The sequence below is a fragment of the Bowmanella yangjiangensis genome (genome assembly GCF_017255015.1).
GTDB lineage: Bacteria > Pseudomonadota > Gammaproteobacteria > Enterobacterales > Alteromonadaceae > Bowmanella > Bowmanella yangjiangensis.
In genome coordinates, this window is sequence record NZ_JAFKCS010000028.1 from 1 (window position 1) to 41,913 (window position 41,913).

40 protein-coding genes and 3 tRNA genes are annotated in these 41,913 nt (G+C 48.9%); 15 read left to right on the forward strand and 28 right to left on the reverse strand.

Annotated elements, in window-relative coordinates:
* The 3 genes from J0A65_RS19315 to rluD form a co-directional block, all read right to left on the reverse strand.
* Nucleotides 1-904, reverse strand: a 904-nt coding sequence (locus J0A65_RS19315; protein ID WP_206595980.1) for a Clp protease N-terminal domain-containing protein, incomplete at its 3' end; no start/stop codon positions are given.
* Nucleotides 905-997: 93 nt separating this feature from the next.
* The gene (gene pgeF / locus J0A65_RS19320; protein WP_206595981.1) at nt 998-1,711 is read right to left on the reverse strand and encodes a peptidoglycan editing factor PgeF; all 714 of its coding nucleotides are present in this window, start codon (nt 1,709-1,711) and stop codon (nt 998-1,000) included.
* Nucleotides 1,712-2,686, reverse strand: a complete 975-nt coding sequence (gene rluD / locus J0A65_RS19325; protein WP_206595982.1) for a 23S rRNA pseudouridine(1911/1915/1917) synthase RluD — start codon at nt 2,684-2,686, stop codon at nt 1,712-1,714.
* A gap of 224 nt (nt 2,687-2,910) precedes the next feature.
* Here rluD and J0A65_RS19330 point away from each other — a divergent pair, with 224 nt between their 5' ends.
* Nucleotides 2,911-3,678, forward strand: a complete 768-nt coding sequence (locus J0A65_RS19330; protein WP_206595983.1) for an outer membrane protein assembly factor BamD — start codon at nt 2,911-2,913, stop codon at nt 3,676-3,678.
* A 24-nt stretch (nt 3,679-3,702) separates the two neighbouring features.
* Here the strand turns inward: J0A65_RS19330 and J0A65_RS19335 are convergent, their stop codons facing one another.
* The 3 genes from J0A65_RS19335 to J0A65_RS19345 form a co-directional block, all read right to left on the reverse strand.
* Nucleotides 3,703-4,365, reverse strand: a complete 663-nt coding sequence (locus tag J0A65_RS19335; RefSeq protein WP_206595984.1) for a ChrR family anti-sigma-E factor — start codon at nt 4,363-4,365, stop codon at nt 3,703-3,705.
* Complete coding sequence (locus J0A65_RS19340) at nt 4,355-4,957, reverse strand: sigma-70 family RNA polymerase sigma factor (protein ID WP_206595985.1); 603 nt, start codon at nt 4,955-4,957, stop codon at nt 4,355-4,357. Before J0A65_RS19340 ends, J0A65_RS19335 begins: the two co-directional genes overlap by 11 nt.
* 68 nt (nt 4,958-5,025) lie before the next feature.
* Entirely contained in the window at nt 5,026-5,613 is a 588-nt protein-coding gene (locus J0A65_RS19345; RefSeq protein WP_232850054.1) for an LON peptidase substrate-binding domain-containing protein, read from the reverse strand.
* A 130-nt stretch (nt 5,614-5,743) separates the two neighbouring features.
* Between J0A65_RS19345 and J0A65_RS19350 the strand changes: the two genes are divergently transcribed.
* From J0A65_RS19350 to J0A65_RS19385, 8 genes are read left to right on the forward strand one after another with little or no spacing between them, the layout of a single operon-like run.
* Nucleotides 5,744-6,169 carry a nuclear transport factor 2 family protein gene (locus J0A65_RS19350; protein WP_206595986.1) on the forward strand — a complete coding sequence of 142 codons (426 nt, stop codon included), beginning with the start codon at nt 5,744-5,746 and terminating at the stop codon, nt 6,167-6,169.
* Nucleotides 6,166-6,882 carry an SDR family NAD(P)-dependent oxidoreductase gene (locus J0A65_RS19355; protein ID WP_206595987.1) on the forward strand — a complete coding sequence of 239 codons (717 nt, stop codon included), beginning with the start codon at nt 6,166-6,168 and terminating at the stop codon, nt 6,880-6,882. Before J0A65_RS19350 ends, J0A65_RS19355 begins: the two co-directional genes overlap by 4 nt.
* A complete protein-coding gene (locus J0A65_RS19360; protein WP_206595988.1) occupies nt 6,879-8,141 on the forward strand; it encodes an NAD(P)/FAD-dependent oxidoreductase in 1,263 nt (420 codons plus the stop codon). Before J0A65_RS19355 ends, J0A65_RS19360 begins: the two co-directional genes overlap by 4 nt.
* On the forward strand, nt 8,138-8,860 hold the full coding sequence (locus tag J0A65_RS19365) for a DUF1365 domain-containing protein (RefSeq protein WP_206595990.1): 723 nt from the start codon (nt 8,138-8,140) through the stop codon (nt 8,858-8,860). The genes J0A65_RS19360 and J0A65_RS19365 overlap by 4 nt, the downstream gene beginning before the upstream one ends.
* Nucleotides 8,860-10,116 (forward strand): SAM-dependent methyltransferase, encoded by a 1,257-nt coding sequence (locus J0A65_RS19370; RefSeq protein WP_206595991.1) that lies wholly within the window; start codon nt 8,860-8,862, stop codon nt 10,114-10,116. Before J0A65_RS19365 ends, J0A65_RS19370 begins: the two co-directional genes overlap by 1 nt.
* On the forward strand, nt 10,097-10,630 hold the full coding sequence (locus tag J0A65_RS19375) for a DUF2878 domain-containing protein (protein ID WP_206595992.1): 534 nt from the start codon (nt 10,097-10,099) through the stop codon (nt 10,628-10,630). Before J0A65_RS19370 ends, J0A65_RS19375 begins: the two co-directional genes overlap by 20 nt.
* Entirely contained in the window at nt 10,617-11,120 is a 504-nt protein-coding gene (locus J0A65_RS19380; protein ID WP_206595993.1) for a chalcone isomerase family protein, read from the forward strand. Before J0A65_RS19375 ends, J0A65_RS19380 begins: the two co-directional genes overlap by 14 nt.
* Complete coding sequence (locus J0A65_RS19385) at nt 11,117-11,659, forward strand: DUF3833 domain-containing protein (protein ID WP_206595994.1); 543 nt, start codon at nt 11,117-11,119, stop codon at nt 11,657-11,659. Before J0A65_RS19380 ends, J0A65_RS19385 begins: the two co-directional genes overlap by 4 nt.
* Nucleotides 11,660-12,038: 379 nt before the next feature.
* Here the strand turns inward: J0A65_RS19385 and glnB are convergent, their stop codons facing one another.
* Nucleotides 12,039-12,377 (reverse strand): nitrogen regulatory protein P-II, encoded by a 339-nt coding sequence (glnB, locus tag J0A65_RS19390; RefSeq protein ID WP_102798264.1) that lies wholly within the window; start codon nt 12,375-12,377, stop codon nt 12,039-12,041.
* Nucleotides 12,378-12,391: 14 nt separating this feature from the next.
* The gene (nadE, locus tag J0A65_RS19395; RefSeq protein WP_206596014.1) at nt 12,392-13,228 is read right to left on the reverse strand and encodes an ammonia-dependent NAD(+) synthetase; all 837 of its coding nucleotides are present in this window, start codon (nt 13,226-13,228) and stop codon (nt 12,392-12,394) included.
* A gap of 186 nt (nt 13,229-13,414) precedes the next feature.
* Between nadE and J0A65_RS19400 the strand changes: the two genes are divergently transcribed.
* Nucleotides 13,415-13,987, forward strand: coding sequence for a GspH/FimT family pseudopilin (locus tag J0A65_RS19400; RefSeq protein ID WP_206596015.1), 573 nt, complete (start codon nt 13,415-13,417; stop codon nt 13,985-13,987).
* Between the two features lie 236 nt (nt 13,988-14,223).
* Here J0A65_RS19400 and J0A65_RS19405 read toward each other — a convergent pair whose 3' ends face one another.
* The 11 genes from J0A65_RS19405 to murJ form a co-directional block, all read right to left on the reverse strand.
* A complete protein-coding gene (locus J0A65_RS19405; RefSeq protein ID WP_206595995.1) occupies nt 14,224-14,688 on the reverse strand; it encodes a type IV pilin protein in 465 nt (154 codons plus the stop codon).
* Complete coding sequence (locus J0A65_RS19410) at nt 14,675-18,745, reverse strand: PilC/PilY family type IV pilus protein (RefSeq protein ID WP_206595996.1); 4,071 nt, start codon at nt 18,743-18,745, stop codon at nt 14,675-14,677. Before J0A65_RS19410 ends, J0A65_RS19405 begins: the two co-directional genes overlap by 14 nt.
* A gap of 14 nt (nt 18,746-18,759) precedes the next feature.
* Nucleotides 18,760-19,323, reverse strand: coding sequence for a PilX N-terminal domain-containing pilus assembly protein (locus J0A65_RS19415; protein WP_206595997.1), 564 nt, complete (start codon nt 19,321-19,323; stop codon nt 18,760-18,762).
* Complete coding sequence (locus tag J0A65_RS19420) at nt 19,320-20,174, reverse strand: PilW family protein (protein ID WP_206595998.1); 855 nt, start codon at nt 20,172-20,174, stop codon at nt 19,320-19,322. The genes J0A65_RS19415 and J0A65_RS19420 overlap by 4 nt, the downstream gene beginning before the upstream one ends.
* Nucleotides 20,171-20,815, reverse strand: a complete 645-nt coding sequence (gene pilV, locus J0A65_RS19425; RefSeq protein ID WP_332874363.1) for a type IV pilus modification protein PilV — start codon at nt 20,813-20,815, stop codon at nt 20,171-20,173. The genes J0A65_RS19420 and pilV overlap by 4 nt, the downstream gene beginning before the upstream one ends.
* A 288-nt stretch (nt 20,816-21,103) precedes the next feature.
* A complete protein-coding gene (ispH, locus tag J0A65_RS19430; protein WP_206595999.1) occupies nt 21,104-22,048 on the reverse strand; it encodes a 4-hydroxy-3-methylbut-2-enyl diphosphate reductase in 945 nt (314 codons plus the stop codon).
* A 55-nt stretch (nt 22,049-22,103) separates the two neighbouring features.
* Nucleotides 22,104-22,553 (reverse strand): FKBP-type peptidyl-prolyl cis-trans isomerase, encoded by a 450-nt coding sequence (gene fkpB, locus J0A65_RS19435; protein WP_206596000.1) that lies wholly within the window; start codon nt 22,551-22,553, stop codon nt 22,104-22,106.
* Nucleotides 22,546-23,043, reverse strand: a complete 498-nt coding sequence (lspA, locus tag J0A65_RS19440; protein WP_206596001.1) for a signal peptidase II — start codon at nt 23,041-23,043, stop codon at nt 22,546-22,548. The genes fkpB and lspA overlap by 8 nt, the downstream gene beginning before the upstream one ends.
* Complete coding sequence (gene ileS, locus J0A65_RS19445) at nt 23,036-25,864, reverse strand: isoleucine--tRNA ligase (RefSeq protein WP_206596002.1); 2,829 nt, start codon at nt 25,862-25,864, stop codon at nt 23,036-23,038. The genes lspA and ileS overlap by 8 nt, the downstream gene beginning before the upstream one ends.
* Nucleotides 25,865-25,935: 71 nt before the next feature.
* Nucleotides 25,936-26,859: a bifunctional riboflavin kinase/FAD synthetase gene (gene ribF, locus J0A65_RS19450; RefSeq protein WP_206596003.1), complete on the reverse strand. Its 924-nt coding sequence runs from the start codon at nt 26,857-26,859 to the stop codon at nt 25,936-25,938.
* Between the two features lie 92 nt (nt 26,860-26,951).
* Nucleotides 26,952-28,514, reverse strand: a complete 1,563-nt coding sequence (gene murJ, locus J0A65_RS19455) for a murein biosynthesis integral membrane protein MurJ (RefSeq protein ID WP_206596004.1) — start codon at nt 28,512-28,514, stop codon at nt 26,952-26,954.
* A gap of 187 nt (nt 28,515-28,701) precedes the next feature.
* Here murJ and rpsT point away from each other — a divergent pair, with 187 nt between their 5' ends.
* The 4 genes from rpsT to olsF all read left to right on the forward strand — a co-directional run bounded on the left by rpsT (nt 28,702) and on the right by olsF (nt 32,210).
* On the forward strand, nt 28,702-28,965 hold the full coding sequence (gene rpsT / locus J0A65_RS19460; protein WP_188688529.1) for a 30S ribosomal protein S20: 264 nt from the start codon (nt 28,702-28,704) through the stop codon (nt 28,963-28,965).
* Nucleotides 28,966-29,166: 201 nt separating this feature from the next.
* On the forward strand, nt 29,167-29,475 hold the full coding sequence (locus tag J0A65_RS19465; protein WP_206596005.1) for a hypothetical protein: 309 nt from the start codon (nt 29,167-29,169) through the stop codon (nt 29,473-29,475).
* Nucleotides 29,476-29,587: 112 nt separating this feature from the next.
* The gene (locus J0A65_RS19470; protein WP_206596006.1) at nt 29,588-30,382 is read left to right on the forward strand and encodes a UDP-2,3-diacylglucosamine diphosphatase; all 795 of its coding nucleotides are present in this window, start codon (nt 29,588-29,590) and stop codon (nt 30,380-30,382) included.
* A gap of 106 nt (nt 30,383-30,488) precedes the next feature.
* Nucleotides 30,489-32,210, forward strand: coding sequence for a bifunctional ornithine lipid synthase OlsF (gene olsF / locus J0A65_RS19475; protein WP_206596007.1), 1,722 nt, complete (start codon nt 30,489-30,491; stop codon nt 32,208-32,210).
* Nucleotides 32,211-32,253: 43 nt separating this feature from the next.
* On the opposite strand, the gene dapE is transcribed toward olsF, so the two are convergent.
* Nucleotides 32,254-33,423 carry a succinyl-diaminopimelate desuccinylase gene (gene dapE, locus J0A65_RS19480; protein WP_206596008.1) on the reverse strand — a complete coding sequence of 390 codons (1,170 nt, stop codon included), beginning with the start codon at nt 33,421-33,423 and terminating at the stop codon, nt 32,254-32,256.
* 164 nt (nt 33,424-33,587) lie between these two features.
* Between dapE and J0A65_RS19485 the strand changes: the two genes are divergently transcribed.
* Nucleotides 33,588-33,761 (forward strand): hypothetical protein, encoded by a 174-nt coding sequence (locus J0A65_RS19485; protein WP_206596009.1) that lies wholly within the window; start codon nt 33,588-33,590, stop codon nt 33,759-33,761.
* Nucleotides 33,762-33,878: 117 nt separating this feature from the next.
* Here the strand turns inward: J0A65_RS19485 and J0A65_RS19490 are convergent, their stop codons facing one another.
* The 8 genes from J0A65_RS19490 to alaS all read right to left on the reverse strand — a co-directional run.
* Nucleotides 33,879-35,009 (reverse strand): sodium ion-translocating decarboxylase subunit beta, encoded by a 1,131-nt coding sequence (locus tag J0A65_RS19490; RefSeq protein ID WP_206596010.1) that lies wholly within the window; start codon nt 35,007-35,009, stop codon nt 33,879-33,881.
* Between the two features lie 5 nt (nt 35,010-35,014).
* Nucleotides 35,015-36,796, reverse strand: a complete 1,782-nt coding sequence (gene oadA, locus J0A65_RS19495) for a sodium-extruding oxaloacetate decarboxylase subunit alpha (RefSeq protein ID WP_206596011.1) — start codon at nt 36,794-36,796, stop codon at nt 35,015-35,017.
* A gap of 12 nt (nt 36,797-36,808) precedes the next feature.
* Nucleotides 36,809-37,126: an OadG family protein gene (locus J0A65_RS19500; protein WP_232850056.1), complete on the reverse strand. Its 318-nt coding sequence runs from the start codon at nt 37,124-37,126 to the stop codon at nt 36,809-36,811.
* Between the two features lie 664 nt (nt 37,127-37,790).
* Nucleotides 37,791-37,867 (reverse strand) — tRNA-Arg (locus J0A65_RS19505).
* Between the two features lie 954 nt (nt 37,868-38,821).
* Nucleotides 38,822-38,898: transfer RNA gene (locus J0A65_RS19510), tRNA-Arg, on the reverse strand.
* 36 nt (nt 38,899-38,934) lie between these two features.
* Nucleotides 38,935-39,024 (reverse strand) — tRNA-Ser (locus tag J0A65_RS19515).
* Nucleotides 39,025-39,236: 212 nt separating this feature from the next.
* Nucleotides 39,237-39,443, reverse strand: a complete 207-nt coding sequence (gene csrA / locus J0A65_RS19520) for a carbon storage regulator CsrA (RefSeq protein WP_188688561.1) — start codon at nt 39,441-39,443, stop codon at nt 39,237-39,239.
* 149 nt (nt 39,444-39,592) lie between these two features.
* On the reverse strand, nt 39,593-41,913 hold a 2,321-nt coding region (gene alaS / locus J0A65_RS19525; RefSeq protein ID WP_206596012.1), incomplete at its 5' end, for an alanine--tRNA ligase.

Sequence of the window (41,913 nt, forward strand, 5' to 3'; positions counted from 1 at the left end):
CTGGCTTAAGCATGTTACCAGCATCCATGGCACCTTCACCTTTACCGGCCCCGACCATGGTATGCAGCTCATCAATAAACAGGATGACCCGGCCTTCTTCTTTGGCCAGTTCATTGAGTACGGCTTTCAAGCGCTCTTCGAACTCACCACGGTATTTAGCACCGGCAACCAGCGCCCCCATATCCAGCGATAAAACCCGCTTATTTTTCAGTCCTTCGGGGACTTCGCCGTTAACAATACGTTGTGCCAGTCCTTCCACTATGGCGGTTTTACCTACCCCAGGCTCACCAATCAACACCGGATTATTTTTGGTCCGGCGCTGCAACACTTGAATAGTGCGGCGAATTTCCTCATCACGACCAATAACAGGATCCAGCTTGCCCTGCTCGGCTCGCTCAGTAAGGTCAGTGGTAAACTTTTCCAAAGCTTGGCGTACGTCCTCGGCATTAGGATCCGTCACCTTCTGGCCGCCTCGCAGCTTCTCAATCGCCTGCTCGATCTTTTGCTCTGTCAGGCCCAAGTGGCGCAGGGTTTCTCCCAGTTTTCCTTTGTCCTGCAAGGCAGCCAGTACAAAGATCTCGGATGTGATGTAATCGTCTTTTCGCTTCTGCGCAATTTTGTCGCATAAATTAAGTAGAACAGCGGAGTCTTTGCCAAGTTGCACGTCGCCACCCACGCCTTGCACTTGCGGCAGGCGCTCAATGATTTCAGATAAGGCAGAACGCAGCGCATTGTTGTTAACGCCGATTTGCTCCATTAACGGACGCACGGAACCGCCCTCCTGATTCAGTAATGCCATCATCAGGTGAGCAGGTTCAATGTATTGATGATCACGGCCCAGTGCCAATGACTGGGCATCAGAAATGGCAAGTTGAAACTTGCTGGTCATTTTATCTAAACGCATGAAATACCCTTCAATTCAGAACCAAGTTGTTCTAGTTATGGGTATCTTTTGCGCAGGATTCAAGGGTGAAGCGAGGGGCTAGGTTGCGCTGGATCAATGATCCTCTAACCAAATAAGGCTGGCCATGCGCCCAGTCTGACCATCACGACGATAGGAAAAAAATTGCTCTGATTGCTGGTAAGTACAGTACTCACCGCCAAAAATCGATATCACGCCTACTCTGGTTAATCTCGCTCTGGCCAGTTGATAGAGATCGGCCAGGAATTTACCTGTGTTGGAGATTGGCCTGAAAGCTTTAATATCTTGTGCAAATGCAGCACAGACCTCTTCACCAACTTCGAAAGCCGACGCCCCAATAGCCGGCCCAAGCCAGACTAAATAATCGTCGGGATTTCCGGGTAATGCCGCCAGGGTATTTTCCAGCACACCGCCCGCCAGTCCCCGCCAACCTGCATGCGCCGCGCCAACCGCCAGTCCCTGTCGATGACAAAACAGCACTGGCAGGCAATCTGCCGTCATCACGGCACAGGTAACCCCGGAATCCAAGGCAATAGACGCATCTGCCGACACATCTTGCTCACTGTAAGCACGCAAGCTATGTACGCGATTACCGTGCACCTGATTAAGCCAGATGATCTGCTCGTTATGGGGTAGTTGGCGGCGATTGGCTAAAACGTCAGCGTCCCTGTCGCCAACATGCAGGCCGAGATTCAAACTGTCGAATGGCGCGCTGCTGATGCCCCCCTGGCGGGTAGTGGATAAAGCCTGAACCCGCTTGTGTGCAGGCCAATCCGGAAGAATAAACACTTAATCCCAGCCTTGGTCGTGAGCTTTGGTATCCGCGCGTAACGTGGTCAGCAAATCAACCATATCTTGCGGCAGCGGCGCCTGCCAGCTTAACCACTCGCCAGTGATAGGGTGAGCCAGCTCAAGCTGTGCGGCATGCAGTGCCTGGCGTTTGAAATCCCGCAACATATCGCGCAACTCTTCACTGGCAGACTTAGGTGGACGTGGACGACCACCGTATAGTGGATCACCAACAATAGGATGATGCAAGTGCGCCATATGCACTCGAATCTGGTGAGTACGACCAGTCTCCAGCTTCAAACGCAAGTGGGTGTGAGCACGAAACTTCTGGATAACCCGGTAATGAGTAACCGCAGGCTTGCCCCCCATCCGAACTGCCATGCTGGTGCGCTTGGTTTCATGGCGGGCGATAGGCTCATCAACCGTACCGCCAGCCACCATAGTGCCGTTGACTACCGCTTCATACTCGCGACTGATTTCACGTGCCTGTAGCTGTTCTACCAAGTTGGTCTGGGCCGGGATAGTTTTCGCGACCACCATTAAGCCAGTGGTATCTTTATCCAGACGATGCACAATACCGGCTCTTGGCACGGCACCTATGTTGGGCACATGATTGAGCAGTGCATTGAGCAAAGTGCCGCTACTGTTGCCTGCGCCAGGGTGCACCACCAGATCTGCCGGTTTATTCAAAACAAGAATGTGCTCGTCTTCGTATTGAATATCCAGCGCCATGGCCTGTGCTTTGTGCTGTTGCTGGACTTCTATGGAGGTCTGAATCAGAACCAGTTCTCCCCCCATCAATTTTTCTCTGGGCTTGTCCCACACTTGTTGGTTAATCTGCACATGCCCGGCGAGAATCCAATCTTTAATACGTGAACGCGAATAATCACTGAACAATTCAGCTAAAGCCTGATCTAAGCGTTTACCAAGTAACGACTCTGGAACTTCAGCGTGTAACTCTAATCTTTCTTGCATCATCAGCTTCGACGGGCAGTTGATTCACTACAAGACAGCCGTCTTCTGTCTTGTGGAACAATGGCTTACATGAAGCCAGTTGGAATTCGACCGGCAATATCATGTGCATAGGCCAACACAGTCGGGTAGAATGCGTCGATATGTTGGGCACTTTTTTTGAAACAGGGTGTCTATTCTAGCGGAATTTTGCACCCGGCAGAATCGCGTAAACGATAATGAGCGTTATGAATACGAGAGTTTTTTCAAAAAGTATATTGATCAGCGCCGCTTTAGTGCTGTCTGCTTGCTCCAGTTCTCCAGAAGAGGAAGACCTGGCGTTAGTCAATCAAGGTCCACAGGCTTTATATGACAAAGCCAAAGAGAGTCTGTCTAACGGCAACTTTAATGGCGCTGCCACAACCTTAAGTGCGTTGGACTCCAGATATCCTTTCGGTCCATTATCTCATCAGGTTCAATTGGATCTGATTTATGCCTACTACAAGACCAGTAATACAGATCAGGCCTTGGCCACTATAGACCGCTTTTTGCGCTTGAACCCCAACCATTCCGATGTTGACTATGTGCAGTATATGCGCGGACTTGTCAATATGGATGCCGATACAAACCTGTTCCAGGATATGATGGGCATCGATCGCTCCGATCGCGATCCCAGCATGGCCCGCGAAGCTTTTAACGATTTCCGCCAACTTCTGGAAAAATATCCAGACAGCAAATATGCCGCTGATTCGCAAAAGCGCATGATGTTTATTAAAGACCGTCTGGCTAAATACGAGTTGGCTATTGCCCGTTACTATATGAAACGACAAGCTTATGTAGCAGCAGCAAACCGCGGCCAGTATGTGCTGGAGTACTTCCCTGACTCCCCTCACCTGCAGGAAGCGTTAGAATTAATGGTAGAGTGTTACGAACAGTTGAATCTGCCGGAGTTAAAGGAAAACACCCTTAAAACCCTGAAACTCAACTTCCCCGATAGCAACTACGCTGATTCTTGAAAAAACGCGCCGATGGCGCGTTTTTTATTTAAAGAACAAATGACTGAATGGATTAAGCAAGCGCGCCAACCCGGAAGTAAAATGAAGCGGCTTATCCAACACGCTGAAAACCAAGCAGCCCTCCTCCGCCTCAGTTTTGGGAGTATGCGTATGGTGGCTGTCACAGCGAATAAAATCACCGGTGTCGTAATGCCCCACCCCATCTGAAAACTCACCATCCAGTACCAAAGTCAACTCGCTTCCTCTGTGCGTATGTTCTGGTACTGTGCCGCCTTTCTCCATATAGATAAAATCGGCCCGACCATCAATTCCAAGATCCACCCTTGCCTGCCACAATTTACCCACCATATGTGACCAGCCGCTGATCTTACCAGCGTAGCGTTGAAGACTTCTTGGCAGCGCAAACTGCCGGCCATCCAACTCCAAATACTGCGTCTCAGCAGGCAATGCAACGGCTACCGGGCTGGCCAGGATTTCGGTCAGCATATTTTGCATTTGCATATCCGGCAGTGCGCTCTGTTCATTGAGTAACTGCTCAGTCAGAGCAGCCTCCAACCCGGCAACCCGCTTTTGACATGCAGCACACATGTCAACGTGTGCCGAAATAATCAGGCTCTGTGCAGGTGCAATAAGCCCTTGAGCAAACAACACCAGTTGCTGGTCTGTGGGGTGTAGCTTAATCTTCATCTGACAACATCTCTTTAAGCCGTTGTAATGCCAACCGTGTGCGGGATTTCACTGTGCCCAGCGGAATCCCCAATGCCTCTGCCACTTCCTGTTGTGATTTACCCTGGATATAGATAGCCTCAATAACCTGCTTTTGTTTATCCGGCAAGGCTTCAAATAGTTGCCCCACTTGCTCCAGCGTTACCTGATGGTCTAACTCTGGCTGTGCAGCATCTGCGGTTTGTTCACACAACACCGGCCACAAATCGTCGGCGCAAATGTCTTCCTTGCGGTGTTGCTGTTTACGAAGCATATCGAAGCGAATGTTTCGCGCAATGGTAAAAATCCACGTGGATGGCGCGCCTTTTTCGGTATCAAACAAATGCGCTTTCTGCCAAACATTGGTCAGGGTTTCCTGAACAAGCTCCATGGCCAGTGCATCATTACCCATTTGTTTTAACGCATAAGAGCGCAATCGAGGCGCAAAATGATGAAACAGCTTGGAGAACGACGCCTGACAGCGCCGAGAGGCAACACGCTGCAGGCAACGAACCATTTCATTGGATATGTCAACTTGGGGCTGTTGATTGTTCAACTCAATTCCGACCAGCATGACTCTACCAGCAACCTTGTAATTTACTTTTCAATTAAATTACTTCTACGTTGCTGCCAGAAAAAAGATCAATGCAATAATTCTGTCAGAAATATCAGCACATTGCGGCAATCTTTTGCAGATAAAAGTGATTGTTTGACAGACGCCTCAACAGGAAGCAGCTCCAGCCATCGGAAAATAACCCACTGAGCATCATGAAATGCTGGTGTGGGATATAGTTCCTGTAAGTCGCTAAAGCGTTCAAACACATCCTGCAGTTTGCTTGTCACCAACTGTAATGCCTGCGGTTCCAGGCTTGCCGTCCAATCCCACGCCTCCTGACGGCAGTAGCTGGCAACTCTCAGCTCATCAGACTCGGTTTCAATATGTTCTATATGCAAGCCCGCCTGACCTTCTACCACAATACCTAATAACCCATCCTGCAAGGCACTAAAGTCGACAATCTTGGCGAGGGTACAGAGAGGAAAAATATGCTGGTTAGTATTTTTGTCCCCTTTAGGATCTAGCATGCAAATTGCGAAATCACGTTGACCCGCGCAAGCTTCCTTTACCATACGCACATAACGGGGTTCAAAGATCCGCAACGACAAACGCCCTCCGGGCAATAAGTGTGCAGACAACGGAAACAGAGCCACAGGCTTTTGTACACCGGCCAAGAGAATCTCCACTTAGCTGTTAACTTTGCAGTTTTATACGTAACCTCTTCATATAAAGATCTATCAGCCGATGCTTTTGATCTTTTTAATTATTTACCCGTACTAATTGCAAAACCTAGTGGTGAGCTTGATGACGCCGTTACAACAAAAACTGCTGGAATTATATCTATCACTCAGCAATGAATCGTTAGTTTCGCTGGCTGAGATCTATAGCGAGCACATTGAGTTTGTCGACCCTGTGGGTTCGCATCAAGGCATAACGCAGCTGAAAAGCTATTTCGCTCATTTGCTTAGCAACTGTATAACCTGCCGGTTTGATATTCACAGCCAGGATCAGAGCGAGCAAAAGCTGTTTATTCGCTGGACCATGCATTATGCCCATCCCATGCTCAGTAGTGGAAAGTTGTTAAGTTTGGATGGAATAAGTGAGCTGCACATTGAAGATGGACTCGTCAGCTTCCAGCGTGACTATTATGACCTGGGAGCCATGATGTATGAGCATGTGCCTCTGCTGGGCAGAGCGATACGCAGGCTGAAACAAAGGCTTAGCTCATGACTAAGATTTTAATTACCGGTGCCAGTTCCGGGATTGGTCAAGCCTTGGCGTTGAAATGTGCGCAAGCAGGGTGGCATGTCATTGCCTGCGGTCGGGATGCCAGTAAGCTGGCAGAACTCGATAAAATCGCGCTCATTTCCATCCTGGCTTTCGATGTCACAAACCCCCAAGAGTGCCAACAGGCTCTGGCACAGATCAAGCCAGATATTGTGGTGCTAAACGCCGGTACGTGCGAATACGTGGATATCGACGACTGGGATCCAGAACTGTTCCGACGGGTTTTCGACGCTAACTTTTTTGGCGTGGTCAATTGTCTCTCAGCCCTGCTCCCCAATCTTAGCCAAGGCTCAACCCTGGCGATTGTAGATAGCCTAGCGCGATTATTACCCTTTACCCGCAGCCAGGCCTATGGTGCAAGTAAAGCGGCAGTGCACTATCTGACCAAAAGCTTACAAACAGACCTAAACTCTCGTGGTGTTCAGGTAAAAAGTATCTCACCCGGCTTTGTCAAAACGCCCCTGACCGACAAAAATGATTTCAGCATGCCTGATTGTATTAGTGCTGAGCAGGCGGCGGAGCACATATTCGAGGGACTCAGGTCGTCCCGGACCAGCATTTATTTTCCCTGGCGTTTTGCATTTATTATCCGGCTGCTGTCCTGTTTACCAGATGGCGCACAGCAATGGTTATGTCAAAGGATGAAAAATCAATGAAGCAACGTATCGCTGTAATAGGCAGTGGCATTTCAGGCTTGGTCTGCGCACATTTGCTGCATCAGGAACACGATTTATGGCTTTACGAAGCAAATGACTATATAGGCGGCCACACCCATACAGTGGATGTCAGTGTCGACGGTGAAAAACAGGCGGTTGATACTGGCTTCATTGTCTTTAATGACTGGACGTATCCAAACTTTATTCGCCTGCTCGACAAATTAAAGGTGGCAAAGCAGCCCACCGAGATGAGTTTCAGTGTACAGAACCGAGCCCAAAACCTTGAGTACAATGGGCATGGTTTAAACAGCTTATTTGCACAACGACGTAACTTATTGCGCCCCAGCTTCTACAAGATGCTCGGGGACATCATTCATTTTAATAAAGCGTGTAAACAGCTACACAGCCAGAATACCGTGCCAGATACGACCCTAGGCGAATTCATCCGCGCACAGGGATTAGGTGAAAACTTTGCGCAGAATTACATTCTCCCCATGTGCGCGGCTATCTGGTCTGCGAGCCTGGAAGACGTAAAAGCCTTTCCCTTACGTTTTTTCCTGCAGTTTTTTAATAACCATGGGCTTTTGAATATTGTGAACCGTCCGCAGTGGTATACCTTGATTGGTGGGTCAAGGAGCTACATTGGCCCCATTACCAGCGGATATCGAGAGCGCATTTTGCTAAGTAGCCCAGTTCAACAGGTTATCAGACAGCCGGACGGCTACCTTATTCAGGCATTAGGGCAGCCCGAGCGCACTGTCGATCAAGTCATTTTTGCCTGTCACAGTGACCAGGCTCTGGCCATGCTGGCAGACGCAACACCAAATCAACAGGAAATACTTAGTGCGATTCGCTACGCACCAAATGATGTAGTGCTACATCTGGATACTGAGCTATTACCCAAGCGAAAAGCGGCCTGGGCAAGTTGGAATTACCGAATCAAAGGGACAGAAGGCGAAGCGCAGCGTCCGGCCTCCGTCACTTACAACATGAATATACTGCAGCGCATGCAAAGCCAACATACATATTGTGTGACCCTGAACAATAGTGCGGATATTCAGTCAGCGAAGATACTGCAACGTTTTAACTACAGTCATCCCCAGTTCAATCATACCAGCCACAAAGCCCAGCAGCGCCGTCAGGAGATTTGCGGACAACAGGGAATACATTTTTGTGGAGCATACTGGTACAACGGTTTTCATGAAGATGGTGTGCGAAGCGCTCTGGATGTGTGTGGACGATTTGGGGTAGGCCTATGAGCCACAGACTGTATACGGGTTTGGTATGGCACAAACGCCATCGTCCCGTTGCACACCAATTCAGTTATGGGCTAAAACTGTTCTGGCTGGATCTACAGAAGCTTGAGCAACTGGAGGGTTATTGGGGGATTTCCAGCAAGCGCTGGTCTGTACTTCGCTTTAAACGGCAAGATTATCTCACCCAACCTCATCGTTGTTTAGCAGAGGTCGCCAAGCAGAAAATGTCCGAACTCGCCGGTAACAGTCTGAATGGCGACGTATATCTACTTGCTCCACTTCGCTGGTTTGGCTTCTATTTCAGTCCGGTTAATTTCTACTATCTGCGTCAAGCAGACGGCAAGTTCAGTCATGTTTTGGCCGAAGTAAGCAACACGCCCTGGAATGAACGGCATTGCTATCTTGTTGACCTCCAACATCAGCAGGAGACTGAAAAAGCCTTTCATGTTTCCCCATTTAATCCCATCGCTATGCGCTATCAATGGCAGTTCAATCAGCCCTCTGATGTCGTCAGGGTCAAAATTGGTTGTGCCACCACCCAGACGGATTTCGAAGCCGGCATTCAAATGCGCGAGAAAAAAATGAACCGACGTGCACTTTTGAACGTAATGCTTAGCACTATGACTTTTAAAACCCTGGTCGCGATATACTGGCAAGCCATCAAAATTTTCCTAAAGGGCAATCCGGTATACGACCATACATCCAGTCACAAGGAGTCTTGATGCAAGCGGGCGAACAACTTATCAATCAAACCGTACAACCGAATTGGCTGACCAAAGTGGCCCGTTCCACTGTATTGAAACTACTGGGACACCTAGCACATGGCGGGTTGGTCATAAAGGAAGAAGGGCGACTGGTCGAGCGATTTGGTGATGGCGCCCATCCACTTCAGGCTGAAATCAATGTTCTCAGTCCGGTGTTCTACACCAGAGTCCTCACAGGGGGTTCTGTGGCGGCCGGGGAAACTTACACAGACGGCATATGGCAAAGCCCAGACCTCACTGTGGTTGTCAGGCTATTTGCAGCCAATATGATGCTACTGGATAAAATCGAACGCAGGATGAGTTGGCTGCGGTTACCAACCGACTGGTTGCACAAATTAGCCACTGCCAACTCGGTTTCCCGCTCCAAAGTGAATATTGCCGCCCACTATGATCTAGGTAATAACCTGTACCGGCATTTTCTGGATCACAGCATGATGTACTCTGCTGCCATATATCCAACCGCCCAGAGCACACTGGCCGAAGCACAGCAGCACAAATTACAAACCATCTGCGAGAAGCTGAATCTCAAGGCTGATGATCATTTACTGGAAATTGGTACAGGTTGGGGGGGACTGGCAATTTTTGCGGCTAAACACTTTGGCTGCAAAGTCACCACTACCACCATTTCTGAAGAACAATACAGCTACACAGCTGCACTTATTAAGCAGCAAGGCTTATCCGACAAAATCACCTTGCTTAAGCAGGACTATCGCAAGCTTAGTGGCAAATTCGACAAGCTGGTATCGATTGAAATGGTTGAAGCAGTAGGTAAAGCTTATCTGACAACCTTTTTTCGCCAGTGCAGCAAGCTGTTGAAAGCCGACGGATTGATGCTACTGCAATCCATTACGATCAGCGAAGCCAGGCTTGCCAGTTACGCAAAAGGCCAGGACTTTATTCAGCGCTATATTTTTCCCGGCGGCTTTCTCCCTTCAGTATCGTTACTCTCGGACGAGATCCGACAGGCAACGGATATGGAAATTAGAGATTGTCAGGACATCGGCCTGCATTACGCAAAAACGCTGCAACATTGGCACCAAGCTCTGCACCAAAACCGGCAGTTGCTAGCCACTTATGGCTATGATGAGCGCTTTATTCGGCTTTGGTCTTTTTACTTCTGTTACTGTGAAGGCGGCTTTTTGCAACGCAGTATCAGTACTGTGCAATTGTTGCTCAGCAAGCCGGAGCATTTGGATGAGATATCGCGCCGCTAATTCCACCAGGCAGACACTGCAGAACCTGCTGTGGTTTCAGGTGTGTTGGTTTACTGCCGTGCTGGGTCAGAACGATTGGGTGTGGTTACTCATGTTGTTGCTAATCGCACACCTGCTGAGCCAGTCACCCAAAATGGGGGACTGGCCTGTGCTGATTAGTTGTGCCGCCATCGGCATATCAACCGACATACTGCTGACGAAACTGGCCTTCTTTGAGTTTTCGCCTTCTCCAGTTCTAGCCATTCCTGTTTGGCTGATGGGGTTATGGCTCGCCTTTGCCGGTACCTTGAGCTATGGATTACGTTGGCTGCAACCTCACACCTTTCTAGCCTCCATGCTCGGTGCGGTATTTGGCCCTCTGAGTTACTACGCTGGTATGCAACTAGGTGCGGTGCAATTTGAACACCGCTTGTTCTTTACCATGCTTGTGTTAGCCCTGGTCTGGGCACTGCTGATGCCACTGTTCTGCTATATAGCATCACACTTTCAGGAGGTAAAAGATGAGACCAATTAAACTATTGGTAGTGCTCTGGCTCACCAGTTTCTCTTTGTTAGCAAGCCCTGTCAGTGAGCTTCAACTAATTGGACAGGCGAAGCTCAAAGTTTGGTTTTGGGATGTCTACGAGTCCGCATTGTATAGCCAAAATGGTGTTTATCAGGCCGGTGATTACCCGCAGGCACTAAGCATTACCTATCTTCGGGATATCAAATCCGCTGACTTAATCAACGCAACCCGAGAGCAGTGGCAACGTCAGGGACTTTGGTCAGAGCAAGCGCAGGATTGGTTAGACCAGCTCACCGCAATATGGCCTGACATTCGTCGTGGTGACACTCTGGTTCTGAAAGTATCACAAGAGGGGGTCAGCCATTTTTACTTTAACAACGCCGCCATCGGTCAGATAGAGCCTCCCGCCTTCGCTAACGCCTTTCTCGCGATTTGGTTATCCAATGATACCGAATATCCGGAGCTGCGAGCACAACTGACAGGAGAGAATACACCATGAAACACACCTTTGTGCTGATGCTTAGCCTAACCTTAATGTCCTGTACTTCATCACTTAAGGACCACAGCATTAGCTCTCCTCCTTTTGATTTGCAGACCTACTTTGACGGAAAAATCACGGCCAGAGGCATTGTTCAGGACTATAGCAACAAACTCACCAGACAGTTTTGTGTGGATATAGATGCCAGTTGGCAAGAAAATCAAGGAAGGCTGCACGAGACATTTTACTTCTCAGATGGTGAAACTCAGGTAAGAGTGTGGCAGCTACAAATACACCCTGATGGTCAGGTAACAGGTACTGCTGATGATGTTGTAGGCCTCGCTTCTGGAAGCGCAACAGGCAACGCCTTTAATTGGCAATATGTACTCACAGTTCCCATTGACGACACAAGTTATGATTTCTTTATCGATGACTGGATGTATCAGCTTGACGATCATCACCTTATGAATCGCTCATACATGAAAAAGTTTGGCGTCACTCTTGCTGAGATAACGTTGTTCTTTAGCAAGGCACCTGTAAATGTCCCTTGCGAGCCCTAGTATGGCGCATCTTAATAAGCCAAGCATTGTCTGTTCCTTTCAACTACAACCCAGCGTCGCTCGATCCGCCTATCTCTAGCTAGGTCATTGCCCGGTATCTTGCTGAATAACTTCAGGAAACTTTCCTTTAGCAAATTGATACAAGGCCGCTTGGCTGTTAATGTCTGCATCGCCAACCGCGGCGTTATGGAAGGTGATGCACATTGCCATACATGACAAGGTCGCATAGTCTCAGACGTTATTCGCATTGCATAAGGAAGTAAGCATGACAGCGCGAAAAGGGTTATCCCTGGTATATCTATGAGTACGATATCACCGGCATCCACTTTCGTTAAAAAAAGGGCTGGTATCAGCCCTTTTTTTTCGAAACACAGGAAAGCTAGACCGCGTCTTCGTTTTCTTCTCCGGTTCGAATACGAATCACCCGCTCGACATCATAAACAAATATTTTACCGTCGCCGATCTTGCCGGTTTGCGCTGTCTGCATTATTGCTTCAATCGCCCGTTCTGCTTGTTCATCCGGCAATACCAGGTCAATTTTTATCTTAGGTAAAAAATCAACCTGATATTCAGCGCCTCGATAAAGTTCGGTATGACCTTTCTGACGACCGAAACCTTTTACTTCAGTAACCGTCATGCCCGTCACTCCCACTTCAGCCAGCGCCTCCCTTACATCATCCATTTTGAAGGGTTTGATTATCGCTTCAATTTTCTTCATCAGCAGTCACCTGTTCAATCAGCATCGTAAATTGTTGGAATGGGGCGGCGTTTATGTTGCGTGCGCTGGTAAATGTACACTAACTTTTCAGAAACACTCGCCGGGACAGCCCGCCCTTCTAAAAAGTCATCAATCTGATCATAAGTGAGCCCCAGCGCAGCTTCATCGGCCTTTTGTGGACTCAGACTTTCCAAATCGGCGGTCGGTGCTTTATCAATCACCTTACTTGGTGCGCCCAGCGTTCTGGCAACCAAACGCACCTGGCGTTTGTTAAGTCCAAACAAAGGAGCCAAATCGCAAGCTCCGTCGCCCCATTTGGTGTAAAAACCGGTAATATTCTCCGCCGAGTGATCAGTGCCTAAGACCAGCGCATCCATCATGCCAGCAATCTCATACTGCACCACCATACGCACTCTGGCTTTGACATTACCTCGAACAAAATCCTGCTTCCCTAAATCGGCTGGCAACAAACCCTGGGCCGCCAGGGCGACTGAGGTTTCTTGATGGACGGCATCTGCTCCTGGTTGCACATTTACCGTCAGGGATACACTGGGCTTAATGAACTCAATACTATCCTGAGCATCTACCTCATCAGCCTGAGTGGCATAGGGTAAACGCACCGCAACAAAGCGATAGTGCTCATGATGTTCGTCATTTAATTCATCTACCGCAATTTGCGCTAAACGGCCTAACGTACAAGAGTCTATGCCGCCACTGATACCCAGTACTAAGGTATCCAAGCCAGATTGACGAAGATGGGATTTAATGAAGTTTACCCTGCGTGTGATTTCAAACGCGGGATCAATTTCGGGTAACACCCGCATTTCCGCTAATATCGACTTTACGTCCATTAACCTGCTCATTTGGTTTTTCCGCTATCATAAGAAAAAAACATACAACTTGCTCGTGTTTATACGGCCAACTGTTAGTCTGCTAGCCAAACCAACCGAATTGATAAATAACTAACACATAGCCTGCATACCCAAAACTGCATGGAAATCGTTATGCTAGATAAATACAGCTTCCGAGTTAGCGCAATGAAAAGGCAAAACAAGCTCCACTCTTTATATTCTCAGCAAGGACTAACCTTGCTCGAACTTATGATTACCTTGTCTATCGTTGGTATTCTTCTGACGCTGGTTGCGCCGAACGTTAGAGACATACTTATCCGCAACAATGTTACCTCTCAGGTAAATGAAATCAGCGGCATTGTTCAATTTGCTCGCAGTAATGCTATCGATGAGCAAAATACCGCCATCATCTGTCCCACTCCGGATTTTTCCAACTGCAGTACCAATTGGGACCAAGCTAAAATGGTATTCAATGATCTGGATGGCAATGGTAATCGCAGCGAAGACGAAGAGTTGCTTGCCGCAACAAGTCTTCCGCCCAAGAGTATGACCGTAACAGGGCCTGGGATCACGGTACGTTTTAATGGCAATGGCACTGTATCTACCCCAGCAACCATTAAAATCTGTCATCAGGATGGTGAAGCTAAATTTGCCAGGGCACTATTTATCAGCTTGCAGGGCCGCGTGAGGTTGAGCGAGGATACGGACAATAATGGTATTCATGAAGATAGTGCGGGCAATTCACTGAGCTGTATCTAAAGGGAGGGGGTGATGTTGCTTATCTACAACGCTGCCTAAGAGTATATCTGCATCAGAGTCTAGGGTTTGTTCGGATGACAATCACAAAAATTACCGGAACATTCAAACATACTATCCTTTAAGCACCCACTTGCCTTGATTAGCTTCGGAATGACATTTCATCAGACACTAGAAAGGCGCATAAAGCGCCATTCTAGTGTCTACAACCTTTTACGACTTCCGTCGTCGAATTAGCCTCAGCAACGCCAGCAATATTCACTTGCCGAAATACTACCGCCATTGTCTTTATCCCATGCCTTTCGGCCATCGCTGTAATAAAACAGTGCACCATCACCAGCCTGGTTTGTTCCGGATACGGGCGTTGCCTTTAAAACAAAGTTACTACCACTGGCATTTACCACATCGATGGTTAACGAATATCTCTTGTTTGTCACAGGTTCCGACGAGGGGGAGTGAGCATGAAAAATGGCGGGGCTACCGGTATCAGCTCCACCGGTCGCCGCACCTTTATACGAAAAGTTTGCCGCACGGTGACGTTCCATGGCACCGGCCAGTGCCATCAAATCCGCCTGTGCAGCACTTCGGTAACTACTAATGGTGTAATTGATGTATGAAGGGTACGCCACCGCCGCGATGATGCCGACAATAGCGACCACGATCATCAGCTCAACCAGGGTGTATCCCTTATTATTCTCTTTCATGTTCCGTTTTCCAATATCCACGTTGTACGCGTTCGAAGCGGCCATATATGTTCTCTGCCAAACATTCGAATGCCGAGCCACAAGGTTGGTTTTCATCAATAACCGCTGATGTACACTCAGTGCCCAGACACACCACAGGTTTAACAATATCCTCTATCAAGATCTTAGTATCTGGTGCAATACCCGTTTGTTTCAAATCGGCATGGCGGTCAACATGCTCTTTGTCACCATTATTATTAAAGTCTTTCACCGCATTACCATTGATCAACTCAACCAGGTAAGCGCGACTATTTCCCGTCGGTGGAGCACATACACTCTGGCTGATTGAAGCAGGTAAGTAAGTCGTAAAGAACAACTTGTAATTCAAAATTAGAGGCGATGCCAAAACTTTTTCGCCACCCGAGCCGAGGCGAATAAACCACCCTTGTTTTTCTGCAAAAGCCGCCGCCTCCAACTCTCGTTGAGCGGTGTTGGACGATGTAAGCAAGTGATCCGTTGCATCATACAAATCCGCCGTCGTAATTGGCGTCGCAGGTAGTCCGTAGTTCCCCTCAATGTCCAGGGTAAATACACCTTTGTCTTTGATCATATACATATTGTCCTGAATCTGAGTATTCAGGGGGTGAGCCCGATATCCGGAACCCAGGGCGACAGCGTAGTAATGTTCGTTGGCCAAACTAATCTCAGATACATCGGGACCATAATAAAATCTTCGGTTGTCTGCTGCGCTGCCATCAGAAGCGAAGCTTGCCAGTTGCGCGCCGGTAACAAAGTCGCTGCCGCTTTGACCATTATGAATATCCAGTCGGAAAAGCTGCCCCCCCGTATCTACCACGTACATGTGATCAGCATAACCATCATTTTCCCGGTCGATGACCGAGATTCTGGCTGGAATACTGTATTGCATGGCAGAAAGATTGAGATCCGCGTTGTCACTGCTGGCAGACCACAGCAATGCGCCGGTATCTGCGTCAACCATATACACTGCATTACCAACTACATCAGGACTACGCAGCACTTTGTTGTCCTGCTCAACATCGTAGCCTCCGCCAAAAATCAGTACGGTTTTGCTGGTTCCTCCCATATTCACTTTGGTTACTGTTGGGCGTGACCAACTTTGCCCTAACTTTTCAAAACCTGGGCTGCCCCCTTCAATTTTAAACAGCAACGACGGCGCAGTTTTAGTTGAGACATCAAAGGCATAGTAATTACGTCCGCCACGGCGCATCCCCACATAAAGCAGTTTTCGATTATCTTCATGCTGGCGCAGCACCAAGTCACCATCCAAGCCATAAATATGGCTGAATGTGGAATTGTCCTCGTAGAAGTCATACAGATTGCTCATCAGTTCCTTGGGTGTCACAGCAAAATTTTCAACGCCGGTTTCGGCATCAAAGGAATGCAAGAACCCTTGGTTTGTCGCCACCAGAATCGCAGCATCCGTATTGGAATAATTGATAATCACTGGTTGAGAGTGAATAGGATCACCCATCTGCAAACGGATGTCTGTGGTATCGCCATCTGCATCAACATCAAGCACATCTACGCCACGAGTCCATTTCATAACAGAATCACGCAGAGCATCTTGTTGCGCGCTGACCGGGATCCCTAAATCAGCAGGCACAATGCTAGTGTTGTTTTCATGTAGTTGATTAGCTGAGGTGGTAATAGTCCCGGTGCCACTAAAGAAATAGACATTGCGCGGCAAATTCATGCGACTCGCCGCCCCCCCTTCCCGCACATCATTACCATCCGCTAACGTTGACCAATAGCTATGCGAGTTGTCATGGAAGAAGCCGGTACTGTCGTCTACCGCATCCTGGCCCTGACTATCCAGAATGACGTCACCACTGATCTTGTACTTCTTAAGGTTACCAGGCCAGATCGTACCCTCGGCAGGTTTAAATAACGCGAAATACAATTCGTCTTTGTGAGTTAAACGGTTTAGCTGGTTAACCGCAACGCCAGGTGAAACAAAGGTCGCATTCACATCTTTCACTGTCTTCAAGATACTCTGGAATGCCTCAACCAGATTTTCTGAACTATCCGCGGTATAGAAACCTCCACCACCATTTATAGCTAACTGATTCAAATAGTTATTTGCCGTGGCATTGGCAGCAAAACCTATGGTGTGAGTGACTATTTTAGTGCCAATAACTGAATCTGCGGACTTGGAAATATTCTTAACCAAATCGATACCACAGGTCTCGCCGGCACTGTATCCAGCCTCACAAGTTTTGTTCAGTAAGGCTTGCAATTTGCTTACGCTGTGGTTGCTATTCGCTTCGCCATCTGACAACAGCACAATATGGTTGTTGGTTTGGCACTGCATGTCTGTGATAGGTGAAATGTAAGTTGCCGGGGAAGGAATATATTCATTGATACAGTCATAACCAGACAAATCATCTGAGTTACAGCCCACAGGTAAAACCGAATCTGCTCCTATGTAGGACATCCTATGACTAACTCGGGTTGAACGGCGCACACTGCTTGAAACATTGGAATTACCTCGGCTCAATCCATAATCAACACCATTGCCACCGTAATAATTAACGGCCTCATATAGGGTGTCCACAATAGGGGTATAGCCATTGGCGCTTAGCTCATCGACTTTATTGAGTAAATGCTCACGAACGGTTGAAGCAGTTTCAGGCGTCGCATTACCTTGATATTTAACAATCAAACGCGGTGCTTCTGAAGGTTTCCCCTTGTAACTGAATGCGGCACGTTCGCCATTAAAATCAGAGGCAATAAACACCATAGCATTGCCTGGCTGCCAGCCACTGCGGTTCACGATCTGCTGTACTATGCTAACCAGTGATGGGCTCTGATAAACTTGGTTTTTACTCCAATTCGGTACATCAGACCACAACACACTGCTGGTTTTAGCCATATTCCTGACCATATAGCGGTAGTGAGGATTAAAATCGGGGGCATCATCCATATTGGCCGCCGATATTCTGAATGATGCGGGTTCCCAGCGTTTCTGGGCCCCGGTAAACTCCAGGTACGCTTCCTTAACAACGGCGCCTTGTGGTAAGGACACGTTCTCAAAACGCATACCGATATAGCGGTTGTAATCATTGTCAAAAGTCAGCTCTGTCCCTGTAGCATCATAGCCATCAGACCGTTCCTCAACGTTGTCCGAGTTGCTATTAACCTGGAATGTATGTTCGCCTGCCACACAGCCAGTGGCCGTGGTTTGGTCATAAGCCAATACCAACTGAGCGGACAAGCCACTCCCCTCTTCAAAGCCTTTTATCAATCTTGTACTTGCGGCGCCTGTACCTTGCCCGGTGATGATAATGCTTAAGCTGTTGCCGCCACACCAACCACTCTGATCAACAATCTCCTGAATAACAGGACTGATGTCGGGTGTATTCACCAACTCGCCACTGATGGGCCAGTCGTTATCAACCGTCCAATCCACCGATGCTGTTGTTCTGCTACGCAAGGAAATATTGTTCGAGGTGGAGGTATAAGTCGGTGAGTCCGCGATGGATTCCCCCTGGAAACTTATGGCTACTGAGGCCGTATTAAGCTGTGCAGAAGTAAAACGCAAAAACGCGGAGGTGATCACAGCACCTTGCGGAACAGATACATCAGTAAATCTTAATCCGGTAACGAGCTTGTCGGTACCTTCAGCCAATTTGACGGTCGTGCTGTTTAAAGTTACAACCCCGTTACGTTCATAAGCATCATCACCAGGCTGGGAGATAGAGGTAACAAACTCAGGCTCTACCGGTTCATCAATCCCTCTCACCGGGTACAATACAGGTCCACCATAGTCTGAAAACCGCATTAACCCGGCATTAATATTGGTTACAGACTGCAGCACGGTTTTCAGACCCTGTTGTACGCGAGCCATCCTAGATGTGTAGCCGCCATCTTTATCGGTCATACTACCTGAGGTATCCATGATAAAGAGTACATTTGGACGGTAGCTGACCTGACTACTACCCGTACCAAGATAGATTTCAAGATCATCGCCAAACGCAGACATACTTATCATGGCTGACATCAGCGCACTGAATACGGTTAAGCCGAACTTGTTCATGGGCTACGCCTCCATTACTGTTCTGACGGTGCAAACACCGCTGCTTTGAGGGTATTTGCAATAGCAAAGGATTGGCCATCAACCCGGCCACAACCTTTTACCAGAAAGACATGACAACTGATATTGCTGCCGCCGATAACATTACTCGACCCTAAACAGGCCTCCTGACCAACGTAAGCCGTCCTGGACCAACTGTCAGTAGCAGGCTGATCGGTATAATGGCCCACAGCCTGGTGGACAGTACCTGTGGATAAGCCGGTAGAGGTCAACTGGCGATTGGTCCAGTTAAGGCCATCAAAACAGCTGAGTTCCTGATTAGCTAAATCGATCTGATTGCCTTGCCTGGCTTCGGATATAGGATCCACCAGCGCGGCGTCGTTAAGCACAACGGGATCTTCTGCCTCAAATACTACGCCGGCGATAGCGGCTTCCGCGGCGTCAAACGCAACGAGTTGCTTCTCCATAGACACCGCCATTTTGTTCTGCATCAAACTGCTGCTGACAGCTGACACACCTAAAATGGTCAAACTCATAAGTACCAATAGGGCCAGAACCAGCACTAAACCTTGCTGTCTCATATCTTTCTACTTCGCATGTGGTTTTTGACATTTCGAAGAGAAATGGTCGACTCAAACTTCTTGAACAACCGCTTCTCTGCTGGAGTAACAGGATCTTCGTTTAACAACTTAAAACTCGGAGTGGGCTCAATGAGTACCTCACCATCGCCCTTCACCAGTACGGCAATACGAATGGCAACAATACCCGCATTGCGTAATCGCATTGCTGGCAGTTGGTCAGCCGTCACGTAAGTTACAGGTTTGCCGGAGTAGTTACTGGATACCTGATGATCGGCAATGCCATATTGCACCTGAAAGCTCTGCACCTGGTCCAGCAAGGTAAAAGCGGCATCACCATTATTCCCCACCGCAATACGTTGCCCGCGCAAAACCCGGCCATCAAATCCGCGGCACTTAAGGCTGTCGCCGTCAAGAAAGTACTCATTCACCACAAAGAATTCTTCATTCTCTGCATAGCCAAGTTTGTAGCCTCGACAATCACGGGTTCCCTGAAAAGCCACCACTAAGGTATCACTGGCACCATTTATACCTTGTTCAGAACCAAGGGCAGGTCTATTAACAAAATCACCAGCCAGAATCACCGGGCGATTTTTCAGAAATGCACTTTCATCCACAATGTCGACAATTCGGCTCAAATTGGGAGAGTTAGGGTCGTACAAACCAGCCATCATTAAATCACCGCGCATACGACCGATAAAGAATCGTCCCCCTTCCTGTGCGGAAGCAATAGCGCGATTCAAACGTTCAGTCACCTGATTCGATACCATCACCTGGACAATAGCGCCGGAGATAAGCAGCCCCAGCACCAGAGTAATCATCAGTTCAACCAGGCTAAATCCTCTTTGCTTCATAAGGTAACATCCAACACTACACAATCCTGCGGCTCAGCACTGCCACTTGGGTTGCATGTCGCATTTAGCTTTCTATCAATGTTTTGCCAATTTTCAGCAGGCCAACTGATCATAATTCGGTGTAACGAACCGGCACTACAAGCATCAGCATCTGCGGCATCATTGTCGGTACAGGTTAATGAAATTTTTGCCGCAGGATTCGTACCGGCTAGAGAACAGGAGACTTCATAGGCATCAAAGGTGGCAAACTCGGCGGCTGTACAGTTACCATTACTACAATCAGGTACAGCAGCGGGCACTTCAAGGCAGTAGCAGTTATAGGTATTACCACTGGCACAAGCGCCTAAATTATTGAAGTTATAAATATTATTAGCAAAATAACTATTATCAACCACCATACTACTGTCAGTGGGTGACACATCAGCACTGGCCCGCAATCGCTCTGCCAGCTGTTGAGTGATGATCACAGCCTGAGAGCGATTCATCGCATCAGCATTAGAGAATGAGCCGATAAATTGCAGGGATGCCACGCCCAGTAAACCAATGGACAAAATAAACAGGGTGACCAGGATTTCAATCATCCCGACCCCGAGTTGTTTAACCGGCACTATGTGTTCAGCACGTCTGACTAGAACCTCCACACGGCCCCCTTCGTATTGCACATGAATTATCCAACATTATCTTGTTCTGGACGCCATTTCAGCTTAGTACAAGGTACTGCATATACTTGGCGTTTTGGTTATGTTCGCTTGGCGATGGGTATGAGAATCAGATAAGTATAAAACAGTAGATGAGAGAAAAAACACGGGCTGGTTTTTCCTTCTTCTTGGCTGAGTTGACTTGTAGTAAAGGGTTAAACCGTATCAGCCGGAATAAAATCAGGCGCCACTCGGCGCCTGAAACTCATGTATAAGTATAGAGGTGAATACTTAGGATATCTCTCTAACTCTAAGTTCTTTAGGTACGGCGAATTCTATATTTTCCAGACGCCCTGGTGTTTCAATAACACTATTGGCCCCCCGCTCCTTCAGACGATTCACCACACCTTGGACCAGCACTTCAGGCGCAGAAGCACCGGCGGTTACACCAATATGCTGGGCGTCAGCAAGCCACTCGGCCTGAATACAGTCAGCATTCGCAATTAAGTAGGCCTTCGCGCCCATCTTATCAGCCAGTTCCCGCAGGCGATTTGAGTTAGAACTATTCTGTGCACCGACCACCAGCAGCACATCACAACGTCCGGCTAATTCCCTGACCGCATCCTGGCGATTCTGGGTGGCATAACAGATATCATCCTTACGAGGCCCTTCGATAGCCGGAAACCTCAGACGCAAAGCATCAATCACATCGGCCGTATCATCAACAGATAAGGTGGTCTGGCTACAGTAATGCAACTGGCTGGGGTTCTTCACTTGTAATGCCGCAACATCGTCGACGGATTCCACAAGGTAGATCCCACCGTTGGGGTTGTCATACTGCCCCATAGTACCTTCCACCTCAGGGTGCCCCTGGTGACCAATCAAAATACATTCGATGCCTTTATGACTGGCACGGGTCACTTCCATATGTACTTTCGTTACTAGAGGACAAGTTGCATCAAACACTTTCAACCCACGTTGTTCAGCTTCTTTGCGAACGGCCTGAGATACACCATGAGCAGAAAAAATCACTATGCTGTCGTCCGGCACTTCGTGCAGTTCATCCACAAACATCGCACCACGTTCGCGCAGACCGTCCACCACAAACTTGTTATGTACCACTTCATGGCGCACATAAATGGGCGGCTCAAAAATTTCCAGCGCGCGCTCCACTATGGTAATGGCCCGATCTACTCCGGCACAAAAGCCTCTGGGATTGGCTAGATGAATTTGCATCGTTCTTTCTCTCTACAATAGTGCAATAAGCAAAATTAATCGCTGTGCTATCAGCTTAACCAGCAACACTGGCGATCTGGATAATCTCTACATCAAAAATCACCGTCTGACCTGCCAGTGGATGATTAAAGTCCACCGTTACCGAATCCCCAGCGACATCACGAATAATTCCAGGAATTTCAATACCACCAGGTTGTGTAAAGGCAATGATCATACCAGGCGTAGGCGGCGTATCCGCGCCAAACTTATTGCGATCCATATGATGGATGTTGTCCGGATTGGGCATCCCGAAAGCATCTTCGGGTGCCAGGGTGAAGGCTTTACGCTCACCGACTTTCATACCCATAAGGCAGGCTTCAAAGCTGGCTGTCAAACTGCCATCACCAATGCGTAACTTAGCCGGTTTATTGTGCACTCTGGTGCTGTCAGCGGCGGAACCGTCCTCGAGCTTAAGATCAAAGTGCAACACTACTTCACTGTCAGCGCTCACTATCGCATCACTCATCTGACTTTACTCCGTTATTGCGAAACGCATCCACAATCAACAACGCGGCACCAACACAAATGGCGCTGTCGGCAATGTTGAACGCCGGCCAGTGCCAGTTGCCAACATAGAAGTCGAGAAAGTCTACAACATAGCCATGCACTAAACGGTCAATCAGGTTACCCAATGCGCCGCCTAGAATCAGGGCAAAGGCGCAAGGTAACATCACCTGAGTTTTCTTGCTTTGTCTGAGCCAATGCAAAATCAGCAGGCTGACTGTGACCGCAATGGCGGTGAAAAACCAGCGTTGCCAACCTCCCGCGCTACTCAAGAAACTGAATGCTGCACCGTAATTGTGTACGTAGGTCAGATTAAAGAACGGCATCAGCGGGATGGACTGATACAATTGCATCGCATCCAACACCGCCAACTTGGTTACCTGGTCTAGCAAAATAACCACTATGCTTAGCCACAGAAAACGCAGCCCGGTATTTTTAAACATATCAAGCATAGTGGCGCTGCTCACCTTCACCATCTACGTTTTCAATACAGCGGCCACACAGCTCTTCATGACCTTCATGGCTACCTACATCCTCGCGGTGATGCCAGCAGCGCACGCATTTCTGACCACCTGCCTTTTGTATTTCAACCCACAAACCATGTACTTCGGTATCTTCCAACTGTTCAGGACGTGCATCCACCGCCTCAACTCGGGCGGCAGAGGTGATAAGTACAAATCGTAGCTCATCTTCCAGGCTTGCTAATTGTCCTGCCAAAGCCGGTTGACAATACAACACTACATCGGCTTCCAAAGAGCCACCAATCTGACCTTGTCGACGGGCGTCTTCCAACGCTTTATTCACGGCGTCTTTGACACTCAGAACCTGTTGCCAGAAGCTGTCGCCATGCTGCTGTTCGATCTGCATGTTGTCCAGCTCGCTGTACCAACTCTCGGTAAAGACGTACTTAACCCGTTCTCCCGGCATGGCCTGCCAGATTTCCTGGGCAGTAAAGCTCATAATTGGCGCCATCCAACGTACCAAGGCCTCGGCAATATGATACATGGCACTTTGACAAGAGCGGCGTGCAATACCGTCAGCCTTAGCGGTGTATTGCCTGTCTTTGATAACATCCAGATAAAAACTACCCAGCTCAATAGAGCAGAACTGCATCAGTTTTTGTACCACCACCAGGAAGTCATAGCGGTTATAAGCCGCCACGATTTCTTCCTGCACGGCTTTGGCCCGGCTAACCATCCAGCGATCCAGTGCCACCATATCTTCTACCGGCACTAAATCTGTGACCGGATTAAAGCCGTTCAGGTTAGCCAACAAGAAACGAGCGGTGTTACGAATACGACGATATGCATCAGCAGAGCGCTTGAGAATTTCATCAGACACCGCTATTTCTGAACGATAGTCGGTGGAGGCCACCCACAAACGCAGGATATCGGCCCCCAGCTTATTCATCACATCTTGCGGGGAAATCGTATTTCCCAGCGACTTGGACATTTTCTTGCCATGGGCATCAACGGTGAAGCCATGGGTCAACACCTGCTTGTATGGTGCGTGTCCTTTGGCGGCTACCGAAGTCATCAGAGAAGACATAAACCAACCGCGGTGTTGATCTGAACCTTCCAGATACAAGTCTGCACCAGCGGGGATATCATCCCGTCTGTCCACCACAAAGTAGTGAGTCACACCTGAGTCAAACCAGACATCCAGCGTGTCTTTTACCTTCACGTAAGTCTCGGCATCTGCGCCTAACAGCTCGGCGGCATCCAAATCCCACCAAGCCTGAATGCCTTTTTGTTCAACAGCTCTCGCGACTTGCTCTAACAGCGCCTGGCTGTTGGGATGCAGCTCTCCGCTATCCTTATGCACAAACAATGGAATGGGTACGCCCCAGGTACGCTGGCGAGAAATACACCAGTCAGGACGACCTTCCACCATTTTTTCAATACGGCTTTGCCCCCAATCAGGAATCCACTGGGTGTTGGCGATTTCTTTTAGAGAATTCGTACGCAGGCCATTCTTATCCATGCTGATAAACCACTGCGGAGTAGCACGGAAGATAATCGGCGTTTTATGGCGCCAGCAATGCGGATAACTGTGCTCATAAGCATGATGATGCAGAAGACAGCCTTTTTCTTTAAGCACTTCAACTACATGGTCATTGGCCTTGAAGACATGCTCACCGGCAAACAATGGCGTATCTTCCAGATAAACGCCATTGGCACCAACCGGATTAGCCACTTCCAAGCCATAGCCGCGGCCGACATTGAAGTCGTCCACACCATGGCCTGGTGCGGTATGCACACAGCCGGTACCTGATTCTGTCGTGACGTGGTCACCCAAAATAACCGGCACATCGAAATCATAGAAGGGATGCTGAACACGCAGGTTTTCCAGCGCAGCCCCTTTGCAATAACCCAGCGCATGATAATGGCTGGCACCAAACCTATCCAAACAGGCATCCATCAGTTCAGCCGCAACAATCAAGCGCTGTTTACCTTGTTCGGTCTGGGCCTGAACCAACACGTATTCCAGCTTCGGGCTAACGGCCACCGCGCGGTTTGCAGGCAAGGTCCATGGGGTCGTGGTCCAGATAACCACAGATACTGGCCCTTCTCCCACATGATTTTCCGGATGCGCAAAAGCGGCAACCATAGCGGCTTCATCGACCGCGCGAAAAGCAACATCGATAGAAGGCGATTTTTTGTCCTTGTACTCCACTTCCGCTTCGGCCAGCGCTGACCCACAGTCGGTACACCAGTGCACAGGCTTAAAGCCTTTCTCCAGATGGCCCTTGTCAATGATCGCCCCTAAAGCTCGGATAATGTCAGCCTCGGACTGAAAATCCATGGTCTTGTATGGCTTATCCCATTCACCCAACACACCTAAACGAATAAAGTCTTTCTTCTGCCCGGCGATTTGCTTCTCTGCGTACTCTCGGCAATGCTGGCGGAATTCAGCTTCACTGACTTTCTTACCGGGTTTGCCAATTTTCTTTTCAACCTGCAGCTCAATAGGCAGACCATGGCAATCCCAACCCGGCACATATGGCGAGTCGAAGTCAGACAAGGTTTTTGACTTAACAATAATATCTTTGAGGATCTTGTTTACCGCATGACCAATGTGAATGTCGCCGTTGGCATAAGGAGGGCCGTCATGCAAAATGAACGGCTTGTTGCCCGCTTTGGCGGCACGTATCTTGTGATACAGCCCATCTTCCGTCCACTGCTTCAGCATTTCTGGCTCGCGTTGCGCCAGGTTGCCACGCATAGGAAACTCGGTTTCCGGCAAATTCAAGGTATGTTTGTAATCGCTCATCGATCCTCAATTCCACTATAAGAACAGGCGCATCGCGCTGTTGGCATTACGCCGTTTGGGGCAAGTCGCCCTTAAGCCAAGAGTAATTCCCTGGCCTTGTCGGCATCCTGCCTGATTTGTTGTTGCAACGCCTCTAACGAGGCAAATTTCATTTCGTTCCGGATCTTTGCTACCGGCACAACTTCGATACGCTTCCCGTATAGCGCACCGGTAAACTCGAACACATGCACTTCAAGTTGGCTACGCTGGCCATTCACCGTGGGTCTGTTACCGATGTTAGCCACCCCATCGTATGTTTGTCCGTTAAGATTCACTCGCACGGCAAACACCCCAGCCAAGGGTGCTTTACACCTATTTAACAATACATTAGCGGTAGGAAAGCCCAAGGTGCGGCCTTTCTTATCACCATGCACCACTTTACCTGAGATACTAAACGGTCTGCCCAGCATCGCCTCGACTCGGCTAAATTCAGACAGCGCCAGAGCGCTTCGCACTTCGGTCGAACTGATACGGCAGTCCTCCAGGCGAAAGCTACGAGTACTGACCACGTCAAAGTCGCAGCGGCGTCCTTCTTCTTGCAGCATGGTAAAATCGCCCAAACGCGCCTTACCAAAGCGAAAGTCATCGCCAACCACAAGAAACCGAATACCTAACTGTCTGACCAACAGTTCTTCAATAAAGTAACAGGCCGACATTTGTGAAAATGCACGGTCAAAGCGAATGCATAGTAACCGGTCGACACCCAACAAACGCAATTGTTCGTACTTGTCTCGCAGACGACTGATTCTGGCCGGTGCGTGCTCAGGACTGAATACTTCTTCAGGCTGAGGCTCAAACACCATCACGGTTGCGGGCAATTGCATGGCTCTGGCCTTTTCGATCAGGCTACGCAGCACCGCTTGATGGCCTAAATGCACACCGTCAAACTTGCCAATGGTCAGCACACACCCTTTATGTTTATCGCGGATGTTATGCAGGCCACGAATCAATTCCACCAGCTACCCCTTGTTGGTTGCGGCTTTCGCCCGTGCAAAAATCACGGGATTATAACCGACTGTCCGCTTAATTAAAGCCCAGTGTCAAGCTGTTATCTGGGTGATTTATTTAAATCGGCCGGTCTTAGCCCTAGTAGCACAGCCAGCACCAGCAAGCAGACTACCCCGCCCCCAATCATTATCACAAGTTGACCAATCTGGCCGCTGACCGATAACCCATACCAGGTATTAACATCTGGCTTTAACCAAATCAGCAGAGCAACCATGCCCAGTGTCGCGCTAAGCACTTTTAGCAAAAACCATAGTGTATCTGTTTCCATCTGATACACCCCACTGCGGTGCAACTTTTGATAAAGTAACCCCGCATTCAAACTGGCCGACATGGCGGTAGCAATAGCCAAACCCACATAGCCAAAAGGAATCGCCAGAATAATGTTAAACAGCATGTTCGCTGCCATGGCCCAAATGCCATAACGCACGGGCGTTTTGGTATCCTGGCGGGAGAAAAAGCCGGGCGCTAACACTTTGACCAACATGAAACTCAACAGGCCTGATCCATATGCCATCAAACTGTATGAGGCCATACGCGCATCAGAGGCATCGAATTCGCCACGCACAAACAACACGCTCAGCAGTGGCTCCGCGAGTACAATTAGCCCCGCCGCCGCAGGGATCCCCAGCAGGCAGACCATACGTACCGCCCAATCCATATTGGCTTTAAATTGATGGCTGTCGGCACTGACATGATTTCGCGACAAAGTCGGCAAAATGACCGTCGCAATTGCAATGCCAAAGAGTCCAAGCGGGAACTCCAACAAACGGTCAGAGTAGTAGAGCCAACTGATGGAGCCGGTGACCAGAAAACTAGCAATCAAGGTATCCAGCAATAGGTTAATCTGACTGACCGACACCCCGAATAATGCGGGTATCATCAGCTTGCGAACCTTAGTTACATTGGGGTCTTGCCATCCCCACTTGGGCCTTGACACCAGTCCAGTGCGCAATAAAAAAGGTAATTGAAATGCAAGCTGCACCACGCCACCGAAAAACACCCCCCATGCCAACCCAATCGCTGGCTCATCAAGCTGTGGAGATAAGTACAAGGCGCACGCGATAATACAGACATTAAGCAGCACAGGCGTAAAAGCCGCCACCGCAAACTTATTCAGCGTGTTGAGAATCGCACCAGCTAATCCTGTCAGGGTGATAAAGAATAAATAAGGAAAGGTAATTTTCAGCATCAAGGCGGCCAGTTCAAATTTGGCCCCATTTTCGCCGCCCTGCCAATAATCCAGAAACCACCCTGTGCCAAATAGTGCAGCTAACACGGGAGAACCAATCACCCCAAACAAAGTAACCACCAGCACCAAGGTACCTAGGGTGCCAGCGGTGCGCGCTAAAAATAGTTTAAGCTTCTGCTGGTCTCCCTGGGCATGCACTTCACTGAGCACCGGCACAAATGCCTGAGCAAATGCCCCTTCGGCAAATAGCCGACGCAGGAAATTCGGGATTTTGTTAGCAAAGAAAAACACGTCTGCCGCAGCGCCTGCGCCCATCAGATTGGCCACCACCATATCCCTGACCAACCCAAGCACTCTGGACACCAACGTCATAAAACTGACAATCAATCCGGATTTCAGCAACTTAACCGACACATGCGCCCCCAGGCAAAAAACAGCGCTCTATTATGAGGGATTCTACGCGCTAAGAAAAACACAAATACCCAGACAAAATGCTGTGCCGCTGTTGCCCAATAAAGCGCCAAAAGCATTTGACAACTGCGCTAATAATGGGAATAATCCGCACCCTTAAATTTGACAAGAATCTTTTGGGAGTTTCACCTTGGCTAACATCAAGTCTGCTAAGAAACGTGCTATCCAGGCCGAAAAACGTCGCCAGCACAACGCCAGCCGTCGCTCCATGACGCGTACCAGCATCAAAAAAGTGCTTGCTGCTATCGCTACCGGCGACAAAGCTGCTGCTGAGACCGCTTTCGCTGCTGCGGTTCCAGTTCTGGACCGTATGGCTACCAAAGGCTTGATCCACAAAAACAAGGCTGCCCGTCATAAGAGCCGTCTGGTTGCTAAGATCAACGCTTTGGCCTGATACGCCCGTTTCTGAAATCCTGGTTCCTCCAGGATTTATTCAAAAAAGCGCCTGATGGCGCTTTTTTTGTCGGTTACAAATTCTTACACGGAAACAGGCTATTCGCTTTAGGCATATCAAGACAGCCCCTCTCCCCTTTGCTAGAATCTACCGCTCTTCAAACCTGCCGTTGTTTAATTAACAGGGCATCGTGAGTTTCAGATGAACAAAGCACAACAAGTCACTTTGCTGTCCGTGACATTCTGCATTTTGTTTCTGCTGGCTGCCACTATTATACCTATGCCACAGCTCATCACTTACGAGCGTTCCAATATTGTCTCAAAGGGCATTTACTGGCGAGGCTTTGGTGAAGCTGGGCAGTTGCTGGATGCCCACGCCAGCTTTGTTAAAGTAGACAAAGCCACCAACAATCTACATGTATGCCATCGTTTTGAGCATGGTGAAATGTGTCAACACTACCGCGTGATTGAAACTCAGGGACTGAGCGCCGTTATCCGCCATTTGCTGTAACTCTCCCCGCCATATTGATGTAATTGTCATCACCTTTTCAAATTAACGTCACCTTTCTGTAAGAGGTTGTTCCTAGTCTTGGCCTAAAAGTCGCAACAACGCAGGCTCCGCTATGACAGAGAAACGCCATTATCGTACCGTTTGGTTGTCTGACATTCATCTTGGCTATAAAGATTGTAAAGCCGAATACCTGTTGGATTTCCTTCGTCACAGCCGCATAGATACCCTCTATCTGGTCGGCGACATTGTCGATATGTGGGCGATGAGCAAGCAGTTTATGTGGCCCAAATCCCATAATCAGTTGTTCCACAGGCTCATATCTCTGGCCAGCGACGGCACTAAAGTCATCTATCTGCCCGGCAACCATGACGAGCCCGCACAGAAATATGACGGCATGGTATTCGGCGAGGTAGAAATTCATCGCCAATACATTCATACCACAGCTGACGGTAAGAAATTGTTGCTGCTGCATGGTGACCAGTTTGATCAGGAAGTGTGCTTCGGCAAATTCCATGCATGGATAGGTGACAAAGCATACGACTTGCTGCTCTTTATCAACCGTTGGTACAACCGTGCCCGCGGCTGGTTAGGGCAGCCTTACTGGTCACTCGCTGGCTACATTAAAGGTAAAGTTAAAGGCGCCAATGAAGCCATAGGGCGCTACCGTGACATCGGCTGCAGAACAGCGAAAGAAATGGGCATGGATGGTCTGGTGTGTGGCCATATCCATCATCCTGAAATTACCCGCAGACAGGATATTTTGTATTGTAATACCGGAGATTGGATAGAGAACTGTTCCGCCCTCACCGAGAACGAGCAAGGCAAACTGAGTCTGGTGTATTGGACACAAATTCAAAATCAGGTTCAGCCTTTACCCCGCAAGGCGAATGCCAGGCGTGCCGCCTGACCTGACATCGTGGCGATACACCGTCATTAAACCGCAACAAAAAGCTCACAAAATCGTCATTGTGGGCTCCTAAACTCGGTTCAACTAACTGGCCGAGATATTGCCTATGTTCACTGTTGATGAAGTCCTACAAAAACACTATCCCAAACTATCAACTAACCCCCTGGTCTTCAATTCCGCCAAGTTTGTACTAAGACGCCTGCTACACGAACGAGAATTCCAAGAGTTTGCCCGTGACTACCCCTATTTACAGGGGCTGGAATTTGTTGAACAGGTTCTGGAATATTTCAATTTTAGCTATTCAGTACGTGACAGTGAGAAAGAGCGCATTCCCACCCAGGGCAGACTGGTTATCATTGCCAACCACCCCATAGGTACGCTCGATGGTCTGGCGCTGGTAAAGCTGATCAGTGAAGTGCGAAAAGACATTAAAATTGTCGCCAATGAGATGCTGATGGCAGTAGAACCACTGCATCCCATGCTACTGCCGGTAAACAATATGAATGGTGGAACGGCAAAAGAATGCCTGGCGAATATTCAACGCCATCTGGCAGATGAAGGCGTAGTGGTGATTTTCCCTGCCGGCGAAGTATCCCGGCTGCGCCCCCAAGGGGTCAGAGATACCCGCTGGCGCAGTGGTTTTTTGCGGATTGCTGCCAGTGCCAAAGCGCCGGTATTACCGATTTTTATCGATGGTAAAAACTCCCCACTGTTTTATGGCGTGTCCATGCTCTATAAGCCTCTCGCTACCTTGTTTTTGGTAGCAGAGATGTTTAAACAACGACAAAAACACCTCCCCATGCGAGTTGGTGAGATGATCCCCTTTGGCTCTTATCAGGGGCAGAAGATTTCCATGCGTCAGCAGGTCAAACTGTTTAAGAAACACCTGTATCGTATTGGCCTCGACAAAGAAGGGATTTTCCCCACCCAAAAAGCCATTGCACTGCCAGAAGATCGCCGTGAACTGACCAAAGCGATGCGCAAGGAATGCGAACTTTTGGGCACCACCGCTGATGGCAAAGACATCTACCTGTACCGTTACAACGGCAGCTCCCCCATCTTGCGTGAAATTGGCCGGTTACGTGAAGTGGCGTTCAGAGCGGTAGGAGAAGGCAGCAATAAACGCCGGGACATTGATCAATATGACAGCCATTACTATCACCTGGTGTTATGGGACAAAGAAGAGCTGGAAATTGTAGGTGCTTATCGTTTTGGAGATGCAAAGCACCTTACCTCGGCAGAGCATTCACCCGGTTTATATTCCGCCAGCCTGTTCGACTTCGGCCAGGACATGGATAAATATTTTGAGCAAGGTCTGGAGCTTGGCCGCAGCTTTGTGCAGCCCAAATACTGGGGAAAACGCAGCCTTGACTACCTCTGGTATGGCATTGGCGCTTTTCTACTTCGCCATCCGCAATATCGCTATCTGTTTGGGCCGGTTAGTATCAGCGGCAGCCTGCCAGCCGCAGCCAAAGACTTACTGGTGTATTTCTACCAACTTTATTTTGGCGGAGAAGTGGGAATTGCCCGTTCCAATCGCCCTTATCTGATCCCGCAGGATCTCAAGGACGCTTTTCGGGGCGATGATTACAAAGCCGATTTTGTCCAGCTTAAACACTTACTGGCCAATATGGGTGCGGCCATCCCTACTCTCTACAAACAGTACACTGAAGTCTGTGAACCTGAAGGGGTGAAATTCCTAAGCTTCGGCGTGGACCCCGACTTTAATGACTGTGTGGATGGACTGGTGTTAGTCGACATTACCAAGCTAAAAGCCAACAAACGCGCCCGTTATATGGCAAGTACCACAAAAGAAAACGCCGCTTAAGCGGCGTTTTTTTCTGTTCTCACAAGCATTACGTGAATTTATGCTAAGCAAGCAGACGCTCCAATATCTCCGCATAAATATCCTCAAGCGCAATCAAATCAGCGACATGTACGCGTTCATTGACCTGGTGTATGGTTCGGTTTGGCACACCTAACTCAATCACCTGAGTGCCTTCTCCTGCAAAAAAGCGACCGTCAGAAGTTCCCCCTGAGGTAGACAGTAAGGGAAACTTACCTGTGTTGTGGAAAATCGCCTGCTCAACCTCATAAATAAGACTGTTAGCTATTCCCTGCTCAGTAAAATAGGGCTCACAAGGGCGTTCCCATTCCAGTTCATAGTCAGTTGTCACAGACTTTAAGGTGTCATTCAGTAACTGCTGCAAGCGTTGAAGGTCATAGCGATGACTATAGCGAATGTTAAAACACAAGCTGCACTGAGCAGGTACAATATTGTCTGTAAAGGCCCCCGAATCAATATGGGTTATCTGCAAACTGCTGCCAGGAAAGTCGTCGCTCCCCGAATCCCAGACTATGCCATTTAACGCAGTAAGCACCCTGCCCATTTTGTGGATTGCGTTGTCCGTATACTGCGGATAGGCCACATGCCCTTGTTTTCCTCGCACGTGAAGGCGTGCCGAAATCGCACCACGTCGTCCAATTTTAATAGTGTCCCCCGTATGATGAGAGGCAGTAGGCTCTCCCACCAAACAGTAATCCAGATGAATACCTTGTTCTTGCAGATAAGCACTCAATACCTTGGAGCCATACTCGGCTTCACCCTCTTCATCACTGGTAATCAACCACACAAAGCGCTGATTAACAGCTTTGCCTGATGACAGAAAGCGCTCGGTAGCCGCGAGCATGGCGGCAATACCGGTTTTCATATCGGCGGCACCCCGCCCAATCATTTCACTATCAACAATCTGCGCGCTGAATGGGTCTACCTGCCATTTGTCTATAGGACCGGGGGGCACAACATCGGTATGGCCAGCAAAGGCCAGGGTTTTCTCCCCCTGCCCCAATGTGGCAACCAGATTGCTTACGCCATGCACATTGATATGCTGACAGTGGAACCCAAGGGCACTCAGTTTGTCAGCCAACCACAATTGGCAACCTTGGTCTGATGGAGTGATAGAAGGCCGACGAATCAGCTCCTGACCATAGGCAACAGAACGGAATACCTGATGGGCCGGGGACAAAGCTTTTATGGTCATAAGAAAATATCCACTGGCTTTTGTATTTATTACAAACGCCATAGATGACAATGGGATGGCAAAGATAAGACAAGCCGATGACAGGACTAACACTTAGCCCTTGCCAATGTTGACGAGTGGAATAGAATCAAAGCGTTAATGTCGGCAAGCCAAAGGAGAGCCCATTGCTGCGACTGTTATTTTTGATCCCCGCAATTCTATGTTTGATTTGGTATCTGTATCTGCGTCACAACGGCTATACCGTATCTCAAGGCAAACAGGGGTTTAAGTATATTCTGATCTTCTCTGCCGTTATCGGTGGCTTCTATACCCTGCTGCTGTGGCTAACCCATCTGTAGTTTTCTCGTATCCTTAATCGACCAGATTAACATCACAGACACGACTTAGTATTGAATAAAAAAAGGCCGTTTGCTGTCTGACAAACGGCCTTACAGGTTCATAATTTAGACCCTGCTTTAGCCAACTAAGGCTAGCAAAATACCTGCTGCCACTGCCGAGCCAAGTACACCGGCTACATTCGGCCCCATGGCATGCATCAACAGGAAGTTGTGTGGATTCGCTTCCAGGCCGACCTTGTTCACCACCCTGGCCGCCATAGGCACCGCAGACACGCCAGCAGCGCCAATTAACGGGTTAACCTTGCCACCGCTCATACGGTTAAGGAGTTTAGCCATTAGCACACCAGCAGCGGTTCCGATAGAAAAGGCCAGCGCACCTAGTCCCAATATACCCAGGGTTTCCAGCGTTAAGAACTTATCCGCGGAAAGTTTGGAACCCACCGCCAAGCCAAGAAAGATAGTAACGATGTTAATAAGCTCATTCTGAGCCGTTTTACTTAAACGCTCCACCACCCCGCATTCGCGCATCAGGTTACCCAGGCAGAACATGCCCACCAAGGGTGTAGCAGTTGGTAGAAACAAGATAGTCAATAACAGTACCGCCAGAGGGAAGATAATCTTCTCTCGCTTAGACACCGTGCGCAGTTGCTCCATCTGAATTTCACGCTCGGCCTGGGTCGTCAGCGCCTTCATAATCGGCGGTTGAATAATGGGAACCAACGCCATATAGGAATAAGCAGCCACTGCGATAGCACCGAGCAACTCAGGCGCTAGCTTGGAGGCAAGGAAGATTGCTGTAGGCCCATCGGCTCCGCCAATAATCGCAATGGCGGAAGCATCCTTCAGACTAAAATCAAAGCCAGGGATAAGATTCAGCAAAATAGCGCCGAACAAGGTAGCAAAGATGCCAAACTGCGCAGCCGCGCCCAACCACAGCATGCGAGGGTTAGCAATCAGTGCACCGAAATCTGTCATTGCGCCCACGCCCATAAAGATCAGCAGTGGAAACACACCAGACTCAATGCCCACCTCATAAATGTAGTAAAGCAATCCACCAGGTTCGCTGAAGCCGGCCAAGGGAATATTGGTCAGAATGGCGCCAAATCCAATCGGCAACAACAGCAAAGGTTCATACTTACGCACAATGGCCAGATACAGCAACAGTAGTCCTACTGCCATCATGATCAACTGCCCACCCTGAAAGTTCGCCAGGGCGGTGGATTGCCACAAAATGGTCAACTTCTCCATACGGCTTATCCCAGCATCATCAGCGGTTGACCGGATTGAACGGCATCACCGTCACTCACCAACAGCTCAGTCACTGTTCCATCATGAGCAGCGCGCACTTCGGTTTCCATTTTCATGGCTTCCATAATCAGTACCACATCCCCTTTAGCAACCTGCTGACCAGGCTTCACCAGTAACTTAACAATATTACCGGCCAGTGGCGCATTCAGGGTTTCTCCAGCGTGAACTGAAGCAGTTTGCGGCACTTTCTCCTCACTGCCGACTTTAATGTCTGCCAACTCACCACTTTCAGCCACTTCAACCTGATAAACCTTACCGTCAACGCGTACTGAGTAAGTGGCAGGTCCTACACTGGTTTTAGCTGTGGTAGGCGTAGTTGCCGGTGCACTCAACGCTTCCGTGCCAGGCGCTGGCTCAAATGCCGCAGGGTTATTGCGATTTTCCAGGAATTTCAAGCCAATCTGAGGGAACAATGCATAAGTCAGCACGTCATCTACTTGCTCATTGGCAAGTTGCAGCCCTTTTTGTTTAGCAATGTCCTTCAGTTCGACAGACAGTTTATCCAGTTCATCTTCAATCAGGTCAGCTGGACGACAGGTCACCGCTTCTCCACCATTTAACACACGGGCTTGCAGCTGTGCATTGACTGGTGCCGCGGTCGCACCATACTCACCCTTAAGTACAGCGGCAGTCTCTTTGGTGATGCTCTTATAGCGCTCACCGGTCAATACATTTAGTACCGCCTGGCTACCCACAATCTGTGAAGTCGGCGTCACTAACGGAATAAAGCCCAAATCTTCACGTACCGATGGGATTTCACGCAGCACATCATCAAGCTTATCTTCAGCGCCTTGCTCGCGAAGTTGGTTTTCCATATTGGTCAACATGCCACCCGGCACCTGAGCAATCAAAATACGCGAATCTACACCGCGCAAGCTGCCTTCAAACTTGGCATATTTCTTCCTCACTTCACGGAAGTAGGCGGCTATTTCTTCCAGCAAAACCAAATCTAAACCGGTGTCTCTCTCTGTTCCCTCAACGATAGACACCATAGTCTCAGTTGCAGAGTGACCATAAGTCATGCTCATGGATGAAATGGAGGTGTCCAGCATATCAATGCCGGCATCAATGGCCTTTTGATAGGTGGCAGTACTCAGACCTGTCGTGGCATGGCACTGCATGGCAATAGGGACGGCAACCGTTTCTTTAAGACGGGTGACCAGCTCCTCACATTCATAAGGTTTCAACAGGCCGGCCATGTCCTTGATGCAAATAGAATGCACGCCCATATCTTCGAGCTCACGCGCCATTGTCAGCCACAATTCCAGGTTATGCACCGGGCTGACCGTGTAGGAAATGGTCCCCTGCGCATGTGCTCCCACTTCAATAGCGGCTTTCACGGCAGTATTCAGATTACGCATATCATTCATGGCATCGAAGATACGGAATACATCTACGCCGTTAGTGTGCGCCCGCTCAACAAATTTGCGTACCACATCATCGGCGTAATGACGGTAACCCAACAGATTTTGACCGCGCAGCAACATTTGCTGCGGAGTATTCGGCATCGCCTTCTTTAATTCACGAATACGATGCCAGGGATCTTCTCCCAAATAGCGGATGCAGGCGTCAAAAGTCGCACCGCCCCAGGATTCCATGGACCAATAGCCAACCTTATCCAGCTTCTGTGCTATCGGTAGCATATCTTCCAAGCGCATACGGGTGGCCAGCAAGGATTGATGACCATCGCGCAGGACAAGTTCTGTAATGGCAAGGGGTTTAGACATGGGGGCTCCGGCTTATTTTGAATTGCGATGTTGATGGATAGCAGCACTGATTGCCGCCACTTCAGCCGCTGAGATTCCGGCTGCGACAGTAGGCTTTCTTGGTGTAGCCGCCGTCGTAACATGAGATACAGCCTCGGGGAAACGACGGCATACTTTGCTGATCAGACTCACAGCGCCAATCAGCAAGGACAAGAACAGAAACACTACCGCCATTCCAACCAATAGTAATAGGCCGGCATCAAGCAGTAGCTGTTGAACTTCAGCATTCATTCTGTGGTATCCCTGATTTAAAGAGTGCAGATAAGTATCATGGGGATCATCAAAAAACAACCAAACCAACCGGTCAAAACGCTATAAGAAATCACTATTTATTCAGATATTCAGCATATTTAATCATTTAAGGCTTAAAAACCAGCCAAAACGGGTTCTGTGCTTATAGTGATTATTAGCGAGACCTTAAACGCTGGATATGGGCCTGCCCCTTAAGATCGGCAGCTGTGATTTTGATAAAGCAAGAATATCAGGGGTTAGATGACAACAAGCTTACAGGCGCGACAGAAAGGTAAAGAGAATACAGATAGGCACGAAGGAAGGGCTTCGTTATTTCCACTGGCAGATTATGGGGCCGCGCAACGACTTTGAAGGATTAGGCCGGGCTATCCTGCCCAGCGCCCTAAGGGCCGTCGCTGTAAAACGCGACGTTCAAAAATGCTCCTGGCATTTTTGTCGAACCTGAGGAGGTTCTTATCCCGTCCCACGATGGAATATAAAAGAAAAAGGCCCCAGCGCTTTCTGACAGCGGTGCTCGCGTAACTGCGTGGAAGGATTACGCCGGGCTATCCTGCCCGCCGCCCTAAGGGCCGTCGCTGTAAAACGCGACGTTCAAAAATGCTCCTGGCATTTTTGTCGAACCTGAGGAGGTTCTTACCCCATCCCCGACGATATAAAAGAAAAAGGCCCCAGCTCTTTCGAGCTGGGGCCTTTTTCTTTTATATGGCGCGTGTGGAAGGATTCGAACCTCCGACCGCCTGGTTCGTAGCCAGGTACTCTATCCAGCTGAGCTACACACGCGTGATACTTAAATTCTTTGCTATCCACAGCGGAAATAAATTCACTTCCCTGTCACAGCGAGCGCGAATTCTACATGGCTCGCAGGGAAATGCAATAGTAGTAGGTGATTTTATTTGTGGCAACGCGCTAACTGGCTAAGGTCTGTTCGGCTTATGCGAAATAGCGGCTTATATTCTCGACTGAGCCAAGACGAAGAAGGGATAGCAATGAATGAAAACGAACATCACTCTTTTGTTGATAGGCTTATTGATAAGCAGCTTGGGAGCGCAGGCCATGGGATTTTTTTAAAAATCGCCTCTGAAACTGAGATGTGAACTAAGCTCAGAATTCCGAGAATACAACACAGACGACATGACAAAAAGTTACTTTGGAATCTGTGAAATTACCCGTTAGCCGAAAGAGGATAAGGTTATGGAAGAGCTATCGCCAAAAGATTCAGCAAACATATGCCATTTGGCATATGAAACTACCAACGCCATAAAAGACAATAAGTTCGACAAGTCGCTTTATTAAACATGGCTTTTTCCCTTTAGACTACTACGTGGAAGGATTACGCTGGGCTGCCCTGCGGGCCGTCGCCAGAGAGCGGTGACGTTCAAAAATGCTCCTGGCATTTTTGTCGAACCCGGGAGGTTTTACTTCGGCATCCTGCCTACGCCCTTTGGGCCAGCTAAAGCGGTTCTAAAACACTCCCGGTGTTTTAGTCACCCCATCCCTCGACGGGATATAAAAGAAAAAGGCCCTAGCGCTTTCTGACAGCGGTGCTCGCGTAACTGCGTGGAAGGATTACGCCGGGCTATCCTGCCCTGCGCCCTGCGGGCCGTCGCTGTAAAACGCGACGTTCAAAAATGCTCCTGGCATTTTTGTCGAACCCGGGAGGTTCTCACACCATCCCTCGACGGGATATAAAGAAAAAGGCCCCAGCTCGAAAGAGCTGGGGCCTTTTTCTTTATATGGCGCGTGTGGAAGGATTCGAACCTCCGACCGCCTGGTTCGTAGCCAGGTACTCTATCCAGCTGAGCTACACACGCGTAAACTTTGAATCCTGCATTCACTCTTAGAGTAAATGGCGGAGAGAGAGGGATTCGAACCCTCGATAGGGGTTAACCTATACACCCTTAGCAGGGGTGCGCCTTCAGCCACTCGGCCATCTCTCCTCAATGTGGGGTCGCAGTTTAATGATTCACTGAAGTAAGTCAAACCTTTTTTATGCTCAAAAGTGTCGTTCGTTGAGCATTTAAGCAATTGAGACAATTTTCATTCAAAAGCTTAGGTTTTTGACAGTTTTTTATGCGAAAGCAGGAAAATGGAGTGGCAACCTAAAACAATAAAGCAGATAAGAAAAAGGCTGGTTACCCAGCCTGTTTTTTTATGCGTCGTCAGATGCGTCTTCACCCGGGTACTGAGAGTTTTTCTCAGCCTGGATACGCATATAAATTTCTTCACGATGCACAGATACTTCCTTCGGGGCATTTACGCCGATCCGAACTTGGTTTCCTTTGACACCCAATACAGTGACAGTCACTTCGTCACCAATCATAAGAGTCTCACCTACACGACGGGTCAATATAAGCATTCGCTTGCTCCTGTTCCGTTTTTCCAACAAGTCCTTACTTAAACCTAGCGTAATTCTCTGTTATCACAAGAGATTACCTAGTAGCCCTTCCTTGTTTTCCGTGTCACTTCAGAAAACCGGCCCGAATAACTCAAAAAGTGAGCGGCGGATTATAGCTTATCCGCCAGCCATGTCGACACGCCAGCCAGTGCTGCGTCCAGATTTTCTGGCTGCGTACCACCAGCCTGCGCCATGTCAGGGCGACCACCGCCCTTACCGCCAACCTGTTGAGCAACAAAGTTAACCAACTCACCAGCCTTAACTTTATCGGTTAAATCTTTGGTTACGCCAGCGATCAAGCTGACTTTCTGGCCTTCAGCGACACCCAGCATTAAAACGCCGGATCCCAATTTATTTTTCAGGCTATCCATCAAATCGCGAAGAGACTTAGCTTCAACGCCTTCAAGCTTGGCAGCCAGCAATTTCACGCCATTGATCTCAACAATGTTACTCAGCATATCGGCACCGGCCTGGCTGGCCAGTTTCTGCTTAAGCTGTTGGATCTCTTTTTCAAGGCCTTTGGCTTGCTCGAGTAACTGTCCAACCCGCTCCGGAACACTTTGCACATCAGACTTTAATTGGCTGGCCATGCCCTGCAGTTGCTGACTTTGTTGCTGGCTGTACGCCAATGCTGCAGCACCAGTCACAGCTTCAATACGACGTACACCTGAGGCAATACCGCTCTCGCTGACAATGCGAAGCAAACCAATATCACCTGTACGTTTGACGTGCGTACCACCACACAGTTCCATAGAGAATGTGCCCATGGATACCACGCGCACCTCTTCATCATACTTTTCACCAAATAGAGCCTGCGCACCGGCCGCTTTGGCATCATCAATAGCCATCAAGCGTGTGGTTAGGTCGTGGTTCTCTCGTACCTGCTGGTTAACCATATTTTCAATTTCAACCAACTGCTCACGGGTAACTCCTTCAAAATGCGAAAAGTCGAAACGCAGTTTGTCAGGCTGAACCAATGACCCCTTTTGATTAACGTGCTCACCCAGTACATTTTTAAGCGCAGCATGCAGCAAGTGCGTGGCACTATGGTTTAGTTTTATGGCCTGACGACGCGCCGTATCAATCTGTGCGTCAACCTTATCACCAACCGAAATAGCCGCTTCTGCCACACCTTTGTGGGCGATAGCATTACCTAATTTAACAGTATCAGTGACTCTGAATGCACCATTTAGCAGTTTCAGCACCCCGGTATCACCTACCTGACCGCCCGACTCGGCATAAAACGGCGTGTTATCCAGTACCACAATACCTTGCTCACCGGCAGCCAGGCTGCTGACGGCATTTTGCAGGTTGAACAGTTCAACCACCTCGGCCATGCCTTCTTCCTGCTCATAGCCGGTAAACTCCGAGCTATTTTCACTGGTCAGTTGTGCATTGTAGTCGGCACCAAAGTTGCTGGCAGCCTGGGCACGCTTACGCTGCTCAGCCATGGCCGCCTCAAAGCCCTGCTCATCGATGCTGTAGCCTTTTTCACGGGCCACGTCGTTGGTCAAATCGGAAGGGAAGCCATAAGTGTCGTACAGCTTAAACACCAACTCGCCCGGAATAACCTTTCCATCCAGGTTTTCCAGCGCATCGGACAAAATCTGCATGCCACGCTCCAAAGTGCGGGCAAATTGTTCTTCTTCGGCTTTCAGCACCCGTTCAATAGTGGCTTGCTGAGATTTAAGTTCTGGATAGGCAGAGCCCATCTGTGCAACCAAAGACGCCACCAGTTGATAGAAGAAAATATCCTGGGCGCCGAGCTTGTAGCCATGGCGCACAGCACGACGAATTATACGGCGCAGTACATAGCCGCGACCTTCATTGGATGGCAGAACGCCATCGGCAATCAGGAAGCTACAAGAGCGGATATGGTCAGCAACCACACGCAGTGACTTGTCTTCCAGATCTTTTGCACCCGTCACCTTGGCGGTGTCTTTAATCAAGGCCTGGAACAGGTCAATCTCATAGTTGCTGTGCACATGCTGCAAAATAGCCGAAATACGCTCAAGACCCATGCCGGTATCAATAGAAGGCTTAGGCAAAGGCTCCATGCTACCGTCAGCCTGACGGTTAAATTGCATGAAAACCAAGTTCCAAATCTCAATAAAGCGATCGCCGTCTTCCTCAGGGGAGCCAGGAGGGCCGCCCCAGATATGCTCGCCGTGATCATAGAAAATCTCGGAGCACGGACCGCAAGGGCCGGTATCCCCCATTGACCAGAAGTTATCTGAGGTACCAATACGGATTATCTTCTCTTTAGGTATCCCGATATCCTTTTCCCATATAGCAAAGGCTTCATCGTCCTCTGCATACACAGTGACCAGCAGCTTTTCCTTGGGCAGCTTGAGCTCGTCGGTCAGGAAATTCCACGCCAGGGCAATAGCTTCTTTTTTGAAATAGTCGCCGAAGCTAAAGTTGCCCAGCA

Coding starts and splice junctions, on each gene's coding strand:
- fkpB (WP_206596000.1), bottom strand. CDS start 22,553: ATGAGTGATGCGATAGTGAGCGCTGACAGTGAAGTAGTGTTGCACTTT.
- dapE (WP_206596008.1), bottom strand. CDS start 33,423: ATGACCATAAAAGCTTTGTCCCCGGCCCATCAGGTATTCCGTTCTGTT.
- ileS (WP_206596002.1), bottom strand. CDS start 25,864: ATGAGCGATTACAAACATACCTTGAATTTGCCGGAAACCGAGTTTCCT.
- rluD (WP_206595982.1), bottom strand. CDS start 2,686: ATGCAAGAAAGATTAGAGTTACACGCTGAAGTTCCAGAGTCGTTACTT.
- J0A65_RS19385 (WP_206595994.1), top strand. CDS start 11,117: ATGAAACACACCTTTGTGCTGATGCTTAGCCTAACCTTAATGTCCTGT.
- J0A65_RS19330 (WP_206595983.1), top strand. CDS start 2,911: ATGAATACGAGAGTTTTTTCAAAAAGTATATTGATCAGCGCCGCTTTA.
- J0A65_RS19340 (WP_206595985.1), bottom strand. CDS start 4,957: ATGCTGGTCGGAATTGAGTTGAACAATCAACAGCCCCAAGTTGACATA.
- J0A65_RS19365 (WP_206595990.1), top strand. CDS start 8,138: ATGAGCCACAGACTGTATACGGGTTTGGTATGGCACAAACGCCATCGT.
- J0A65_RS19490 (WP_206596010.1), bottom strand. CDS start 35,009: ATGGAGAAGTTGACCATTTTGTGGCAATCCACCGCCCTGGCGAACTTT.
- lspA (WP_206596001.1), bottom strand. CDS start 23,043: ATGCTTGATATGTTTAAAAATACCGGGCTGCGTTTTCTGTGGCTAAGC.
- nadE (WP_206596014.1), bottom strand. CDS start 13,228: ATGGACGTAAAGTCGATATTAGCGGAAATGCGGGTGTTACCCGAAATT.
- oadA (WP_206596011.1), bottom strand. CDS start 36,796: ATGTCTAAACCCCTTGCCATTACAGAACTTGTCCTGCGCGATGGTCAT.
- J0A65_RS19415 (WP_206595997.1), bottom strand. CDS start 19,323: ATGAGACAGCAAGGTTTAGTGCTGGTTCTGGCCCTATTGGTACTTATG.
- J0A65_RS19410 (WP_206595996.1), bottom strand. CDS start 18,745: ATGAACAAGTTCGGCTTAACCGTATTCAGTGCGCTGATGTCAGCCATG.
- J0A65_RS19420 (WP_206595998.1), bottom strand. CDS start 20,174: ATGAAGCAAAGAGGATTTAGCCTGGTTGAACTGATGATTACTCTGGTG.
- J0A65_RS19350 (WP_206595986.1), top strand. CDS start 5,744: ATGACGCCGTTACAACAAAAACTGCTGGAATTATATCTATCACTCAGC.
- glnB (WP_102798264.1), bottom strand. CDS start 12,377: ATGAAGAAAATTGAAGCGATAATCAAACCCTTCAAAATGGATGATGTA.
- J0A65_RS19465 (WP_206596005.1), top strand. CDS start 29,167: ATGAACAAAGCACAACAAGTCACTTTGCTGTCCGTGACATTCTGCATT.
- J0A65_RS19470 (WP_206596006.1), top strand. CDS start 29,588: ATGACAGAGAAACGCCATTATCGTACCGTTTGGTTGTCTGACATTCAT.
- J0A65_RS19335 (WP_206595984.1), bottom strand. CDS start 4,365: ATGAAGATTAAGCTACACCCCACAGACCAGCAACTGGTGTTGTTTGCT.
- J0A65_RS19370 (WP_206595991.1), top strand. CDS start 8,860: ATGCAAGCGGGCGAACAACTTATCAATCAAACCGTACAACCGAATTGG.
- csrA (WP_188688561.1), bottom strand. CDS start 39,443: ATGCTTATATTGACCCGTCGTGTAGGTGAGACTCTTATGATTGGTGAC.
- J0A65_RS19380 (WP_206595993.1), top strand. CDS start 10,617: ATGAGACCAATTAAACTATTGGTAGTGCTCTGGCTCACCAGTTTCTCT.
- J0A65_RS19375 (WP_206595992.1), top strand. CDS start 10,097: ATGAGATATCGCGCCGCTAATTCCACCAGGCAGACACTGCAGAACCTG.
- J0A65_RS19355 (WP_206595987.1), top strand. CDS start 6,166: ATGACTAAGATTTTAATTACCGGTGCCAGTTCCGGGATTGGTCAAGCC.
- J0A65_RS19360 (WP_206595988.1), top strand. CDS start 6,879: ATGAAGCAACGTATCGCTGTAATAGGCAGTGGCATTTCAGGCTTGGTC.
- ispH (WP_206595999.1), bottom strand. CDS start 22,048: ATGCAAATTCATCTAGCCAATCCCAGAGGCTTTTGTGCCGGAGTAGAT.
- olsF (WP_206596007.1), top strand. CDS start 30,489: ATGTTCACTGTTGATGAAGTCCTACAAAAACACTATCCCAAACTATCA.
- J0A65_RS19400 (WP_206596015.1), top strand. CDS start 13,415: ATGAAAAGGCAAAACAAGCTCCACTCTTTATATTCTCAGCAAGGACTA.
- J0A65_RS19405 (WP_206595995.1), bottom strand. CDS start 14,688: ATGAAAGAGAATAATAAGGGATACACCCTGGTTGAGCTGATGATCGTG.